This is a genomic window from Kitasatospora sp. NPDC059648 (genome assembly GCF_042734825.1).
Taxonomy (GTDB): domain Bacteria; phylum Actinomycetota; class Actinomycetes; order Streptomycetales; family Streptomycetaceae; genus Kitasatospora.
In genome coordinates, this window is record NZ_JBHWDU010000023.1 from 56395 (window position 1) to 101659 (window position 45265).

Consider the following 45265-nt stretch of genomic DNA (forward strand, 5'->3'; position numbering starts at 1 on the left):
TGGACGACTCTCCCGAGTGGGAACGACGGCGGATGGGCCGTCAACTTGTGGACGTACGAGATGCGTGGCGCGTCCGCAAATGCGGTGACGCGCGTAGAAGGACGCGCGTAGAAGTGTGCCGTGCGGGCCGGGCCGCTGGATAGCCCCCGGACGTTTCCAGCAGGTGAGATCTTGGCGACTCGTTCGTGGCCGGGATGGGCGGGGCGGGGGTGGTATGGGACGGAACGGTCCGTCTCCGGCCACGGTGAAGGCCCCTCAGCCCAGCTCGGCGGCCAGCTGCTTCACCTCCCGCCCCAGCTCCGCCGCCGGGTCCGGCGCGTCCGGGCCCGCCCACGGCAGCCAGGTCCGGGCCCGCAGGTAACCGTCCACCGCGACCGGCAGCCGGTGCCGGACGATCAGGTCGGCCGTCGGACCGGGCCCCGTCTCGCGCAGCGCCGCCAGCAGCGCGTCCACCCCGGCCGAGGCGGGCAGCGGGACGCTGTCCAGGTAGGCGGTGAGCGCCTCCAGCTCGGGGTCGGGCGGCGGACCGGCCCTCTCAGGCGCAGGCGTGGGCGCGGGCGGAGGCGATGGCGCAGGCGGGGGCGGGGGCTTCGGGCCGGGCGCCAGCAGCGCGCCGGCCCCGTACAGCCCCGCCACCACCCCCGGCCACCACGCCCCGCCCAGCCCGGCGAAGTGCAGCCCCAGCCCGAGGGCGCCGCCCCCGCAGCCGACCAGGTTCCTGGTCGACTCCAGGTACCGCAGCGCCCTCCGGCCGTACCCGTCACTGGTAGCCACGGATCTCCTCGAACACCCCGTCCAGCGAACCGCCGCCGTCGAACAGCTTGCCGCCGCTCACGTCCGCGATCCCCTGCAACTGGCCCACCGCCGCCTCACCGAACTTGATCGGGAACACCGGGATCGACCTCTCGGCGGACGGCAGCGCGTCGTGGAAGCGCCTGAAGTCGCCGTCCGTGGCGCCCTCGTTGCTCTCCCCGTCCGTCATCAGCACGATCGAGGTGAAGCGGTCGTCGCCCGCCGCCTTCTGCTGGGCCTCGATCACCCGGTACGCCTGCTCCAGCGAGTCGTACAGCGCCGTACCGCCCTCGGCCCGCAGCGACTGGACGTCGGCGTTGATCGACGCCAGCTCCGCCTCCGGACCGGGCGTCCCGCCCGAGGGCGGCACCACGTGCGTCTTCGTCCACTTCACCTGCGACGCGAAGGAGACCAGCGTCACCTCCTCGCGGTCCCGGAACCGCCGCACGCCGCGGGTGTCGTCCGTGCCCGTGAGCCGGCCCAGCGCCGTCTTCAACGAGCTCAGCCGCGAACCCTCCATGGAGCCCGAGGTGTCCAGCACGTACACCGTCCTCGACGGGCGGCGCAGCTCGTTCTGGTACGAGGCCAGCAGGCCGTCCGCCACCGCCCGCGTCCCCGGGAACGGCAGCTCCCGGCGGCGGTCGGCCGGCAGCCCCGCCGCCGGCGCCGCGCCCGCCGTCACCGGGCGGCGCAGCGTCAGCTCCGAGATGCGCTGCTGCACGTCCTGCTTCAACAGGTAGGCGGCCAGCCGCTGGAAGGAGTCCCGCTCGCCCTGCCCGGTGGAGGACAGCAGCGACAGCGGGTAGTCCGCCGAGACCACGCCGTCCACCGGGCGCACCACCGTCAACCGCTGCTCCGGCGGCAGGGTCCTGTTCATCGACAGCAGCACCGACTCGTAGTTCACCAGCGCGCCCACCTTGCCGGGCTCGGCCCGGGTGTACGCCTGCGCCAGCCAGCCCGAGGAACCGGAGGTCAGCTTCTGGCCCGTGAAGAACTGCTTCAGCTGCGGCGTCGCCTTCTGCACGTCCGCCTCGGTCAGCGCCGCCCCGGCGCCCGAGAACGCCGAGGCCACCGCCACCAGGGTGGAGAAACCGGAGTTGGAGCGCGACGGGTCGGACATCCCGTACGACAGCTTCCCGGCCGCGGCCGCGTCGCCGACCTGCGCCCAGGTGACCTTCGAGCCGTCGCCCCAGCCGAGGTCGGCGAGCACCGAGGAGCGCACCCCCACCGCCACCGGGGAGACCATCACCGGGGTCTCCGACAGCACCTTGGACCTCCCGGTCGGATCCAGGCGCAGGTACTGGTTGGACGGGAACCAGACCGCGTCGTACTTGCCGTCCGCCCGGCCCGAGGAGACCGTGTCCGCGCCGTCCAGGGTGCCGGTGAAGGCCAGCTGCACCGTCACCCCGGTCGCCTTGCGGGCGTCGTCCAGGACCGGCTGGAGGTCCTGCAGCTCACTGCCGGCCAGGACGCGCAGAACGCCGGGGCGCGCGGTTTCGGCGAGCGAGCCGGTCGGGTTCGGCGGCGGCACCGGGGCGGGGGAGGAGGTGCAGGCGGTCGCCGCGGCGAGCACCGCCGCCAGCGCGGCGATCAGCCAACTGCGGCGTGTGGTCGGGTGGTTCACTTCGGGCTCCCCTTGGCCGCCGCGGTCAGTTTGAGCAGGTTGTCCAGGGACGGCACGGGCGACTGCTTCACCTTCGCCGCGTTCAGGTCCTGGGCGAAGGCCGGCTGCCTGCTGCCCTTCACCAGTTCGGCGAAGGCGCCCGGGCGGGCCTGCGGACGGAAGCCGAACCGGGCCTCCAGGGTGCGCAGCACGTCGTCGTCCTGGAGCAGGGCGGCCAGCTTCCTGCCGTTCTCCGTGCGGGCGATGATGGTGTGGTCGGAGTAGACCGTGGTGTCCGGGTACATCACCACCGTGTCGTCGGCCGACTGGCCCTGCGCCGTCAGCGAGGCGACCTGCGACTCGTATCCGAACAGCAGCGGATTGCCGACACCCGCCTGGAAGTCCCGGAACGGCTCGTCGCTGCTGCTCTTCTGGCCGCCCTGCATCGCGGTCGCCTGGTGCAGCACGGGCCGGGCGGCTTCGACGCCCGCGTCGTCGGAGACCACCTGGTGGTTGTTGAGGACGTACGACAGCAGCGCGACGTACAGCGCGCCGGAGGAGGAACTCTCCGGATCGGTGGTGGTGATGTAGATCGGCCCCGCCAGATCGCCGTGGCCCTCGGTGCCCGCCAGGTCCTGCCACCTGCGGTTCGCCTTCAGGACGTTGACGTACTCGTCCATCCTGAACGTCCAGACGCCCGAACCGTCCGGCGCGGCCAGCTTGTTGTCCTTGAGGATCTGCGCCACCGGAGCGTGCGCCACCACCACCAGCGGCGAGTAGAACGGCACCAGCGGAGAGTCCTGCTGCCCCCAGTTGCGCTGGATCTCGCGGGCCGGTGCGGTGCTCGCGGGAAACGCGAAGTCCAGGCCGGAGTTGCTCTTCGCCTGCTCGCTCATCGTCCAGGAACCGGTCGAGTCGGCGTGGACCTCCAGGCCCTGCCTCGCCAACTCCGCCTTCACCTCAGGACTTTCGAAGAACGCCCGCTTCTCCGAACCGATCAGCCCGGTGACCGTGACCGTCTGCCGCGGGTCCGGGCCGTCGTCCGGGACCAGCGCGTACGTCACCCCGCCCAACAGGGCCAGGGCGGCGACCACCCCCAGAGCGCGTCTCATTTGAGCGCCTCCCCCTCGTCGCTCCACACCCGGGCGCGGTCACCCGGGGGTGACGAGCGTCCCGCCGGGCGGGGAGCACGGACGGAAGGGCCGGTGAACCAGAGGTGAACACCGTTTCACGGAATCGCATCGACCGGGCCCCCCGGGGACCTCCGCAGGCCGCTCCCACCCGACCGCGGCGAGGGCCCTCGCACAACGGTCCGAGGAAGTGTCAGATTGTTCAACTCCCCTTACCCGAAAGGTCATCCCGCAGTCCGGACCCACGTCGAGGTTACGCGCCGGTAATGCCTACCCTCAGCAGTATGCGCCGAGCAAAAATCGTCTGCACCCTCGGGCCGGCCACCGACTCGTACGACCAGATCAAAACCCTGGTCGACGCCGGTATGGACATCGCCCGACTCAACCTCAGCCACGGCTCGCACGCCGAACACGAGGAACGCTACCGCCGCGTCCGCAAGGCCGTCGACGAAACCGGCCGCAGCGTCGGCATCCTCGCCGACCTCCAAGGCCCGAAGATCCGGCTCGACACCTTCGCCCACGGACCCGTACTCCTCGAACGCGGCGACAAGTTCACCATCTCCACCGACAAGGGCGTCGTGGGGGACAACACCATCTGCGGTACCACCTACGCCGGCCTCGCCGGCGACGTCGGCCGCGGCGAACGCATCCTCGTCGACGACGGACGGGTGACCCTGGAAGTCGTCGAGGTCGACGGCCCCCGAGTGCGATGTCTCGTCGTCGAAGGCGGACTCGTCTCCGACCACAAGGGCCTCAACCTCCCCGGCGTCGCCGTCTCCGTCCCCGCACTCAGCGACAAGGACGTCGCCGACCTGCGGTGGGCGCTGCGCACCGGGGCCGACCTGGTCGCGCTGTCCTTCGTCCGCAGCGGGCGCGACGTCGAGGACGTGCACCGGGTGATGGACGAGGAGGGGCGGCACGTCCCGGTCATCGCCAAGATCGAGAAGCCGCAGGCGGTCGAGAACCTGGACTCCATCGTGGACGCCTTCGACGGCATCATGGTGGCCCGCGGGGACCTGGGCGTGGAGATGCCCCTCGAACAGGTCCCGCTCGTCCAGAAGCGCGCCATCAAGCTCGCCAAGCGCAACGCCAAGCCGGTCATCGTCGCGACCCAGATGCTCGACTCGATGATCAACGCCTCCCGGCCGACCCGGGCCGAGGCCTCCGACGTCGCCAACGCGGTGCTCGACGGCACGGACGCCGTGATGCTCTCCGGTGAGACCTCCATCGGCAAGTACCCCGTCGAGACGGTCAGGACCATGGGCCGGATCATCGAGGCCGCCGAGAACGACATCCTGGCCGCGGGGCTGCCTCCGCTGACCACCGGCACCAAGCCGCGGACCCAGGGCGGCGCCGTCGCCCGCGCGGCGGCCGAGATCGGCGACTTCCTGCACGCCAAGTACCTCGTCGCCTTCACCCAGTCCGGCGACACCGCCCGTCGGCTCACCCGCTACCGCTCGCCCATCCCGGTGCTCGCCTTCACGTACGAGCCGGCCGTGCGCAGCCAACTCGCCCTCACCTGGGGCGTGGAGACCTTCCTCGGCCCCTTCGCGCCGACCACGGACCAGATGGTCGAACAGGTCGACGCGGCGCTGCTCTCGCTCGGCCGCTGCCAGAAGGGCGACATCGTCATCATCACCGCCGGCTCGCCCCCGGGCCTCGCCGGCTCCACCAACCTCGTCCGCGTCCACCATGTGGGGACCCTGGACGTCTGAGGGGCGTTTCCTCGGGCGGCATCCCTCGTGCGAGGGATGCCGCCCGTGCGCTGGGTCGGGTGAGGATCGGAGAGATGCGCGATCACGAGCACACCCTCTGGCGCGACCTCCGCGAGGAGGTCGTGAACCGCCCCGGCGCGGGCGCGGCCTACGAGGCCGCCCCGGGCCGAGTACGAGCGAACCGCTGTGCGGGGGTCAGTACTTGGGGCCGATGTGGGCGTCCATGAGGGCGACGGAGTCCTTGCGGGCGATGGAGATGTTGAAGCCGCCGTTGGACCGCGAGGCCGGCTTCCACTGGACGCCGACGGCGTCGAGGGCGGCGGTGAAGAGGCCGATGATGTCGGCTGAGGTGTTGGTGAAGAAGTACCTCGGGTACTCGTAGCGCTTCGTGACACCGCCCACGGTGCGGGTCGCCCAGTTGGTGATGCGGCAGCCGTCGGAGTGGATCAGGCCGCGCAGGAACTGCCATGGGTAGGCGCCCACGATCTCCTGCTGCCAGGGCGCGAGCGCGATCGGCCGCAGGTGCTTCGGGCCGGGGCCGTGCTGGGGGAAGAGACAGGGCCAGTGCTTGCTGGTGCTGACGACACTGGTGCAGCCCGGCGCGCGGACCCGGTTGACCTTGTTGTGCGGCATGACGGCGGAGACGGCGCGTTCGCACTCGCCGATGAGGCCCGGCCAGGCGTCGCAGCAGGCGATGCGGAGGGCGTGGACCTGGCGGCGGCCCTCGCTGATGCAACCGTCGCCGAGGTAGAGGCCGAGCAGGTAGGCGTAGTCGGCGCGGGGCCGGGACGGGTCGAGCCGGCCGTTGCGGACGGGGCACTCGGCCGTCATGCGGGGGCTGGGGACGGCGCCGGACGCCCACTCGCGGATCGCATAGCGGGATATTCCGGTCGCACGGCTCACCTGGCTGAAGGTCAGTCCGGAGGCGTGGAGTTCGAGCGCCCGCTGCCGCGTGGCCGTGTCGTACACGGCGCCGTCAGTGCTTGGGGCCGATGTGGGCGTCCATCAGGGCGACGGAGTCCTTGCGCGCGATCGAGATGTTGACCTGACCGGTGGGGCGCGGGATCGAGGCCTTCCACTGGACGCCGACGGCGTCGAGGGTGGCGGTGAAGAGGCCGATGATGTCGGTCGACGTGTTGGTGAAGAAGTACCTCGGGTACTCGTAGCGCTTCGTGACACCGCCCACGGTGCGGGTCGCCCAGTTGGTGATGCGGCAGCCGTCGGAGTGGATCAGCCCTCGCAGGAACTCCCACGGATGAGCGTCGACGATCTCCTGCTGCCAGGGCTCCAGGGCTATGGTGCGTTCGTGCTTCTTGCCAGGGGCATGCTGGGGGAAGTGGCAGGTCAGGTGGTTCGAATAGAGCTTGACGTTGTGACAGCCGGTCCGCCGGACTCGGCAGGGCTTGCTCCTGGGGAAGACCAGCCGCATCGCTTCCTCGACAGCCTCCATGACTCCCGGCCACTTGTCGGCGCAGGTGATGTGAAGAGTCTGGGTCCGACAGTAGTCGTCAGGCATCAGGATGTGGCCGTCTCCGAGGTAGAGGCCCAGGAGATACGCGTACGCAGGGCGGTTCATTTGGTCGCCGTAGCAGCGTGTGCACGTGGAGCGCTTGCGGCCAGGGAGCTTGTTGTGCTTGGCGAGATCCCGGTGCTTCCACCAGGCGACCGTGCCTTTCGGGACACCGAGACGCCGGGCAACCTCGGTGTTGGCTACACCTCGGCGGAGGAGATAGAGGGCTTCTTCGCGAATGGATCGAACTGCCATACGGGTGATCTTGAGCACCCTGCGCCGAACGCGCGGATGAAACGGTGTTGTCTTCACCCGAACTAATGAAGATCGCCAACTGTTAGGCTAACCTAACTGGCTTTGGAATTGAAGGAAAAGTACCCCGGGTGGGATTCGAACCCACGCTGTATGGTGTTTGAGACCATTGCCTCTTCCGCTGGGCTACCGGGGCGCCCACAGTTTCGAAGGTTGCCGCCCCGACCCTGCGAGTTCAAACATACCGTGTCTAGGTACCCTCGTGCATGCAGTACCCCGCCGGAACTAGGAGCGCAGTGAGCACCGCCGACGAGCAGGCACAGCCGCTTGAGACCGATTCGCCCCAGATCACCCGGATCGTGATCGCCGAGGACGAGGCGCTGATCCGCCTCGACCTCAAGGAGATGCTGGAGGAGGAGGGGTACACCGTCGTCGGCGAAGCGGGGGACGGGGAGACGGCGGTACGGCTCGTGGAGGAGCTGAAGCCGGATCTGGCGATCTTCGATGTGAAGATGCCGGTTCTGGACGGGCTCTCCGCCGCCGAGCAGATCCACGAGAGGCACCTGGCGCCCGTCCTGATGCTGACCGCCTTCTCGCAGCGTGAGCTGGTGGACCGGGCCCGGGACGCCGGGGCGATGGCGTACATCGTGAAGCCGTTCTCGAAGTCGGACCTGGTGCCGGCGATCGAGATGGCGGTGTCGCGGTACACCGAGATGCGGGCGCTGGAGAAGGAGATCGGGGATCTCACGCAGCGGCTGGAGACCCGGAAGCTGGTGGACCGCGCCAAGGGTGTGCTGCAGACGAAGTTCGGGCTGAACGAGCCGGCGGCGTTCCGGTGGATCCAGAAGACGTCGATGGACCGCCGGATGACGATGGCGGCGGTGGCCGAGGCGGTCATCGAGGAGGGCGAGGCCCAGGACCGCAAGAAGGCGGAAGAGGGTAAGTCCGAGTAGCACGGACATGAGGAGGGCCCGGCAGAACGGTTTCTGCCGGGCCCTCCTTGCGTTTGGTGGGTCAGTCCTCGCCGAGGTAGGCCTTGCGGACCGACTCGTCGTGGAGGAGGTCGGCGCCCGTCCCGGAGAGGACGACGCGGCCGGTCTCCATGACGTAGCCGCGGTCGGACAGCGACAGGGCGGCCTGGGCGTTCTGCTCGACCAGCAGGATGGTCGTGCCGCTCGCCTTGAGCTCGACGATGGTGGACATGATCTTCTGCATCATCAGCGGGGAGAGGCCCATCGAGGGCTCGTCCAGCATGAGCAGCTTCGGCTGGGACATCAGCGCCCGGCCCATGGCGAGCATCTGCTGTTCGCCGCCGGAGAGCGTCCCGGCGGCCTGGCGGCGGCGCTCCCCGAGGATGGGGAACAACGAGTAGGCCCGTTCCACGTCGGCCGCGATGCCGGCCGCGTCGGTGCGCAGGAAGGCGCCGAGGAGGAGGTTCTCCTCGATGGTCATGCGGGGGAAGATGTGCCGGCCTTCGGGGGAGTGAGCGAGTCCGAGGGCGACGATCTTGTGGGCGGGGACGGTGGCGAGGTCCTGGCCGTCGAAGGTGATCCGGCCGGCGGTGGGTCTGAGGAGGCCGGAGAGGGTGCGCAGGGTGGTGGTCTTGCCGGCGCCGTTGGTGCCGATGAGGGTGGTGACCTCGCCCTGGTGGACGGTGAAGCTGATGCCCTTGACGGCTTCGATCTTGCCGTAGGCGACGCGGAGGTCCTCGACCTCGAGGAGTGCGGTCACTGGGTGTCCTCCGGTGCGGCGGGGGTGGTGCTTTCGAGCGGGGCGCCGAGGTAGGCGCTGATGACGCGTTCGTCGTTCTGGACGGTCGCGCGGTCGCCTTCGACGATCTTCTGGCCCTGGACGAGCACGGCGGTGCGGTCGCAGAGGTTGAAGATGAACCGCATGTCGTGCTCGATGACGAGGACGGAGACGCCCCGGTCGCGGATGGCGAAGACGAGTTCCTCGGCGGCCCGGGTCTCCTGGGGGTTCATGCCGGCGGTGGGCTCGTCGAGGAGCAGCAGGCCGGGGTCGGAGGCGAGGGCGCGGGCGATTTCGAGCTTGCGCTGTTCGCCGTAGGGGAGGTTGCGGGCGAGGTGGTCGGCCTTGTGGGCGAGGCCGGTGAAGGCGAGGAGTTCCATGGCCTTCTCGCGGCTCTCGGCCTCGGCGCGGTGGTAGCGGGGGAGGCGCAGGATGGCGGAGAAGATGCCTTCGTCGGTGCGGGTGTGGCGGCCGACGAGGACGTTCTCCAGGACGGTCATGTTGGCGAAGAGCCGGATGTTCTGGAAGGTGCGGGCGATGCCGGCCTGGGTGACGAGGTGGGGTTTGGGGGGCAGGACGGTGCCGCGGTAGCGGACGGAGCCCTCGGTGGGGACGTACAGGCCGGTGAGGCAGTTGAAGAAGGTGGTCTTGCCGGCACCGTTGGGGCCGATGAGGCCGATGATCTCGCCCTCGCCGACGGTGAGGGAGACGTCGTTGACGGCGGTGAGGCCGCCGAATCGCATGGTGACGCCGGTGACGTCGAGCAGGGGCGCAGCTGTGGTGGTCATCTGGCGGGTCACGCCCCTGCCTTGGTGAGTGCGGTGGTGTCGTCGTCGGCCGCGGGTCGGGCGGGCTCGTCGGCTTCGTGGAACTCCAGTTGCCGGCGCCGGTTGGGGATGAGGCCTTCGGGGCGGACGCGCATCAGGACGATGAGGGCGGCGCCGAAGACGAGGAGCTGGTAGTCGGAGAGGAATTCGAGCTTCTTGGGGATGAGGAAGAGGAGGGTGGCGCCGGCCAGTGGGCCGCTGATGGTGCCCATGCCGCCGAGGATGACGGCGGCGAGGAGGAAGGCGGAGTTGGGGGGCAGGGCGTCGGCGAAGGTGTACTGGTCTGGGGTGACGGTGTAGGTGACGTGGGCCTGGACGGTGCCGGCGACGCCGGCGAGGCAGGCGCCGAGGGCGAAGGCGAGGAGTTTGAGGCGGAAGCCGTTGATGCCCATGGCTTCGGCGGCGGTCTCGTCCTCGCGGATGGCGATCCAGGCGCGGCCGATGCGGGAGTTGCCGACCCGTGCGAAGACCAGGACGACGAGGGCGGTGACGAGCAGCATCAGCAGGTAGTAGTTGCCGAAGCGGCCGATCTGGAGGCCGCCGAGGGCGTGGGTCTGGCTGAAGTCGAAGCCGAAGACGTTCAGTTCGGGGATGCGGGGGATGCCGTTGGAGCCGTTGGTGACGTTGGGGCCGGTGGTCCCGTTGAGGTTCTGCATGGTGATGCGGAAGATCTCGCCGAAGCCGAGGGTGACGATGGCGAGGTAGTCGCCGCGCAGTCGCAGGGTGGGTGCGCCGATCACGACGCCGAAGACCATGGAGACGGCGGCGCCGACGATCACGGCGGCCCAGAACGGCAGCTGGATGTGGACGGGTGAGGCGGGGGAGCCGGAGACCAGGGCGGCGGCGTAGGCGCCGACGCCGAGGAAGGCGACGTATCCGAGGTCGAGCAGGCCGGCGAGGCCGACGACGATGTTGAGGCCGAGGGCGACGGTGGCGAAGATCAGGATGTTGGTGGCGACCGAGGCGTACTGCTCGCCGGTCTGGAACGGGAAGCTGGCGGCGGCGGCGAAGGCGGCGCCGGTGGTGACCGGGCGGTACTTGAGGGTCAGGGCGCGCAGTCTGCCCAGCAGGCCGGAGCCGGCGAGCGCGGCGATCATGAAGGCGACGAGCAGCAGGTATCCGATGAAGAGCTCGCCGTAGTCGGTGTCGATGCCGAAGGTGATCGCGTAGGAGCCGACGCCGAAGGCCGCGACGATGAGCAGGACCTCGACCCAGGAGGGGAGTTCGCGGGGCGCGGGGAGGGGGCGGTCGATCTTGCCGAGGCGCAGCCGGCTGTTGGCGAGGTGGCCGAGCTGGAGCAGCAGGACGGCGCCGGCGGCGATGGCGAGGGCGCCGGAGAGGGCGGTCATCACGGGGGCGACGGGCTTGTCGCCGGGGATGGCGTGGGCGGCGATCCAGCCGACGGGGGCGGCGGGCAGGAGCAGGAAGAGCCGCTTGTCGAGGATGCGGAGGGGGACGTGGGTGCGCCGGTCGAGGGGGAGGCCGAGGGCGCCGAGGAGGCCGAGCAGGCCGCCGGCGGCGAGGACCCAGCCGCCGGGTTCGAGGTTGGCGAGGCCGCCGAGTTCGGTGGAGATGGCGGCGACGGAGTAGGCGGCGACGGCGAAGGAGCCGGTGGCGGCGTACAGGACGGCGTTGTTGCTGCGGGTGGGGGCGGCCCAGCGCAGGCCGGGGGTGCCGTGGGTGGCGAGCAGCAGGGCGAGGGTGAGGAGGCCGGCGGCGACGGCGAGCCACTGGAGGCCGGCGGGGGAGCCGTAGTAGGTGAGGTCGCCGGGGAAGTCGCTGGTCCAGGTCCAGGACATGGCCGCGGAGGCGGCGGCGGCGAGGGCGCCGAGGCCGGTGAGGGCGGTGGCGGCGGTGGCGGGCAGCGGGATGACCGGGGTGGTCTCGGTTCTGGTGGTCATGGTGGTCACGCCCTGTCCGCGACGCGCTCGCCGAGCAGGCCCTGGGGCCGGACGAGGAGCACGAGGATGAGGAGTACGAAGGCCCAGACGTCCTTCCAGGCGCCGCCTCCGAAGAGGTGCATGCCGGGCAGGTGCTGGATGTAGCCGGTGGCGAGGGCTTCGGCGAGGCCGAGGGCGAGGCCGCCGAGCATGGCTCCGTAGATGTTGCCGATGCCGCCGAGGACGGCGGCGGTGAAGGCCTTGAGGCCGAGGATGAAGCCCATCCGGAAGTCGACCTGGCCGCTGCGCAGTCCGTAGGCGACGGCGGCGACGGCGGCGAACGCGGCGCCGATGGCGAAGGCCATGACGATGATGCGGTCGGTGTCGATGCCCATCAGCTTGGCGGTGTCGGGGTCCTGGCTGGTGGCCTGCATGGCGCGGCCGGAGCGGGTGCGGGTGACGAACCAGCCGAGGGCGAGCATGCACAGGGGGGCGGCGATGATCAGGAAGAGGTCGCTGCGCTGGACGGTCACGGAGCCGAGGCTGAAGGGGTCGCCGGGGATCTTGGGGAAGACCCGGGCCTTCTTGGCGTCGGGGTAGAAGGAGAAGACGAGTTGCTGGAGGAAGATGGACAGCCCGATCGCGGTGATCAGCGGGGCGAGCCGGGGGGCGTTGCGCAGTGGCCGGTAGGCGAAGCGTTCGGCGGCGACGGCGGTGAGGGTGGAGACCAGGATGCCGGCGATCAGCATGAGTGGCAGGGCCAGCCACAGGGTGGTGCCGCCGGGGAGGGCGAGGTAGGCGGTCAGGGCGCCGAAGCCGCCGACCATGACGATCTCGCCGTGGGCGAAGTTGATGAGCTGGACGATGCCGTAGACCATCGTGTAGCCGATCGCGACGAGTCCGTAGAGGGCGCCGAGGATCAGGCCGTTGGCCAGCTGCTGCGGTAGGTCGTGCACCGCTGGGCCTCCGTAGTGCGTTCTGGGGTGTCCGCGTGGGTGGTGGATGTGGGGGCGCGCGGGGGCACTCGTGGCGCCCCCGCGCGCTGGTGGTGCTGGTGGTGACGGGTTGCGGAGGGGCGGTCAACCGTTGAAGGTGCCGGACTTCTCGACGGCCCACTTGCCGTCCTTGACGGTGTAGACGGTGAGCTGCTTGTTGGTGGTGTCACCGAACTCGTCGAAGGAGACCTTGCCGGTGACGCCGTTGAAGGAGACCTTCTGGACGGCGTCGCGGACGGCCTTGCGGGCGTCGCTGCTGGGCAGCTTGCCGTTGTTGGCAGCGACGACGTTCTTGACGCCCTCGATGATGGCCCAGGCGCTGTCGTAGGAGTAGCCGCCGTAGGTCTCGTAGGCGTCCTTGTAGTTGGCGGCCTTGTAGTCGGCGATGAACTTCTTGGCGGTGTCGAGGGTTTCGACGGGGAGGCCGACGGCGGTGGCGAAGTCGCCCTGGCTCTTGGGGTTGAGCTTGATGAACTCGTCGCTCTGGATGCCGTCGCCGCCCATCAGGGGGATGTTGACGCCGGCGTCCTTGAGCTGGAGGGAGAGCGGGCCGGCGGCGGGGTACTCGCCGCCGTAGTAGACGGCGTCGGCGCCGGAGGCCTTGACCTTGGTGACGATGGCGGAGAAGTCGCGGTCGTCGGGGTTGACGTGCTCCTCGCCGGCGAGGGTGCCGCCGAGCTTGGTGAACTGGCCCTTGAAGGTGGCGGCGAGGCCGGCGCCGTAGGTCTTCTGGTCGTCGATCAGGAAGACCTTGGTCTTCTTGGCGTCGTTGTAGAGGAACTGGGCGGCGAAGGGGCCCTGGACGGCGTCGGTGGTGGCGGTGCGGAAGTAGGACTTGAAGGGGCGCTTCTTGTCGCCGGTGGCCCACTTCTCGCCCTGGCTGAGGGCGACGCCGGTGTTGGCGGGGGAGATCTCGGTGAGGCCGGCGTCGTCGAAGATCTGCTGCATCGACTGCGCCACGCTGGAGTTGAGCGGGCCGACGACGCCGAGGACCTTGGAGTCGCTGACCAGCTGGGTGGCGTTCTGCTGGCCGGGGGCGGGCTTGGCGGTGTCGTCCAGGGCCTTGACCTCGAACTTGACGCCGGGGACCTCGTTGGTGGCGTTGGCGGTCTTGACGGCGAGGTCGACGGAGTTGCGGATGCCGAGGCCGAGGGCGGAGAGGTCGCCGGTGAGCGGGGCGTCGACGCCGATCACGACGGTGGTGGCGGCGGCGTTGTTGTCCTTGCTGCCGGCGTTGTCGCCGGACTTGCCGCCGCGGGAGCCGCAGGCGCTGAGGCTGAGGGCGCCGATCACGGCAATGCTCACGACAATTGCTGAACGATGACGCACGAGGGTCCCCTTCGGTTCAGGAGGCGCCGCGCCGAGTGGCGGGAGCCGGGATGCGCGGAGGGCCGGGCCCATTCCGGATGGCGCGGTGACTGGCCGTGACTCTAGATGTCGGGGGGCGGCTCGGGCAGTGGTGTGAGCAGGCTGTGATTCTCTTGTTATGAGCACACGGAGCATTTGTCTCAGCATGTGGTCGTTCCGGCTCGACCGACCCTGAACTGCCGGGCGTTTACCCGCTGGTGGCGGGATGTAAGGGCCAGAAATGGGGGTTGCCGCTGGCGCTGTCGATAATCGGACGCAGGTGTCCGATGTGCTGCATTCGACCGTGCACGTCCGCATTGCGGACAAGGGGGCGCGGTGAAGGGGCTTCGGGGTCTCGGAACCGCCGCTTGCGTGGATTTCCTGCTTGTTACGCTGCGTTACAGGAGTGGGAGGAAGGGTGGGAGACGCGTCGATCGCACCCGGACATGCCGACGCCCCCTCGCTCAGACCAACGCCTGCCCACGGGGGCGGACGGTCAAACGAGGGGGCGGGAAGGGGACTTGCTGCTCTCCGGGCCGAACCGGCCGTACCCGCAGGCCCGTTACAGGTCGCGCAGCATGCAGGTCAGCCGGCAGCTGGTGACCCGCTTGCCGGTGTCGTCGGTGATCGCGATCTCGTACGTGGCGGCCGTGCGACCCTTGAACACCGCCGTCGCCACCCCGGTGACCAGACCGGAGGTGGCCGAGCGGTGGTGGGTCGCGTTGAGGTCCACGCCCACCGCGTACCGGCCCGGACCGGCGTGCAGCATCGCGCCGATCGAGCCGAGCGTCTCGGCCAGCGCCGCCGAGGCGCCGCCGTGCAGCAGCCCGTACGGCTGCTGGTTGCCCTCCACCGGCATGGTGCCGACCACCCGGTCGCCGGAGGCCTCGACGATCCGGATGCCGAGCTTCTCGCCGAGGTGGCCGCCGGAGAAGGTCTCCGGGCTCACACCGAGCTTGGCGAAGTGGTCGAGCACGTCCTGCGGGACCTTCAGGACGGGGGCGGTGTCGGGAGCCGCGTCGGTCATGGGGGTACTCCTTCGGGGGTGTCGCGTCGTCGTGCTGCCTGTGATCGTACGACCGTCCTACTCGGCGGTAGCGGCGGTGCCGCACGCGCGGCGCCCCTTTTGTCGGTGCCGGGCCATAGGATCGGTGACCGGTAGTGGAATCGGCAGGAACGGACGTTGACGTGGCTACGCAGAGTACGGACAAGGGCGCGACGGGTGACGGCGGGGCCGGCGCGCGGCCCCGGCTGATGCTGCTCGACGGGCACTCGATGGCCTACCGGGCCTTCTACGCCCTGCCCGTGGAGAACTTCAACACCTCCACCGGCCAGCCCACCAACGCGGTCTACGGCTTCGCCTCGATGCTCGCCAACACCGTCCGCGACGAGCGGCCCACCCACCTCGCCGTCGCCTTCGACCTCTCCCGGCAGACCTTCCGCTCCGTCGAGTTCCCCGACTACAAGGCCAACCGCGCCAAGACGCCGGACGAGTTCCGCAGCCAGGTCGGCCTGATCGGCGAACTCCTCGACGCCATGAACATCCCCCGGATGACGGTCGAGGGCTTCGAGGCCGACGACATCATCGCCACCCTGGCCACCGCCGCCGAGGCGGCCGGCTACGACGTCGACATCGTCACCGGCGACCGCGACTCCCTCCAGCTCGTCACCGACCACGTCACCGTGCTCTACCCCACCAAGGGCGTCTCCGAGCTCACCCGCTTCACCCCGGAGAAGGTCACCGAGAAGTACGGCGTCGCCCCGCGCCAGTACCCCGACCTCGCGGCCCTGCGCGGCGACCCGTCCGACAACCTGCCCGGCATCCCCGGCGTCGGCGAGAAGACCGCCGCCAAGTGGGTCAACCAGTTCGGCTCCTTCGACGAACTCGTCGCCCGCGCCGACGAGGTGAAGGGCAAGATCGGCGAGAAGCTGCGCGACAACCTCGACTCGGTCAAGCGCAACCGGGTGCTCACCGAGCTGGTCCGCGACGTCGAACTCCCGCTGGGCGTCGCCGACCTGGCCCGCCGGCCGTTCGACAAGGCCGCCGTCGGGGTCCTGATGGAGTCGCTGGAGTTCCGCAACGCCAACTTCCGCGACCGGGTCTTCGGCATCGACCCGGCCGTCGGCGAGGCCTCGGCGGAACCCGAGCTCGCCCCCGGCGTCGAGGTCGACGGCGAACTGCTCACCGACCCCGGCACGCTCGCCGCCTGGCTGCGCGAGCACGCCGCCGACAGCAAGGCGCCGGTGGCGCTGGCCGCCGTCTACCAGTGGGCGCTCGGCGCCGGCGAGGTCACCGAAGTCGCCCTCGCCGTAGGGGAGTCGGCTGCCTGGTTCGACCCGGCGCTGCTCGCCGAGGAGGACGAGCGGGCCTTCGCCGGCTGGCTCGCCGACCCGGCCGCCCCCAAGGCCCTGCACATCGCCAAGCAGGTCATGCGCGCCTTCGCCGAACGCGGCTGGACCATCGCCGGGGTCGTCGCCGACACCGCGCTCGCCGCCTACCTGGAGAAGCCCGGCCGCCGCACCTTCACCCTGGAGGTCCTCGCCGAGGAGTACCTGGCCCGCTCCCTCACCCCCGCCCCGGCGGCCGAGAGCGGCCAACTCGCCTTCGACGCACCGGAGGAGGACCCGACCGCGCACGCCCAGGCCCTCATGCTCCAGGCCCGCGCCGTGCTCGACCTCGCCGCTCTCTTCGACACCCGCCTCGCCGAGGTCGGCGCCGCCGGGCTGCTGCACGACATGGAACTGCCCATCGCCGCGCTGCTCGCCCGCATGGAGCGCCACGGCATCGCCGCCGATCGCGAGTGGCTCACCCGGCTGGAGACCCAGTTCGCCGCCGAGATCCAGCGCTGCGTCGAGGAGGCCCACGCCGCCGCCGGGCACGAGTTCAACCTCGGCTCGCCCAAGCAGCTCCAGGAGATCCTCTTCGGCGAGCTCGCCCTTCCCAAGACCAAGAAGATCAAGACCGGCTACACCACCGACGCCGACGCGCTCACCTGGCTGGCCACCCAGACCGACAACGAACTGCCCGTCATCCTGCTGCGCCACCGCGACCAGGCCAAGCTGCGCACCACCGTCGAGGGCCTGCTCAAGACGGTCTCGCCCAAGGGCCGGATCCACACCACCTTCAACCAGATGGTCGCCGCCACCGGCCGGCTCTCCTCGCAGGATCCGAACCTGCAGAACATCCCCGTCCGGACGGAGGAGGGGCGCGCCATCCGCCGCGCCTTCGTCGTCGGGGCCGGGTACGAGTCGCTGCTCACCGCCGACTACTCGCAGATCGAACTGCGGATCATGGCCCACCTCTCCGAGGACGAGGCGCTGATCGAGGCCTTCGCCTCCGGCGAGGACCTCCACACCACCGTCGCCTCCCAGGTCTTCGAGGTCCCCGGTGCCGCCGTCGACGCCGAGATGCGCCGCAAGATCAAGGCGATGTCCTACGGCCTCGCGTACGGGCTGTCCGCGTACGGGCTCTCCCAGCAGCTCGGCATCAAGCCGGCCGAGGCCCAGGGCCTGATGGACACCTACTTCGAGCGCTTCGGCGGTGTGCGCGACTACCTGCACCGGGTCGTCGACGAGGCCCGCGCCACCGGTTACACCGAGACCCTGCTCGGCCGCCGCCGCTACCTGCCCGACCTCAACAGCGACAACCGCCAGCGCCGCGAGATGGCCGAGCGGATGGCACTCAACGCCCCCATCCAGGGCTCGGCCGCCGACATCGTCAAGATCGCCATGCTGAGGGTGGACGACGCCCTGCGCGAGGCCGGGCTCACCTCCCGGATGCTGCTCCAGGTGCACGATGAAATCGTGCTGGAGCTCGCCCCGGGCGAGCGCGACCGGGTCGAGGCCATCGTCCGCGAGCAGATGGCCGGTGCCTACCCGCTGCGTGCCCCGCTCGACGTCTCCGTCGGCGTCGGCGCCGACTGGGAGGCCGCCGCGCACTGACGGTGGTTCCCCGGACGGGCCCGGACACAGGGAGTGTCCGGGCCCGCCGATCCCGGGGCGCGGCTGCCGGAGGGCTTCCCGACTACGGCTGCTCCGGGATCCGGGAGCGGCTCCGGAAGTCCGGGTAGCCCAGGATGAGCAGCTTCTCAAACGGGTCGAGGCCGTAGGGGACCACCTTGCCGGTGAGTTCGAAGCCGAGCCGCCGGTAGAACGCCAGCGCCCGCTCATTGCCCTCGTGCACGCCCAGGGTCAACCACCGCACGTCGGTGTTGACCCGGGCGTAGCGGATGCTCGCCCGCACCAGGTCGGCGGCGGGGCCAGCTGGCCCGCGGTGCTTCGGGGACACGTAGACGGAGTGGTGAACGTGGTCCGGGACGGCCGGGAGGGGCCCGACACCGGCGATCCCGACCCAGTTTCCGGCCTCGTCGGCGGCGACGAAGGTGGCCGACTCCTGGGCGGTGGCCCCGACGGCGGCCTGCTGCCGCCAGGCGTCGTCGGGGAGCGTGGCGGTGTCCTCGTAGGAGGAACTGAACGCCGTGGGTGAGTCGCGCAGCGCCTCCAGCCTGATCGAACGGAGTTGCCGGTGCTCCGTGCTGGCCATTCGGCGTACGACGTAGTGCATGGGGCCGACTTTCGCGGGTTCGGGTCCGACCTCAGACCTGTTCGAAGTGGAACGCCTTGATGAAGCAGTCGCGGGGCTGGGAGACCGCGAAGAGCACGCAGTCGACGAGGGACTGCGCGGTGAGGGGAGCCTCGGCGTGGCGCGGGGTGGTCTCCCACTCCTCGGTGAGGGGGTCGGGGTTGTCGAAGTCGGGCGGGTAGAGGGAGATCACCCGTACTCCCCGGGGCCGGAGGCGCTTGGAGAGGACGTCGACGAACCCGGCCTGGGCGTTCTTGGCCGCGTAGAAGGAGTCGTGGGCGTCCGAGCGGTGATGGCCGGGGGTTCCGCAGGCGGAGACCATGGTCACCACGTCCGGCTTGGCCGAGTTGAGCAGGAGGGGGAGGAAGCTCTTCACGGTCAGGACGGTGCCGGTGGCGCCGGAGGCGATGGTGTCGACGACGTCGGCGTCGGAGGCGGACAGGAGGTCCGGGCCTGCGAGGTAGCGGGAGCCGTTGTTGATCAGCACGTCGATGTGGCCGGTGTGCCCGCCCACTGCAGCGGCGAAGCCGCGGATCGCGGCAGGATCCGTCAGGTCGCAGGCGAAGGCGTGGACGCGCTGGTTCCCTCGGTCGCGTATCTCGTCCCGGACCTGCTCGGCGGCGGCGAGGGTGCGGGCGGAGAGGTAGACCTCGGCGCCGAGGTCCGCCAGACGGATGGCCAGGGTGCGCCCGAAGTCCCGGCCGGCAGCGGTGATGACCACCCGGTGGTCGTCGAATCTCATGCGCCCAGCCTGGCCGACGGCGAGGCGGCGGCGCATCCGCCCGTGCTCGCGCCCAGCGGACCGGGCTGTCCGGGCCTGCCGCTACGATCTGCCCCGGCCGTCGCGCGGTGGGCGCGGCGTGGATCGGGGGGAGCGGCGATGACGGAACAGGGTGCGGCGGAGCGGCGGACGTTGCTGCGGCCGCGAGTCGCGGTACCGGCCGCGCTGGCGGCGCTGCTGCTGGCGGGCGGGTCGGTCTGGGCGCTGTCCGGTGGCGGGAGCGGTGCGGCGCCGGTAGGGGCGGGTACGCCGAGTGCGGCGGTGAGCCCGACTGTCCAGCTGTCGCCGACCGCTGCGCCGACGCCGACGCCGACGCCGACACTGACGCCGGCTCCGGCCGAGGTGCCGGCCTCGCCGAGCCCGACCGCCGAGCCGACCGCCACGCCGGAGCCGGACGAGCCCGGGACCGCCGCCCCTGCTGCGCCCCGGAGGCCGGCTACGAAGGGTGCGGCCGCTCCGGCAGCTCCGGCCGGGGCCGCCGGGGCCGCCGGGGCCGCGAAGCCCAAGGCTCCGGCCGCCCCGGCCCGGCAGGACCCGCACGACATGGCCCCGGTGCCCTGCACCGACTGCCGGACCGAGCCGCAGCCCGGCTCCGGCGACTGCTACCCGCGCGGCGAGGCCAAGGTCATGGTCTGCGGCCCCATCCAGACTCCCACCCCGATCCTGCGCCCGGGCCAGTCCATCGGCACCCCGACACCGGGCTGGCCGAACCACACTCACTGACGGGGCGACCCCCGACGACGGGCGTGCGCGGGAAGTCGGACGGGCCGACGTCCCGCACGTGGCCGCCACGGTCGTGAACGCGTACCGGAGTTCGGCCGGAGTCCGTTGATCCCGCAGGCCGGCCGCCGGCCGGTTGAGGACTCAGGCCAGGCGCGCCAGGGCGAGCGTCAGCGCGTGGTCGAGGGACGCGTCGGCGTCGCACGGCGCGTCGGGCTGGACGCCGGTGCCTTCCCAGTTGGTGCCGGAGACCGGGTTCTCCGCACGGGCGACGGGCACGCTGAGTTCCAGGTGCGGGTGCACCGTCCAGCCGTCGCGGGGGTGGGCGCCGCCCCGGGTGGCCTCCCCGACGACCACGGCGCGCCCGAGCTGCTGCAGGTCGTAGGAGAGCTCCTCGGCCGCGGAGAAGGTTTCCGCGCTGGTCAGCACGTAGAGCGGCTTGTCGGCGCCGAAGCGGGCACCCGGTACGAACGGGGGCGTCCAGGACTGCTCGGCCACCTCCCCCTGGCGCGAGACCAGGGTGTTGAGGTGCGTGCGGCCGTCGAGCAGGTAGCCGCAGACGAAGGCGACCGTGTCCGGGTCGCCACCGGTGTTGCGGCGCAGGTCCAGTATCAGGGCGCGGGCGGGGGCCACCAGCGACATCGCCGCGGTCAGCGGCTGCGCCGCCCAGTCCAGCGGGAACATCTTGGGCGCGATCTCCAGGAGCGCGACGCCGCCGTCGAGGAGTTCCAGGCGCGGAACACCGCTCAGGGAGGCGTCGAACTCCCTCCGCATCGCGGCGAGTGCCGCCTCGCCCCTGTTCGGCGGCACCGGCACGGCGTGGTACTTGAGGGCCAGGTGCAGGTCGCCGTTGACGGACCGCAGGTCCGCGGTGACCGCCTCGGCCAACTCCTCGGCGGATCCGGCCTCGTAGGCGCCCTCGGCGCCACGGCTCCGCAGCAGGGCAGCCAGTAGCCGGGCGGCATCGGGGAAGACGTAGTTCTCGCTCACCAGGTCGGCGATCGACTCGACGACGGCGGCGGCGTCCAGCGCGGGAGGCACGGTGATGGAGGTCATGGGAGGGAGTAGAGCAGCGGCTTGCCAAAGCGTCAAACGTACTTAACGCTTGATCTGGTGAGCCATCAACCGAACGAGGACGTCCAGCGGATCAGCACGCCCGTGCAGCACGCCGCACTCGCCCACCCCGTGCGCCAGCGCCTGCTCTTCGCCCTGAGCGCCGGACCGTCGACGATCAGCCGGCTCGCCGCGCGGCTGGGAGTGAACAAGGGCAGCGTTTCCCACCACCTCAAGGTGCTGTGCGAGGCGGGGCTGGTCCAGGACGCGGGAACGCGACGGGTGCGCGGCGGCACCGAGAAGCACTACCGGCGGAGCGCCGAGCGACTCCTCGTCGACGAACCGCAGCCCGGGGGCACGGCCGCGCTGTTCGGTGCCGTGGCCCAGGAGCTGGACCGCTCGCCCGTCGACCACCTGCTGACGCTGCGCCACATCCGGCTCGATCCGGCCAAGGCGGCGCGGCTCGCCGAGGCGCTGGCCGCGCTGGTCGACGGGACGGAGGAGGACGCGGAGGGCGAGCCGGTGCACGGCCTCCTGGTGACGCTCTACCAGCAGGCCGGCCCGTAGGGCCGGGTGGCCGCTTGCCGAGGAGGCGGAAGTCGTGGCGCTCGTCGTCGAGCGCCGCGCTCCCGCGCTACGTCTTCACGGCGAACGAGTGGCAGCTCCGAGCGAGGCGGGCTCCGTCGAGCCGTCGGGGGCGAGGAACCAGCGGACGTCCGAGGCGAGGTCGGACATCTGTTGCCCGGCGTCCAGCCAGGTGGTGACCGAGGCCTCCCAGGAGTCGTCCCGGACGGTCCACGGGCGGACGGCCCAGGTGAGGCCGACGTGGCCACCGGAGTGGAAGACGGCCCGGAGGGTGAGGTGGTTCGTGCTCCAGGTGCGTTCGCCCTCCCACCCCTGGTAGTCGGCGGCCAGCGCGTCGAGGAAGTCGGGCAGGTGCTCGGGCCCCCGGTACCACGGGATGACCGAGTCGAGCCGGGCCCGGAGGCCGTGGGCGTGCAGTTCAACCGCGAAGCCGGTGCCGTACCCGTCCGGGAAGTGGCGGTCGGCGAGCCTGACCCGGGTGGTCGGGTCGTTCCGGCAGCGGACGTCGACGGTCGGTGCGTCGGTGGGATCAGGGGCCTGAGCGTTCATCCGCCGGACGTTAGACGGCTTCGCGCCGGAAGTCATCGCGGTTTGGCGTGGCTGCCGCGGGAGCCGGGTGCTGCACAGGAAGTCGGCGGGGCCGATTTCCTGTGCATGGTGGGGCGCGGGGCCGGCGGGACGGCTGGCCTCAGTGGATGGGGAGGGCCTTGACGCCGGAGAGGATCGGGACGAGCTGGTACCGCCCGTCGCCCTGGCCGCAGGAGGGCTTGGTGTCGGGAGTGTTGGAGATGTTCGTCCCGGCGTTGAACCGCCCGTCTCCGCTCGGGCCGAAGGTCGTGAGGTGGTCGCGGAAGCCGTCGAAGTAGTACATGCACTGGTGCAGGTTCAGGTACCGCCCGGCGGTCAGGTCCAGGGGCGTGACGCCCGACAGCAGGGGGATGGGGTGGTCGGTGCCCCCGCCGCCGCAGCTGACCGCGGTGTCACGGGTCTCGGAGACGTTGGTGCCGGCGACGAACTTGACGTCGGTGGTCCCCACCACCGTGGTGAGGTGGTCGAGGTCGAAGTCGCTCCAGAACATGCACTGGTGCAGGTTCAGGTAGCGGCCGGACGTCAGGTCGTAGGGTTGGGCGGCCGTGTAGACGTTGGGCTCGTACCTGCCGTCCCCGGGGCCGCACACGGCGGCGGGGACGGGGGTGTCGGAGACGTTCGTCGCCGCGCTGAACCGCCCGTCCAGGCTCGGGACCAGGGTGGTCAATAGGTCGAAGTTGGGCGCACCGAGCGGGCTGTTGTAGACGCACTGGTGCAGGTTGAGGTACCGGCCGGCCGGGGCCTGCGGCGCGCCGTGGGCGGCGGGGGTGGCGGGGGTGGCGGGGGTGGCGGCGGCGGGAGCCGGCCCGGCCAGCGCGGTGACGGACAGGGCGGCGGCAGCGAGCGCGGCGGACCGCGGGGCGAGACGCATGGTGTTCTCCGTGGTGGGGGTACGGCCGCTCCTGATGAGTGGCCGCCACGCAGGAGGTTTCCCGGGCAGACGGAGGGCCCGGGCCGCTGCGCTCGCAACTTCACCTGAAACGACCGGGCGCCGCGGTCCTGCGGTACCCCCTCCGGCGCTGCGCAGGAAGTCGGTGGGGTCGACTTCCTGCGCACGGCGAAAACGCGTGTCCGAACGGAGCGCGCTGGTGCCACACTGCGCGCCATGACCACACCTGAGCTGAGCGACCTGGACTACCTGCGGGAGATCGAGCGCCTCGCCTACCGCGTCACGGTCGAGGCTTCCGACGAGGACTGGTTCTCGTACGCGCCGGATCCGGAGGACGCGACACCGCTGCAGCGCAGCGTCAACGCCCTCGCCCGCGTCGTGCGGAGCTACCACTTCGAGGGCGACGGCTGCGTGGAGGAGGACCGTCCGTTGGTCAGGCTCGTCGGGGCGACCGTCTTCAAGCCCGGGGCCATGCCGGTAGGAATCGCCGAGGACTTCGAGGAAGCCTGCGCGGTTCTCGGTGTCGAAGCGCGGCCGGAGGGATGGGCGCTGTGGAACACCTGGGACGAACAGGGCCAGCAGGTGACCATGGTGGTGTCCGCTGTCGAGACCACTCAGGGTCTCTTCGAGAACTGGTCGCGGGGGCGGGCCCTCGACCCGGTGACGCCGCTGCCCTCACAAGTCGCCCTGGTCCGTCGTGGCTGGATCGGCCCGATGACCTTCTCCCCGCGCGGTGTCAGCCGGACCGGCCGCGGCGGACGGTCGTTCTGACCGAGGGGGACGTGAGGCGGCCCGACACCGCACCGGCGGTTGCCCACCGCTGGCCAGCGGCCCGGGCAGCCCCCGGAGAACTGCGGCGCGGGCCCCTGCCGAGTTGCAGGGGCCCGCACCGGTGGACAGCAGGGGAGCCGCCGGGAGCCGCTCTCGCCGAGCAGCGTCCTGGCCGACACCGCCTACCGTCTGCCGACGGCCTGACGGCCGGGTCTCACTTCAGGTGCCGGGTGAAGAACTGGGCTGCGGCGTCCCCCGCGAACTGCGGGACGCCGGTGTGGCCGCCCATGTTGGCGTGCAGGGACTTCTCCTCGGAGCCGAAGGCGTCGAACAGGTCCAGGGACGCCTGCCGGTCGTTCCCTTCGTCGTCCCACTGCAGCAGGACGTGCAGCGGAATGGTGACCTGGCGGGCCTCCTCGAAGGTGGCGCGAGGCACGAAACTCCCGGCGAAGAGTCCGGCGGCCACGATGCGCGGCTCGACCACCGCAAGCCGAACGCCGATGGAGATCACTCCTCCCGAGTACCCGACGGGGCCGCCGATCTCGGGCAGCGACAGCAGGGCGTCCAGGGCGGCCTGCCATTCCGGGACGGCCTTGTCGACGAGCGGGAGGACGAGGGCGTCGATGATCTCGTCGCTGACCGGTTCGCCGGCTTCCATGGCCCGGCGCACGTCGGCGCGGGCCTGCTCGACGGCGGCCCAACGGGGCCGGTCGCCGCTTCCGGGAAGCTCGATGGTGGCTGCGGCGAAGCCATCCGCCACCGCCTGCCGGGCCCGGGCCACCAGTCGGGGGTGCATCTTGCGCAGCCCGAGCGGGGGGTGGCCGAGCAGGATCAGCGGCACCGGTGCGGATGCGGACGCGGGCGTCCACAGGATGCCGGGGATCTCGCCGAGGGTGAACGCACGCTCGACGACACCGTCGTCGAGGTGCTCTTCAGACGTGAAATGCACGGTCGTGCCTTTCGGGAGTGCTCATGAACGGCGCTCCCGGACGACCTATCGCCCGACCGTGACCCCGGAGGGGAGCACCCATGTCGATATTGCGTTCACGGGTACCACCTCCTCGTTCTCTCGCACGGCCTCCGGAAACGTAGCAGGGGGCGCGGTGGTCCTCCAAGCGGTTTTCTGTGCGGGCTCCGCGGCCGAGGAGAGTGCTGGTGAACTGGTGAACGAAGCCGGGCGCGTTGCTTCCCCTGTGCGCCTGCCCAGGCCCGACATGCGCCTTCCGGGCAGGCGAAACAATCTCTTCGCTCCCCTGACGGCGTCAGTTCCTCGGCTTGGTGCGGCGGGTGGGCTCGGCCGTGGTCGGGTCCTCGGGCCAGGGGTGGCGGGGGTAGCGGCCCCGCAGGTCCGCGCGGACGGCGTGGTAGCCGTTGCGCCAGAAGCTCTCCAGGTCACCGGTGACGGCGGCGGGGCGGCCGGCGGGGGACAGCAGGTGGATGGTCAGCGGGACGCGGCCGCCGGCGAGGGCGGGGGTTTCGGTCCAGCCGAAGAGCTCCTGCAACTTGACGGCCAGGAAGGGGCGTTCGGTGCTGTAGTCGACCCGTATCTTCGAGCCGGACGGCACGGTGATGCGCTCGGGGGCCAACTCGTCGAGGCGGCCCGCCTCTCCGGTGGCCCAGGGGAGCAGGCGCTGCAACGCGGCCGTCGTGTCGATGCGGGCCAGATCCGCGCGGCGGCGGGCGCGGGACAGCTCGGGCTCCAGCCACTCGTCGGCGCGTTCCAGTAGCGCCTCGTCGGAGACGTCCGGCCAGGGGTCGCCGACGGCGGTGCGGAGGAAGGCCAGGCGTTCGCGCAGGCCGGGGGAGGGCCAGGTCAGCAGCGCGCTGACGCCCTCGCGGGTGAGGCCTTCGAGGATCGCGGCCCGGACGAGTGCCGGGTCGGGGCGGTCGAGGGGCTTCTCGGAGAGCTCGATGGCACCGAGGGCTTCGAGCCGGCGGGAGACGACTTCGTCCCGGCGGGTGTCCCAGTGGACCTCCTCGCGCGAAGCGAGCAGGGCCGCGCCGGCCTGGCGGGCGGTGTCCTCGTCCAGGGCCGCCGCGTGCAGGACGCGCGCCGAGTGCGCCCCGGCCTGGCGGTCGGCGACGGCGACGGCGAGCCAGGGCAGGGCGCCGAGCCGGGTGTCGGGGGCGAGCTCGGCAGCCGTTCCGGAGGCCATCAGGTACGGGCTGCGCTCGCCGGGAGCGGGCCGTTCGACCCGGGCGCGGGCGATGCGTTCCGGGAAGGCGAGGGCCACGACGAGGCCGGCGGCCGTCGCGTCGGGCAGCGGGGTGGCGGGTTCGTCGGAGGTGGCGCGCTGGAGGCGGCGGACTTCGTCGCGCCAGCGGCCTGCGTACGGGTCCTTGGAGGTGCGCACCGCCCGCCACACCGCGTTGAGGTCGTCGCCGAGGGCGCGCGGAGGTTCCTCGGAGAGCAGGGCGACCACCTCGGCGGCCCGGCGGGCGCCGACGGTCGGCGCACCGTCCAGCAGGGCGCGGGCGAGCCGGGGGTGCAGCCCGGTGCGGGCGAGGCGCGCACCCCGTGGAGTGGCCCGGCCGTCGGAGGAGACCGCCCCGAGGGCGGTCAGGGTCCGCCGGGCCGCGGCCATCGCCCCCGCGGGCGGGGCGTCGGGCAGGGCGAGGCCGGTGGCGTCCGGGTCGCCCCAGCAGGCAGCTTGGAGCGCGAACGAAGTGAGGTCGGCGAGCGCGATCTCCGGCGTGGGGAACCGTGCCGCACGCGCGTCCTCAGCCTCGTGCCAGCAGCGGTACACCGTCCCCGGCGCCTCGCGCCCCGCACGCCCCGCGCGCTGGCGGGCGGCGGCGAGCGAGGCCCGTACGGTGACGAGCCCGGCCAGCCCCCGGGCGTGGTCGGTGCGCGGTTCGCGGGCGAGCCCGGCGTCGACGACGACCCGCACGCCGGGCACGGTGAGCGAGGACTCGGCGACGGCGGTGGCGAGGACGACGCGCCGCCCGGCAGAGGGGGTGAGCGCGGCGTCCTGGACGGCCTGCGGGGCCCGCCCGTGCAGCTGGAGCACCTCGGCCGCCACGCCGCCCAACTGCCCGGCGACGCGGGCGATCTCGCCGACGCCGGGCAGGAAGCAGAGCACGTCCCCGTCGCGTTCCCCCAGGGCCCGCCGGACCACCGCCGCGACGTGGTCGAGCAGCGCCGGGTCGACCCGCGTCCCGTGCGCGGGCCGGACGGCGCGCGGCGGTGGCGCCCAGACCACGTCCACCGGATGGGACACCCCCTGCGCCTCCACCACCGGCGCACCGCCGAGGAGTTCGGACCAGGCCCGCGTGTCGGAGGTGGCCGAGGCGCAGACCAGCCGCAGTTCGGGCCGCAGCGCGGCCCGGACGTCCAGCAGGAAGGCGAGCGCGGTGTCGGCGTCCAGGTGCCGTTCGTGGCACTCGTCCAGGACGACGACGTCCACCCCGGGCAGCTCCTGGTCGCGCTGGAGCCGTTGCAGCAGCACACCGGTGGTGACCACCTCGACGACCGTCTCCGGCCCGACGCGACGCTCCCCGCGCACGGTGTAGCCGACCCGGCCGCCGACGGACTCGCCGAGCAGCCAGGCCATCCGCCGGGCGGCGGCCCGTACGGCGAGCCGCCGCGGCTCGGCGACCAGGACGCGCCGGACGACACCTGGATCCAGCAGCCCCGCCAGGGCCAGCGGCACCAGCGTCGTCTTGCCCGTGCCGGGCGGGGCGGCGAGGACGGCGGTGCCGTCCGCGTCGAGCGCCTCCTGGAGGGCGGGCAGCGCGGTGCGGACCGGCAGTTCGCGCCAGGCGGGGTTCAACGAGCTCAGCCCCGCTCGGTGACGAAGATCGCCGTGCCCGGGATCAGCCGCCCGCGCAGCGGGGACCAGCCGCCCCACTCCTGCTCCAGGTCGGCCGGCCACTCGGGCTCGACCAGGTCGATCAGCCGGAAGCCGGCGGCGACGAGCTCGCGCACCCGGTCGCCGAGGGTGCGGTGGTGCTCGACGTACGTGGCGTCGCCGTTCTCGTCCTGCTCGACGTACGGGGTGCGGTCGAAGTAGGAGGACATCGCGGTGAGCCCCTCGACGCCGGGCTCGTCGGGGAAGGCCCAGCGGATCGGGTGGGTGACGGAGAAGACCCAGCGCCCGCCGGGCCGCAGCACCCGGTGCACCTCGCGCATCAGGCGCTCGGTGTCGGCGCTGAACGGCACGGCCCCGTAGGCGGAGCAGGCGAGGTCGAAGGAGGCGTCGGCGAAGGGCAGGACGGCGGCGTCGGCCTGGACGACGGGGACGGGCGCGGTGCCGCGGCCGAGGTCGATCCGGCGGGAGTGCTGGAGCTGGCGGTAGGAGATGTCCAGGGCGACGGGGCGGGCGCCGCGGGCGGCCAGCCAGCGGGAGCACTGGGCGGCGCCGGCGCCGATCTCCAGCACGTCGCGACCCGCGACGTCTCCGAGCAGACGGGCGTCTGCCTCGTCCAGCCCCTCGGGGCACCAGGTGAAGCGGTCGTCGCCGAGGAACTCGCCGTGCTCGTCCTGGTACTCGTCGGCGTTGCGGTCCCACCAGTGCCGGCTCGCCCGGCTGCTCTCCCCGGCGCCGGCCGCGCGCCGCACCGCGTCGTCGCCGTCCTCCTCGGCGGAGTCGACCCCCTCGACGGACTCGACCCCCGCGGCCTCCGCGGCGGAGGTGTCAAGATCGTGAAGGGAGGACTGGGGGGTGGTGGCCACGGTGACAATGCCCATCGCGTAGGGTATGGAGTGCGGAAGCGCCGCTGCCGCGAACCGGCCCGTTCAGGGACGGATCCTGGCGGTGGCATCCGGGGAAGGGCCCCTGCGAGCGCCACCGCGAGGTGCGCAATCGGAGGATATGGCCTGATCCGTACCGGGCTCCACCGTCTTGCCTCTCTTGGCGTTGACCGTGCCTGGCCGTCCCCGTATGCTACAAGTTGCGCTGCGGGCCTGCGCGCCTCGGACGGAGCAGGTCGCGCTCGCATCTGTCGAAGACCCCACGGTCGCAAGACGGACGCCGGTTCTCGTTGTCACGGGATCGCCGGTGCGCCGTGTTCTTGGCTGTCCGGCTTTCGGTGGGAGCGATACGGGCCCTCCGCGTGGCATTACCTACGACTTTCATGTCCGTACCGGAGCCCTTTTCCTAATGACGAGCCCCACCGACTCCTCCCTCAGCACCACCCCGCAGGTCGCGGTCAACGACATCGGCGACGCGGACGCGTTCCTCGCCGCGATCGACGAGACCATCAAGTACTTCAACGATGGCGACATCGTCGAGGGCGTCATCGTGAAGGTCGACCGTGACGAGGTCCTCCTCGACATCGGTTACAAGACCGAGGGCGTCATCCCGTCCCGCGAGCTCTCGATCAAGCACGACGTTGACCCGCACGAGGTCGTCGCCGTCGGTGACAACATCGAGGCCCTGGTTCTCCAGAAGGAGGACAAGGAGGGTCGTCTCATCCTGTCCAAGAAGCGCGCTCAGTACGAGCGTGCCTGGGGCACGATCGAGAAGATCAAGGAAGAGGACGGCATCGTCACCGGTACCGTCATCGAGGTCGTCAAGGGTGGTCTCATCCTCGACATCGGCCTCCGCGGCTTCCTCCCGGCCTCGCTCGTCGAGATGCGTCGCGTCCGCGACCTCCAGCCCTACGTGGGCAAGGAGCTCGAGGCCAAGATCATCGAGCTGGACAAGAACCGCAACAACGTGGTCCTGTCCCGCCGTGCCTGGCTGGAGCAGACCCAGAGCGAGGTCCGCCAGACCTTCCTCACCACCCTGCAGAAGGGCCAGGTGCGCTCCGGCGTCGTCTCCTCGATCGTCAACTTCGGTGCCTTCGTGGACCTGGGTGGCGTCGACGGCCTGGTGCACGTCTCCGAGCTGTCCTGGAAGCACATCGACCACCCGTCCGAGGTCGTCGAGGTCGGCCAGGAGGTCACCGTCGAGGTTCTCGACGTTGACATGGACCGCGAGCGCGTCTCCCTGTCGCTGAAGGCGACCCAGGAGGACCCGTGGCAGCAGTTCGCCCGTACCCACCAGATCGGCCAGGTCGTTCCGGGTAAGGTCACCAAGCTGGTTCCGTTCGGTGCGTTCGTCCGCGTGGACGAGGGCATCGAGGGCCTGGTCCACATCTCCGAGCTGGCCGAGCGCCACGTCGAGATCCCGGAGCAGGTCGTCCAGGTCGGCGACGAGATCTTCGTCAAGGTCATCGACATCGACCTGGAGCGTCGTCGCATCAGCCTGTCGCTGAAGCAGGCCAACGAGGCCCTGGGTGCCAACCCGGCCGAGGTCGAGTTCGACCCGACCCTGTACGGCATGGCCGCCTCGTACGACGACCAGGGCAACTACATCTACCCGGAGGGCTTCGACCCCGAGGCGAACGACTGGCTGCCCGGCTTCGAGAAGCAGCGTGAGGAGTGGGAGCGCCAGTACGCCGAGGCGCAGGCCCGCTTCGAGCAGCACCAGGCCCAGGTCATCAAGAGCCGCGAGGCCGACGCCGAGGCCGCTGCCGAGGGTGGCGACGCCGTCGCCGCTGCCGCCGGTGGCTCGTACTCGTCCAGCAGCGACGAGGGCTCGGGCGCCCTGGCCTCCGACGAGGCCCTGGCCGCCCTGCGCGAGAAGCTGGCCGGCGGCCAGAGCTGAGGCTCTCGCCCCCCGCTAGCTGACAGCTAGGGAACGGGCCCCATCCGGATTCGTCCGGGTGGGGCCCGTTTCGCGTTCTCGGACGCGGGAGGCTTCGTTTTCCGGTTTGACTTATGTGTGGTTTATGTGTAGGGAAATGTGAGATGAGGCTCATCGCCCTGCTATAGGCCGGAGTTCGGGTTGCACCTACATTGAGTGGAACTGCCCGAAAGGCTCCTCCATGCGCAACCCCTCCACCGCCGCCCCCACCGCTGTGGTCGGCGGCCGGCTCGCCGCCATCGGCCGGTTCTGCTTCCGCCACCGCCGCTGGGTGCTCGGCTTCTGGGCCGCCGTCCTGGTCGTCGGAGTGCTGATCGGCGGCCGGGTCTTCGAGGGGTCGGTGGCCGGGGCCTCCTCCGCCACCGCGGAGGCCGACCGTGGCAGCGCGGTGGTCGCCGCGGCCGATCCGGTCAAGGGCACGGTGACCGCGGTGGTGGACGGCAAGCCGGTGGACGACCCGGCCGTGCGTGCCGCCGTCCAGGGGGCCGGCGCCGGGATCGCCGCCCTGCCCGGGGTCTCCGGCGTCCAGGACGCGTACGGCCCGGGCCCCGCTCCGGCCGCGCTGCGGGCCACCGACGGGACGGCGAGCCTGGTCACCGTACGGATGGCCGCCGGTGCGACCTCCGCCCAGGCCGACGCGGTCACCCACCGGCTCGCCGCGCTGGACGGCGCGGGCGGGGCGCACGTGACCGTCGGCGGGGACCTGGTGCTCCAGCAGGAGGTCAAGAAGCAGACCGAGCAGGACACCCGCTTCGGCGAGATGGTGACGCTGCCGCTCACCCTGGTCGTGATGGTGCTGGTGTTCGGCGGCCTGGCCGCCGCCTCCCTGCCGGTGATCGGCGCCGTCGCCTCGGTGGGCGGGGCGCTGCTGGCCATGTTCGGATTCAGCCGGATCATGGACATCGACACCAGCGTGCTGCCGATCGCCACCGTGCTGGGGCTCGGGCTGTCGATCGACTACGCGCTGCTGATGGTGAACCGTTTCCGCGAGGAACGGGGCCACGGCGCGGGCATCGCCGCCGCCGTCGAGCGCACCGCCGCGACCGCCGGGCGCACCGTCGCCTTTTCCGGGCTGACCGTGGCCGTCGCACTGTCCGGACTGTTCGTCTTCACCAGCCCGGTGCTGGGCGCCGTCGCCGCCGCCGGGGTGAGCGTGGTGGTGATCGCGGTCGCCGCGGCGCTGACCCTGATCCCCGCGCTGCTCGGCTTCGCGGGCTCGCGGATCAGGACGCCGACCGCGCCCGTCCCGGACGAGGGCTTCTTCAGCCGGACCGTCCGCCGGGTCCGCAAGCGGGCGGTGGTGGTCACGCTCGCCTCGGTGGCGTTGCTGATGGCGGCCGGGGCCCCCTTCCTGCACGCCGAGATGCGCAGCTCCGGTGCCGCCGTGCTGCCCACCTCCTCGGCCGGGCGGCAGGTCGCCGAGACCGTCGACCACCGCTTCCCGCAGGTCGCGGCCGCGCCGATCACCGTGGTGGTCGAGGGCGGGGAGCGGGTGGCGCAGGCGTACGCGGACGACGTGGTCGCCAAGCTGCCCGGGGTGAGCGGGGTGCGGGCGGTGACGCCGGTCGGCGACGAGGTGTCGACGGTGGACGTGCTGGTGCACGGGGACCCGCAGGGAGGCGCGGCCAAGCAGGTGGTGGACGAGCTGCGGGCCGACCGGGGCGGGCTGAGGACGTACGTCACCGGCGGCGCGGCCTCGGTGGCGGACTTCAAGGACGAGCTGCTGTCGCGCGGGCCGTGGGCGCTCGGCCTGGTCGCGGCCGGGACGCTGCTGCTGCTGTTCCTGATGACCGGCTCGGTGGTGATGCCGGTCAAGGCGCTGCTGATGAACCTGCTGTCGCTGGGGGCCTCGCTCGGTGCGCTGACCCTGGTGTTCCAGGACGGGTGGCTCAGCGGGCTGCTCGGTTTCAGTCCGACCGGGGGTCTGGAGACCTTCATCCCGGTGCTGGTCTTCGCCTTCGCCTTCGGACTGTCGATGGACTACGAGGTGTTCCTGCTCTCCCGGATCAAGGAGCTGACCGAGCGCGGGCACGGCTGCGTACGGGCGGTGGAGCTGGGCGTCCAGCGCAGCGGTCGGATCATCACCTCGGCGGCGCTGCTGATGGTGATCGTCTTCGCCGGCTTCGCGCTCGGGGACATGCTCATGGTCAAGCAGATGGGCATCGCGTTGGCGGTGGCCGTCGCGGTGGACGCCACCCTGGTGCGCTGCCTGCTGGTGCCCGCCGCGATGAGCCTGTTCGGCGAGTTCAACTGGTGGGCGCCCGCTCCGCTGCGGCGGCTGCACCGGCGGTTCGGGCTGAGCGAGCACGTCGAGCTGCCGGAGATCGGGCAGCCGGCGATCCCGGCGCAGACGCAGGGGCAGGGTTCGGAGCTGGTGGGGTCGGGCCAGGCGCCGTGACGGCTCCGGTGGGTCAGCTGAGGCGCTGGAGCAGTTCGACGCTCGCGCGCAGCTGGGCCCGTTCCCCGGCGCTGAGCCGGGTCTCGATGGCGGTGGCGATGTGGTGCTCGCGGCGTGCGCGCTGGTCGAGCAGGGCGGCGCGGCCGGCCTCGGTGGGGGCGATCAGCTGCTTGCGGCCGTCGGTGGGGTGGGGCTGCTGGGCGACCAGGCCCGCTTCGGTCATCAGCGCGACGGTGCGGGCCATCGACTGGTGGCGCACGCGTCGGCGGTCGGCGAGTTCGGCGACGGTGTAGGAGCGTTCGTCGCGGACCAGCAGCCCGAGCACGGCGGCCTGGTTCGGTGGCAGGTCGTCGTTGTCGCGCAGGGTTCGGACCAGGCTGCCGAGGGCGGTGCGCAGGTCGGCGGCGAGGTCCAGGGTGTCCGGGTGCGGGGCGTCGCTGGTCATGGGAGAAGTCTATCCGGAAGATGTGCAGCAAGACTGTACAGCCATGCTGTATGGTTTTGCGCATGCGAATCACGAAGTTCGGACACGCCTGCGTACGCATCCAGCACGACGACACCACCCTGATCGTCGACCCCGGGGCCTTCACCGACCCCGCCGCACTGGCAGGGGCGGACGCCGTCCTGATCACCCACGAGCACATGGACCACTTCGAAGAGTCCCGGCTGCGCGCCGCGCTGGAGGCCGACCCGGCCCTGCGGGTGTGGACCAACGGCGCCGTCGCCGCCCAGCTGGAGGGCCTCGGGCAGCGGGTCACCGTGGTCGGCGAGGGCGACGCCTTCGAGATCGGCGGCGTCGGCGTCTCGGTGCACGGCGAGTGGCACGCGGTGATCCACCCGGACGTCCCGCGGGTGAGGAACATCGGCTTCCTCTTCGACGGCCGGCTGTTCCACCCCGGCGACGCCTTCACCGTGCCGCCGCACGCCGTGGAGACCCTGCTGCTGCCGCTGGCGGCGCCGTGGAGCAAGGCCTCCGAAGTGATCGACTACGTCCGGGAGTCGGGCCCCCGCCGGGCCGTCCCGGTGCACGAGGCGACGCTCAGCCCGATCGGGCAGATGGTGGCCACCCGGCTGCTCGGGCCGGACGGCCCGGGCGTGGGCGGCGCGGAGCTGGTGGTGCTCGGGGAGAGCGAGAGCCTGGAGCTGGGCTGACGGTCCAGGTGCCGCGCCGGTAGCCTGACGCCATGCTGAAGATCGGACTGACGGGTGGCATCGGCGCGGGCAAGAGCGAGGTGTCCCGGCTGTTCGCCGCGCACGGCGCGGTGATCGTGGACTCCGACCTGATCGCCCGCGAGGTGGTAGCCCCCGGGACGGACGGCCTGGCGGCCGTGGTCGCCGAGTTCGGCCCGCAGGTGCTGCGGGAGGACGGCACGCTGGACCGCCCGGCCCTCGGCGCGATCGTGTTCGCCGACCCCGAGAGGCTCCGGGCGCTGAACGCGATCGTCCACCCGCTGGTGCGGGCCCGCTCCGCCGCACTGGAGGCGGCCGCCGCCCCGGACGCGGTCGTGGTGCACGACGTGCCGCTGCTCGCCGAGAACGGGCTGGCCCCGCTGTTCGACCTGGTCGTGGTGGTCGACGCCGACGACGAGGTGCGGGTGGAACGGCTGGTGCGGCTGCGCGGGATGGCCGTCGAGGAGGCCCGGGCCCGGATGGCCGCGCAGGCCTCGCGGGCGGACCGGCTGGCGATCGCCGACCTGGTGATCGACAACGGTGGGTCGCTGGAGGAGCTGGTGGTGCGGGTCGACGAGGTGTGGGCGGAGCTGGCGGAGCGTGCCGCCGCGTAGGGCGTGCCGCGCGGGCCCTGTGCTCAGGCCACCGTGAGCGGCGGCCGGGCTCGGACGGCGAAGCCGCCCTCGTGCGTCGGGCCGGCGTGCAGGGTGCCGCCGAGGTCGTCGGCGCGGGTGCGCATGCCGTCCAGGCCGTGACCGCCCGAGGGAAGCGGGCCGGGGGCGGTGACCGCCGCTCCGGTGGGTTCGACCGGCCCGGTGGGTTCGACCGCCGAAGACCAGCGGGTCCTCGACCAGACTGGCCAGCGCGGAGGGGTGCTGACGTCCCCGAGGTCGAGGGGGACGAACAGCCACACCTCGGACAGCACCGCCAGGACGTACAGCTGCGGGGTGGCGCCGCGCCGCGCGGTCAGCCCGTAGAGCGCCACGGCGAGCGGGAGTTGGCCGCTCAGCAGGGTGGCGGCGGCGGTCGCCGCGGGCCACCGGCGGCGGAAGGCGAGGGCGACGGCACCGAAGGCCATCAGGGCCGCGTTGGCCGGGGGGAGTCCGTCGGCCCGAACTCCGGGTCCTGCGCGGCGAGCGGGACGAGCACCAGCAGCACGACGGCCGTCGGCGCGAGGGCCCGGACCGGGCGGGGCAGGCGCAGCAGGGGGCCGGGCAGCGGTGGCGCGAGGATGTCGTCGGCCCGGCTGGTCGGTGGGCTGGCGCATGAGGGGCATGCTTCCACACGGGGGGCGTCCGGGATGATCTTCCGACCGGGGTGGCCGGTATCGAGTGGCCGGCATCACCGGTACCGGGTGGTGGGGGCGGGACTTGGACGCTGCTCCGAGGGGAATGGAGCATGGAGTGATGAATGATCGTTTTTCTCGGCAACCGATGGCCGTCGAGCGGCTGGAGGAGTACTCCCGTGCCGATCAGGAGGAGATCCTCGGCCCGGGCGAGGACCCGTACGGTGTCGCCTACACCGGCTTGACCTTCCGGCCCAAGGAGATCCACTTCGGCATCCGCGCCGCCGACGGCCGGCTGGTGGCCCACACCGGGCTGCTCCCCGTCCCGCTCACCGTCGGCGGCACCGACCTGGAGGCGGTCGGCGTCGGCGGGGTGTGCGTCGCCGCCGAGCGGCGGGGCGAGGGTCTGGCGCACGCCGTGGTCGGAACCGCCGTGGACCACGGGCGCGCGCTCGGCTTCCGGTACGCGCTGCTGTTCTGCCGCCCGCCGCTGGCGGTGTTCTACCGGGGGCTCGGCTTCCGTGAGGTGGCCGAGGAGGTGACGGTCGAACAGCCGGAGGGGCGGCTCGCGATGATGCCGCTGTGCACCATGTGGCGGCCGCTGGCGGCGGACGCCGGCTGGCCGGAGGGGCCGGTGCGGTTGCGCTCGCTGCCGATGTGAGCCGCTGACCGGCCCGTCGGACTCAGACGGGCGTCGCCTCGCCGAGCGCCGCGTGGGCGACGGCGGCCTCGGCGAGGGCGCGGATCATCGGGTGGGCCCGGGTGCCGTCGCCGGACAGCTCGGGCTGGAACAGCGAGGCGAGGAAGAACGGGTGCCCGGGCAGCTCCAGGATCCGGATCTGGCCGGTCTCGTTCGCCCCGCTGAAGCGCAGCCCGTGGGCGCGCAACCGGTCCAGGTAGTCGGCGTTGAGGCCGTAGGAGCAGTGGTAGCGCTCCATGGTGTCGGTGGAGCCGAGGGCGCGCTCGGCCAGGGTGCCGGGGGTGACCACGACGGTGCCCTCGTGGCCGACCAGGGAGCAGACGAGCGGAACGATCACCTGCTGGTCGCGGTCGGGGTCCTGCTCGCCGTGGACGGCCTCGCCGAGGTCGCAGACGTTGCGGGCGTACTCCAGCACCGCGTGCTGGAACCCGGCGCAGGTGCCGAGGAAGGGGATGCCGCCCTCGCGGGCGGTCCGGATCGCGGCGAGGGCGCCCGCCTCGCTGCGGTACGGGCTGCCGGGCAGCAGCCAGATCGCGTCGAAGCCGTCGAGCGCGCCGGGCGCCCCGGCGTCCTCGGTGGGGATCCAGTAGGCGTCCAGGACGAGCTGGTCACGGTCGGCGAGGGCGTCGAGCAGGCCGGGGATGCGGGCGTGCGAGCGGACGGCGGGGGAGCGGTCGCCGACCAGGGCGATCCTCGGGGTCAGGTACGTCATGCGGCTATCCTGACCCCGCACCCGAGATCAGCGCCAACGATGATTTCTTACCTATCGATCAGATCGGTTGATGACCGCCGTGGATCCGCAGCAGTTGCGCACCTTCGCCACCGTCGTCGAGCTCGCCTCCTTCTCCGAGGCGGCCCGGGAGCTCGGCTACACCCAGTCCGCGGTGTCCCAGCAGATCGCCGCGCTGGAGGCCGACCTCGGCACCGCCCTGCTGGTGCGCCGGCCGGTCGGCCCGACCGTGGCCGGGCGGCGGCTGCTGGAGCACGCCCTTCCGCTGCTGGTCCGGCTGGAGGCGGCGCGCGCCGACGTCACGCGCCTGGCCGGTGCTCCGAGTGCCCGACTGGTGCTCGGCGCCACCCCGTTGGCGGTCGGGGCGGCGCTGGGGCGCGCGCTCGGCGAGGTGCGCCGGGCGTACCCGCAGGTGGAGCCGGTGGTCCGGGTGCTCGCCCAGGACGTGCTGGCGGCCCGGGTCGCCACCGGCGAGGTCGACCTCGCGCTGATCGACGGCCTGGCCGCGCCCAGCGACCCGCTGCCGCTGCCCGAGGTCGGCCCGCTGGCCACCGTCGCGGTGGACGAGCAGCCCGTCGCCGTCGCCCTGCCCGCCGGGCACCCGCTGGCGGGACGCGCCGGGCTCGTCCTCGCCGATCTGTCGGCCGCGCGCTGGCTGGACGCCCCCGACCTCGCCCCGACCGCGGCCCGGCTGCGCGCCGCCGCCGGCACCGACGGCTTCCGGGCCGCCACCCGCTACCGGGGCACCGATCTGCACGGGCTGCTCGCGCTGGTCGCCACCGGGCACGGGCTCACCCTGCTGCCCGAGCCGGTGGTGCTCCGGGCGCCCGGCGTCGACCACGCGCCGATCGCCGCGCCCCGGCTGGTGCACCGCACCGAACTCGTCCACGGCAGCCTGCCGGAGGGGCCGGCGGCGCTGCTGGCTCGGCTGCTGGTCGACTGACGCGCGCGGGTGGATGTGCAGGGGTGGTCACCACCCGTTCACGTCCCGGGGCTGACGGTGGTCGGGTGAACGGTGCTGTCATGGGCACAATCGCCCGGCGATCGGTCGGGCCGGTCCTGGAGAGCGCCCCATGATGCTCCGTCAGCGTCTCACCGTCGTCGCCGCGGCGGCCGCCCTCACCGCCGCCGGGCTCGCCACCGGCACCGCGCAGGCCGCCGCGCCGGCCCAGCACAAGCCGGTCAAGTCCGCTACGCTCGCGACGAGTTGCTCGCAGGCGTACCTGCCGCTGCCCGACCCGTCCTGCACCCCCGGCGCGTACAACCCGGACGTCACCCAGGCCACCATCGGCCAGACCATCTGCGTCTCCGGCTGGACTGCCACCGTGCGCCCGTCGACGAGCTACACCAACGCCCTGAAGGCCCAGCAGATCGTCCAGTACGGCTACTCGGACACCAGCCTGTCGGACTACGAGGAGGACCACTTCGTCCCGCTGGAGCTCGGCGGCGCGCCGCGCGACCCGCGCAACCTGTGGCCCGAGCCGCGCTACGGCAACGAGCCCGCGCAGAGCAAGGACTCGGTCGAGACCAGACTGAAGAACGCGGTGTGCGCCCACAAGGTGACCCTGGACGCCGCCCGGAGCGCGATAGCGAGCGACTGGACCACGGCGCTCAGCCGCCTCGGGCTCTGAGCCGGCGGGCGGAGTGATGCCGCCCGGCCCGTCCGGTCCCCTGTGCCGGACGGGCCGGGCGGCCGTCTGTGTGGGTGGTGCGGGGCTGCTGGGGTCAGCGGCCCGTCGTGCGGATCCCGTCAGTAGCAGCCGGGAAGGGCCTCGCAGAGCGCGGACGTCATGCCGGTGCCGACGTACTTGTCGTCGGGTGCCTTCCAGGCGTCCTTGGGCTGGGCGCCGCCCTTGGCGGTGGCCCAGACGGACAGCTCGCTGACCGTCCCGCCCGCGTTGACCACGTACTCGTGCAGGGTGGTGGTGGAGCCGTCGGCCTGCGGGACCGTCACGGTGGCGGCGAAGTACGGTGCGTCGGCCGCGTTGCCGACCTTCACGGTGGCGCCCGGTGCGGACTTGGCGCAGTCCTTGACGGCCGCGGTGAGGGCGTCCTTGATGGCGCCGACGCTCTGGCCGTTGCCGCTGCTGTGGGTCGGGTCGCCCCAGAAGAAGAGCGTCTGCTGGGCCGTCCAGCGGTCGCCGCCGAAGCCCACCGAGGCCTTGGCCTTGGCGGTGCCCTCGGTGAACAGGTACTCCTCGTCCTTGGGGAGCGGCGAGTGGCACAGCTCCATGCCCTTGAAGCCGACCGCTCCGGTGACCGGCTTGGCGTTGGCGGCCAGCGGGGCGAAGTGGTAGGTCTCGTCCATCGGAATGCTCTTGGTGTCCATCCAGGCCTTGGCCGGGATGCCGCCCTTGGCGTCGGGCTTCGACGTGCTCCCCCCGGTGGCGGGCGCTCCGGTGGGCGCCGCGGTGCCGGTCGGTGCGGGGGCGGCGGTCTTGCCGCCGTCCTGGCCGCTGTCGTCCGGGCCGCAGGCGCTCAGGGCGCCCGCGCAGAGCAGGGCGGCGGCGGTGGCGGTGACCAGTCGGGTGCTGCTGCGCAACTGACGATTCCTCGCGTGTCCGGTGTCGTGGTTCCGGGTGGAGACCGGGGACGGCGACGCGCCGGCCGCCCGTCCCCGCCGCCCGGCCGACCCGTGGCTGCGGGCACTCGACATGGCTGTTCCTCCCCCGGTTCGTGCTGCCGTCAGGCCCCCTGGCTCCGCAGCTCACCGCAGGTCTGAGGATCGGTCAGAGCGGGTGCTGCGTTGACGGCGGACGAAACTTATGCCACGGGGGCGCCGGGAGCAAAGCGGGATTCCCGCCGGGGGTTGGGGGAGTGCGGCAGTTGCAGCGGGCTGGTGGGGAACATGTGTGCGGCCGCGGCGGAAGCGATGGGCGGAGCGCGGCCGCGGCCGGCGGATCCGGCCGCCCCCGGGCCCGGCGGATCCCTTGCCGGGCGCACGGTCCGGCGGTGGATCGTACCCGTCCGGAGCGCCACCCGCCCGGCCCGCCGACCCGGCCGACACCAAGGCTTCCTCCCGGCCGCGGGCGGGTGTGATCCCCCCCACGGTCCGTGTCGAGGCGTCCGCTCAGACGGCGGTTCGGGTGCGGCCGGTACGGAATCCGGACGGAATCCGGACCGGGCCGTGACGACCGGACGGGTGTGTCGTCCGATGTGGCAGCGGCCCCGGTGTCACGGCTGGGGGTGGGTGCCCGGGACGCCGAGTTGGGCGGCGAGCCAGGGGAGGGCCTGGGTGAAGGTGGCGGCGCCGGTCTGCCAGGTGTGCTTGCCGGAGCCGACGGTGGAGGTGGTGCGGATGCCGTCCCGCTTGGCGGCCGCCTCCAGGGCCTTGGCGGCCTCGATCTGGCCGTGCTCCTCGTCGCCCTGGCCGAAGTAGCCGGAGACACCCTGGTACTTGGGGTGGTGGGCGAGCACGGTCAGCGGGTCGTGGGCGGCCCAGGCCGCGGCGTCGCCGCCGTACAGCTCCTGGATGGTGCGGTCCTTGTCGCCGATGTACGGGCCCTTGTCGCCGGAGAAGTCGCCGAAGTGGGTGAAGCGGTCGGGGTGTTCGACGACGAGGTCGACGGCGCAGGTGCCGCCCATCGACCAGCCGGCCACACCCCACTTGTGCGGGTCGGTGGCGGCGTTGAAGGTCTTCTGGATGTACGGCGGGACGTCCTTGAGCAGGTGGCTCTCGGAGTTGCCGTGCGGCCCGTCCACGCACTCGGTGTCCACCCGGAAGCCGCCGGTCGCGTCGACGAAGACCAGGATCGGGGCGAAGCCGTTGTGCTTGGCGGCGAACTCGTCGGCGGTCCGCACCGCGTTGCCGGAGCGGATCCAGTTGTCGGGCGCCGCGAACTCGCCGCCGATCATCTCCAGCACCGGCAGCTTGGGCCGGCTCTGGCTGCGGAACCAGGCGGGCGGCAGGTAGACCAGCTCCTGGCGGTGGGCGAAGCCGCTCGCGGTGTCCGGGATGTCGACCTGCACGATGCGGCCGGTCCTGGTCTTGCCGTGGATCGAGCCGAGTTCGGCCAGGGTGATCTGGTCCGGCAGCGGCTGGCCGCTGAGTTCGCCGATCGCGTCGTCGATCGTCGGGTAGTAGCCGGTGGCGATGTTCACGCTGTTCGCGGCGCAGAACAGCGCCAGCAGCACGGCCGGTGCCACCAGCGCCCGCCGCCACCACTTCGCGCCGCGCCAGCCGAATCCCAGCACCGAGAGCGCCGCGATCGCCACGCAGCTCCACAGCCACACCCCGAACGGGATCGGGTCGGTGATCCCGCCCACGGTGAGCACGCCGAGGGCGAGGACCGCGGTGATCGCCAGCGCCGTCCCGAGCGCGATCGGCCCCCACTTGCGCTGCCAGTTCCGGTCCCGCCGACCCGCCGCCGCCACGAACAGGGCGAGGGCGGCGGCCTGGACCGTCCAGGGGAACCAGCCGTCGAGCAGGGAGACGTTCATGCGCGGAGGCTAGGCGCGGCGGATGAGAAGGGGGTGAGAAGGCTGACCGCCCGCTGACCGGCTGCTGGGAGCCGGCTGGGAGGGATCCCGGGGGCGCGGTTCAGGCGGAGTAGCGGTCGTGCGGGGTCCCGCGCTCCCAGACGGCCTGGAAGACGGTGGAGACCGCCCTCACCACGGCGGCCTCCCCGGCGACGCCGTAGACGTCACGCATCTCCAGGTGGACGGCCGTTCGCCGGGCGCCCCTCAGGAGGGCGGAGAAGTCCGGCACGTTCTGCGTCATCGCACACCTCTCACGGGGTGGTGGGCTCGGGATCGTTGCGGCGGACGGAGGCGAGCAGGGCGGCGCGGTCCCGCCACCAGGGCAGGAGCTGCACGACGCCGAACGTCGCCTCCAGGACGAAGAAGAACCACAGCACCCGGGTGGCGCCGTGGGCCAGCGCGTACGTCTGCCACGAGGCGAACAGCGTACGCGCGATTCCGTCCAACAGGCCGTGCAGCGGCAGAGGTCGGATGATCCGGAGGAGCGCCCAGACGATCACGACCGAGCCCATCAGGTTCGCGTACAGGGTCTGGAACGGGTTCAGGGCGGGGAGGGTGCCCAGCCCGAACCGGGTACTGAGGGAGGACAGCGCGCCGTGCAGCAGCGCGTACGTCCACGGGGTCGCGAATCCCGCCGTGACGACGAGGTCGTACCAGGCGCTGGAACGTACGAGACGGATGTAGGCGGCCGTGCGGGGCGGGGTGAGCGGGTCGGGTTGGCGGGTCATGAGGGAGGCTCCTGCCGGTTTCTGGTGGACGACGGCCTCACGGTAGACAGTGGAGTACTGTCCAAGGTCAAGCCACGGCTCGGCGGGGAGCGGGGACGGCGGATCGTTCGGCGGAGGATCATGAGGATCGGGGAGCTGGCCGCGCAGGCGGGCGTCAGCAGGGACACCGTTCGGTTCTACGAGAGGATCGGGCTGCTCGAAGGGCGTCGGCAGGCCAACGGCTACCGCGACTTCCCGCCGGAGACGGTGACCTGGCTGCACTACGTCCGCACCGCGCAGACGCTCGGCTTCACGCTCGCCGAGATCGCCCAGCACGGTGCGCAGCTGCGTGACGCTCCGGACAGCGCGGAGGCGCTGTCCGCGCTGCTCCGGGACAAGATCCGGATCATCGACGACCGGATGGCCGAGCTGGCCTCGCTGCGGGCGGACCTGGACGCGCGCGTGGGCACCGGGTGCCCGCTGCGCGGCTGAGCCGGTCGGGTCAGTGGGTGGGGATCCCGGGCGCGGTCCAGCTGGCCAGCACCCGGAGGGACTGGGCGGTTTCGGAGCCCGGCTCGACGTTGTAGACGCACAGCGTCTGCTCCGCGTCGCCGGGGACCTGAAAGGACTCGTAGGAGAAGTGCAGGTCCCCGACGAGCGGGTGGTGGTAGTGCTTGGCGCCGTGGGTGCGGCGCAGCACCCGGTGGTCGTTCCACCATCCGGTGAACTCCGGTGACTTCAGGGTGAGTTCGCCGACGAGGTCGGCGAGCCGGCGGTCGTCCGGGTAGCGCCCCGCTTCGAGTCGGAGCATGGCCACGGTTTCGGCGGCGATCCGCGCCCAGTCGCCCACCCGCTCGCGGGCCCGGGGGTCGAGGAGGTAGTAGCGGGCCAGGTTGCGGTGGGTGGCGGGCAGGGCGTCGAAGTCCGTGAGGACCTCCCGGGCGAGCCGGTTGGAGGCCAGTACGTCGGTGCGGCGGCCCAGGATGAACGCCGGCACGTGGTCGAGGGTTTCGAGCATCAGGTGCAGGCCGGGCCGGACCCGCTGGGCCTTGGTGGCGGGGGCGGCGCGGCGAAGGCCCTGGGTGCCGGAGTGCAGGAGGTCGGTGAGGTGTTCGCGTTCGGTGTCGTCCAGGCGTAGCGCGCGGGTGATCGCGTCGACGACCTCGGCGGAGGGGTTGAGGGCGCGGCCCTGCTCCAGGCGCGTGTAGTACTCGGTGCTGACACCGGCCAGGCGGGCCACCTCGTCCCTGCGCAGGCCGGGTACGCGGCGGACGCGCCCGTCGGCGGGCAGCCCGGCCTCCTCGGGGGTGACGCGTGCGCGGCGGGAGCGCAGGAAGCCGGCGATCTCCTTGGTGCGGTCCATGGGTCCATTGTCGGTGTGGTGGGTGGGGGTGTGGGCGCTCCTGGGTGGCCCTGGTGGTACCTGCCTGGGCAGGGCCAGTTATGGCGGTCCAGGGGGATGGTCCGGGGGTTGTACTGGATCTGCGGCCGACGGGGATCGGCCGAAAGCCCCCTGGAAGGGAAGTGCCATGCTTACGAACACTCTGTCCCGGCCGCTGACCGGCCGTGTCGCCGTCGTCACCGGGGCCTCCAGCGGTATCGGCGAGGCGTCCGCCGAGAAGCTGGCGTCGCTGGGTGCCCGCGTCGTCGTCCTGGCGCGGCGGGCGGACCGGTTGGCGGAGCTGGTCGGGCGGATCGAGGAGAACGGCGGCGCTGCTTCGGCGATCGCCGTCGATGTCACCGATGCGGCGGCCGTGCAGGCGGCCGCCGAGCGGGTGGAGGCCGAGTTCGGCGGGGCCGACCTGCTGCTGAACAACGCCGGTGTGATGCTGCCCGCTCCGATCGAGGAACTGGCGACGGGGCAGTGGAAGCAGCAGATCGACCTGAACATCACCGGGCTGATGAACGCGATCGGCGCCTTCACCCCGCAGCTGGTGAAGGCTGCGGCGGAGCGCGGGGTGGCGGACCTGATCAACACCTCGTCCATTGCGGCGCAGAACATCTTCCCGAACTTCGCGGTGTACTCGGGGACCAAGGCGTACGTCAGCCACCTGTCGCGCCACCTGCGGGCGGAGCTGGGGGCGAAGAAGGTGCGGGTGTCGGCGGTGGAACCGGGGATCGTCGGCACCGAGTTGCAGAGCCACGTGACGGATCAGGGCGCGCTGGAGTGGCTGGAGGGGTCGAAGGAGACCGTCGAGTGGCTGACGGCGGAGGACGTCGCGGAGATGGTCGGTGTGATCGCGACGCTTCCGGCCCGGGTGAACCTGCAGCAGGTCACCATCATGCCGACGGGGCAGGCCAGTTGAGCGGTGGCGCTGCGGACGTGTCACGGGCGGTGCTGACGAGGCGGCGCAGGGCGGCCTGAGCGGGCGGCCCCCAGGTGGCCTTGCCGCCGGGGCGGTGGTGGCGGCCGGCCTCGCCGACGAAGAGGCCGCCGAGGGCCCGGATGAGGGCCCAGCCCCGGGCGCGGCGCACGGCGGCGGGGTCGGCGGCCGGTTCGTAGGCCTGGTGGAAGAGCTCGGCGGCGCCGTCCGGCAGCAGCGACCAGGCGGCGGCGAGGTCGCAGGCGGGGTCGCCCGCGCAGAGTGCGCCGAAGTCGATCACGCCGCAGAGGGCGCCGTCGGCGGTGAGGACGTTGGCGGGGTGGAGGTCGCCGTGGATCCAGAGGGCCGGGCCGGTCCAGGGCGGGGCGGTGACGGCGTCCTCCCAGAGGGTGCGGACGGCGTCCGGGTCGGGGATCAGGCCCAGATCGGTGGCGGTGGCGAGGCCCTTTGTGAACTGCTCGGCGTGCAGGGCCAGTGGGCCACCGCGGTCGTCGCGCCCGGTGGGGGCCGACGCGGGGGCAGGCCGGTGGAGGGCGGTCAGGAAGGCGGCCAGGCTGCGGGCGGAGGGCGCGGCGCGGGTGACGGGGGCCAGGTCGGCGGGGGTGCCGGGGACCCAGGTGGTGACCAGCCAGGGGTGGGGGAAGCGCTCGGAGGGCTCGCCGAGGCGCTGCGGAACCGGGATCGCGAGGGACAGACCGGCCGGGAGGGGTCGGCAGCCAGGTGTGCTCCTTGCGCAGCATGTCACCTGCCGACTCCGTCGCCCAGGGCACCCGGATGGCGAGGTCGTCCCCGAGTTGCCACATCTGGTTGTCCCAGCCACGCGCACCGAGGCGGAGGGGGAGGTGGGCGAGGTCGGGATGCTGGTCGAGGAGGAGGTGGCGGATGAGTTCGGCGGTGATCTCGTTCGGCGTGTGGGGCACGGGGGAACGGTAGTTGAGGCCGACGGCCGGGCGTACGGAAACGGGCGGCCCCGCGCGGTGCGCGGGGGCGCCCCGGGGGTTTGTGCGGGGGGGGGGGGGGATAAGGCGGCCCCGCGGGCGCGCGCCAAAAGCCCCCCCGCCGCCGGGGAGG

General features: G+C 72.1%; 43 protein-coding genes, 1 tRNA gene and 2 pseudogenes (1 of these 46 cut by a window edge). 15 read left to right on the plus strand and 31 right to left on the minus strand.

The features are described from left to right. From ACFV1W_RS16575 to ACFV1W_RS16590, 4 genes are all read right to left on the minus strand, one after another. Position 1 carries a 1-nt sliver of a bifunctional metallophosphatase/5'-nucleotidase gene (locus ACFV1W_RS16575; RefSeq protein WP_380417152.1) on the minus strand. It extends 1835 nt beyond the left edge of the window, so a 1-nt sliver of its 1836-nt coding sequence is all that appears in the window; only part of the start codon is in view: it crosses the left edge, with 1 base visible at position 1; its stop codon lies off the left edge, out of view. A gap of 254 nt (positions 2 to 255) precedes the next feature. After that, positions 256 to 774 carry a hypothetical protein gene (locus ACFV1W_RS16580; RefSeq protein WP_380417154.1) on the minus strand — a complete coding sequence of 173 codons (519 nt, stop codon included), beginning with the start codon at positions 772 to 774 and terminating at the stop codon, positions 256 to 258. Beyond that, on the minus strand, positions 761 to 2416 hold the full coding sequence (locus ACFV1W_RS16585; protein ID WP_380417156.1) for a VWA domain-containing protein: 1656 nt from the start codon (positions 2414 to 2416) through the stop codon (positions 761 to 763). Before ACFV1W_RS16585 ends, ACFV1W_RS16580 begins: the two co-directional genes overlap by 14 nt. Continuing rightward, positions 2413 to 3507, minus strand: coding sequence for a hypothetical protein (locus ACFV1W_RS16590; RefSeq protein ID WP_380417157.1), 1095 nt, complete (start codon positions 3505 to 3507; stop codon positions 2413 to 2415). The genes ACFV1W_RS16585 and ACFV1W_RS16590 overlap by 4 nt, the downstream gene beginning before the upstream one ends. A 302-nt stretch (positions 3508 to 3809) precedes the next feature. Between ACFV1W_RS16590 and pyk the strand changes: the two genes are divergently transcribed. After that, positions 3810 to 5240 carry a pyruvate kinase gene (pyk, locus tag ACFV1W_RS16595; RefSeq protein WP_380417159.1) on the plus strand — a complete coding sequence of 477 codons (1431 nt, stop codon included), beginning with the start codon at positions 3810 to 3812 and terminating at the stop codon, positions 5238 to 5240. Positions 5241 to 5435: 195 nt separating this feature from the next. Here pyk and ACFV1W_RS16600 read toward each other — a convergent pair whose 3' ends face one another. The 3 genes from ACFV1W_RS16600 to ACFV1W_RS16610 all read right to left on the minus strand — a co-directional run bounded on the left by ACFV1W_RS16600 (position 5436) and on the right by ACFV1W_RS16610 (position 7198). After that, positions 5436 to 6209, minus strand: coding sequence for a transcriptional regulator (locus ACFV1W_RS16600; protein WP_380417161.1), 774 nt, complete (start codon positions 6207 to 6209; stop codon positions 5436 to 5438). A 7-nt stretch (positions 6210 to 6216) separates the two neighbouring features. After that, on the minus strand, positions 6217 to 7005 hold the full coding sequence (locus ACFV1W_RS16605; RefSeq protein WP_380417224.1) for a helix-turn-helix domain-containing protein: 789 nt from the start codon (positions 7003 to 7005) through the stop codon (positions 6217 to 6219). 120 nt (positions 7006 to 7125) lie between these two features. Beyond that, positions 7126 to 7198 (minus strand) — tRNA-Leu (locus tag ACFV1W_RS16610). A gap of 100 nt (positions 7199 to 7298) precedes the next feature. Between ACFV1W_RS16610 and ACFV1W_RS16615 the strand changes: the two genes are divergently transcribed. Beyond that, positions 7299 to 7955 (plus strand): ANTAR domain-containing response regulator, encoded by a 657-nt coding sequence (locus ACFV1W_RS16615; RefSeq protein ID WP_380417163.1) that lies wholly within the window; start codon positions 7299 to 7301, stop codon positions 7953 to 7955. 61 nt (positions 7956 to 8016) lie between these two features. On the opposite strand, the gene ACFV1W_RS16620 is transcribed toward ACFV1W_RS16615, so the two are convergent. The 6 genes from ACFV1W_RS16620 to ACFV1W_RS16645 all read right to left on the minus strand — a co-directional run bounded on the left by ACFV1W_RS16620 (position 8017) and on the right by ACFV1W_RS16645 (position 14827). Next, positions 8017 to 8733, minus strand: coding sequence for an ABC transporter ATP-binding protein (locus ACFV1W_RS16620; protein ID WP_030281869.1), 717 nt, complete (start codon positions 8731 to 8733; stop codon positions 8017 to 8019). Then, a complete protein-coding gene (locus tag ACFV1W_RS16625; RefSeq protein ID WP_380417165.1) occupies positions 8730 to 9539 on the minus strand; it encodes an ABC transporter ATP-binding protein in 810 nt (269 codons plus the stop codon). Before ACFV1W_RS16625 ends, ACFV1W_RS16620 begins: the two co-directional genes overlap by 4 nt. A gap of 8 nt (positions 9540 to 9547) precedes the next feature. Next, the gene (locus ACFV1W_RS16630; RefSeq protein ID WP_380417167.1) at positions 9548 to 11479 is read right to left on the minus strand and encodes a branched-chain amino acid ABC transporter permease; all 1932 of its coding nucleotides are present in this window, start codon (positions 11477 to 11479) and stop codon (positions 9548 to 9550) included. A 5-nt stretch (positions 11480 to 11484) separates the two neighbouring features. After that, positions 11485 to 12414 (minus strand): branched-chain amino acid ABC transporter permease, encoded by a 930-nt coding sequence (locus tag ACFV1W_RS16635; protein WP_030281863.1) that lies wholly within the window; start codon positions 12412 to 12414, stop codon positions 11485 to 11487. A 123-nt stretch (positions 12415 to 12537) separates the two neighbouring features. Further along, a complete protein-coding gene (locus ACFV1W_RS16640) occupies positions 12538 to 13782 on the minus strand; it encodes a branched-chain amino acid ABC transporter substrate-binding protein (RefSeq protein WP_380417169.1) in 1245 nt (414 codons plus the stop codon). Between the two features lie 580 nt (positions 13783 to 14362). Continuing rightward, positions 14363 to 14827 carry a PaaI family thioesterase gene (locus ACFV1W_RS16645; protein WP_030281858.1) on the minus strand — a complete coding sequence of 155 codons (465 nt, stop codon included), beginning with the start codon at positions 14825 to 14827 and terminating at the stop codon, positions 14363 to 14365. Between the two features lie 227 nt (positions 14828 to 15054). Here ACFV1W_RS16645 and polA point away from each other — a divergent pair, with 227 nt between their 5' ends. Continuing rightward, positions 15055 to 17742: a DNA polymerase I gene (gene polA, locus ACFV1W_RS16650; RefSeq protein WP_380417225.1), complete on the plus strand. Its 2688-nt coding sequence runs from the start codon at positions 15055 to 15057 to the stop codon at positions 17740 to 17742. Between the two features lie 82 nt (positions 17743 to 17824). Here polA and ACFV1W_RS16655 read toward each other — a convergent pair whose 3' ends face one another. Beyond that, complete coding sequence (locus tag ACFV1W_RS16655; RefSeq protein ID WP_380417171.1) at positions 17825 to 18364, minus strand: GNAT family N-acetyltransferase; 540 nt, start codon at positions 18362 to 18364, stop codon at positions 17825 to 17827. 31 nt (positions 18365 to 18395) lie between these two features. After that, entirely contained in the window at positions 18396 to 19124 is a 729-nt protein-coding gene (locus tag ACFV1W_RS16660; RefSeq protein WP_380417173.1) for an SDR family oxidoreductase, read from the minus strand. A gap of 138 nt (positions 19125 to 19262) precedes the next feature. Here ACFV1W_RS16660 and ACFV1W_RS16665 point away from each other — a divergent pair, with 138 nt between their 5' ends. Then, positions 19263 to 19886, plus strand: a complete 624-nt coding sequence (locus ACFV1W_RS16665) for a hypothetical protein (protein WP_380417175.1) — start codon at positions 19263 to 19265, stop codon at positions 19884 to 19886. Positions 19887 to 20027: 141 nt separating this feature from the next. Here the strand turns inward: ACFV1W_RS16665 and ACFV1W_RS16670 are convergent, their stop codons facing one another. Next, positions 20028 to 20939 carry a S41 family peptidase gene (locus ACFV1W_RS16670; RefSeq protein ID WP_380417177.1) on the minus strand — a complete coding sequence of 304 codons (912 nt, stop codon included), beginning with the start codon at positions 20937 to 20939 and terminating at the stop codon, positions 20028 to 20030. 57 nt (positions 20940 to 20996) lie between these two features. On the opposite strand from ACFV1W_RS16670, the gene ACFV1W_RS16675 reads away from it, so the two are divergent. Further along, the gene (locus tag ACFV1W_RS16675) at positions 20997 to 21503 is read left to right on the plus strand and encodes an ArsR/SmtB family transcription factor (RefSeq protein ID WP_380417179.1); all 507 of its coding nucleotides are present in this window, start codon (positions 20997 to 20999) and stop codon (positions 21501 to 21503) included. A 75-nt stretch (positions 21504 to 21578) separates the two neighbouring features. Here ACFV1W_RS16675 and ACFV1W_RS16680 read toward each other — a convergent pair whose 3' ends face one another. Next, complete coding sequence (locus ACFV1W_RS16680; RefSeq protein WP_380417181.1) at positions 21579 to 22070, minus strand: DUF6228 family protein; 492 nt, start codon at positions 22068 to 22070, stop codon at positions 21579 to 21581. Positions 22071 to 22209: 139 nt separating this feature from the next. Continuing rightward, positions 22210 to 22980, minus strand: coding sequence for a hypothetical protein (locus ACFV1W_RS16685; protein WP_380417183.1), 771 nt, complete (start codon positions 22978 to 22980; stop codon positions 22210 to 22212). Positions 22981 to 23214: 234 nt separating this feature from the next. On the opposite strand from ACFV1W_RS16685, the gene ACFV1W_RS16690 reads away from it, so the two are divergent. Next, positions 23215 to 23769 carry a hypothetical protein gene (locus ACFV1W_RS16690; protein WP_380417185.1) on the plus strand — a complete coding sequence of 185 codons (555 nt, stop codon included), beginning with the start codon at positions 23215 to 23217 and terminating at the stop codon, positions 23767 to 23769. Positions 23770 to 23983: 214 nt separating this feature from the next. Here ACFV1W_RS16690 and ACFV1W_RS16695 read toward each other — a convergent pair whose 3' ends face one another. The 3 genes from ACFV1W_RS16695 to ACFV1W_RS16705 form a co-directional block, all read right to left on the minus strand. Next, the gene (locus ACFV1W_RS16695; RefSeq protein WP_380417187.1) at positions 23984 to 24718 is read right to left on the minus strand and encodes an alpha/beta hydrolase; all 735 of its coding nucleotides are present in this window, start codon (positions 24716 to 24718) and stop codon (positions 23984 to 23986) included. Between the two features lie 313 nt (positions 24719 to 25031). Next, the gene (gene hrpB, locus ACFV1W_RS16700) at positions 25032 to 27542 is read right to left on the minus strand and encodes an ATP-dependent helicase HrpB (protein ID WP_380417189.1); all 2511 of its coding nucleotides are present in this window, start codon (positions 27540 to 27542) and stop codon (positions 25032 to 25034) included. A gap of 5 nt (positions 27543 to 27547) precedes the next feature. Continuing rightward, entirely contained in the window at positions 27548 to 28459 is a 912-nt protein-coding gene (locus tag ACFV1W_RS16705) for a class I SAM-dependent methyltransferase (protein ID WP_380417191.1), read from the minus strand. Between the two features lie 412 nt (positions 28460 to 28871). Here ACFV1W_RS16705 and rpsA point away from each other — a divergent pair, with 412 nt between their 5' ends. Together rpsA and ACFV1W_RS16715 are read left to right on the plus strand one after the other, a co-directional pair. Beyond that, positions 28872 to 30362, plus strand: coding sequence for a 30S ribosomal protein S1 (gene rpsA / locus ACFV1W_RS16710; protein WP_238740199.1), 1491 nt, complete (start codon positions 28872 to 28874; stop codon positions 30360 to 30362). Positions 30363 to 30582: 220 nt separating this feature from the next. Next, entirely contained in the window at positions 30583 to 32799 is a 2217-nt protein-coding gene (locus tag ACFV1W_RS16715; protein ID WP_380417193.1) for an MMPL family transporter, read from the plus strand. Between the two features lie 13 nt (positions 32800 to 32812). On the opposite strand, the gene ACFV1W_RS16720 is transcribed toward ACFV1W_RS16715, so the two are convergent. Then, complete coding sequence (locus ACFV1W_RS16720) at positions 32813 to 33244, minus strand: MarR family winged helix-turn-helix transcriptional regulator (protein ID WP_380417195.1); 432 nt, start codon at positions 33242 to 33244, stop codon at positions 32813 to 32815. Between the two features lie 62 nt (positions 33245 to 33306). On the opposite strand from ACFV1W_RS16720, the gene ACFV1W_RS16725 reads away from it, so the two are divergent. Both ACFV1W_RS16725 and coaE read left to right on the plus strand, forming a co-directional pair. After that, positions 33307 to 33951, plus strand: a complete 645-nt coding sequence (locus ACFV1W_RS16725; RefSeq protein ID WP_380417197.1) for an MBL fold metallo-hydrolase — start codon at positions 33307 to 33309, stop codon at positions 33949 to 33951. A 32-nt stretch (positions 33952 to 33983) separates the two neighbouring features. Continuing rightward, a complete protein-coding gene (gene coaE, locus ACFV1W_RS16730) occupies positions 33984 to 34583 on the plus strand; it encodes a dephospho-CoA kinase (protein ID WP_380417199.1) in 600 nt (199 codons plus the stop codon). Between the two features lie 23 nt (positions 34584 to 34606). Here coaE and ACFV1W_RS16735 read toward each other — a convergent pair whose 3' ends face one another. Together ACFV1W_RS16735 and ACFV1W_RS16740 are read right to left on the minus strand one after the other, a co-directional pair. Beyond that, positions 34607 to 35047, minus strand: coding sequence for a hypothetical protein (locus ACFV1W_RS16735; RefSeq protein ID WP_380417201.1), 441 nt, complete (start codon positions 35045 to 35047; stop codon positions 34607 to 34609). Beyond that, a complete protein-coding gene (locus ACFV1W_RS16740; RefSeq protein ID WP_380417203.1) occupies positions 35047 to 35253 on the minus strand; it encodes a hypothetical protein in 207 nt (68 codons plus the stop codon). Before ACFV1W_RS16740 ends, ACFV1W_RS16735 begins: the two co-directional genes overlap by 1 nt. 122 nt (positions 35254 to 35375) lie before the next feature. Here ACFV1W_RS16740 and ACFV1W_RS16745 point away from each other — a divergent pair, with 122 nt between their 5' ends. Then, positions 35376 to 35915, plus strand: coding sequence for a GNAT family N-acetyltransferase (locus ACFV1W_RS16745; RefSeq protein ID WP_380417205.1), 540 nt, complete (start codon positions 35376 to 35378; stop codon positions 35913 to 35915). 22 nt (positions 35916 to 35937) lie between these two features. Here ACFV1W_RS16745 and ACFV1W_RS16750 read toward each other — a convergent pair whose 3' ends face one another. Further along, positions 35938 to 36666, minus strand: coding sequence for a hypothetical protein (locus ACFV1W_RS16750; RefSeq protein WP_380417207.1), 729 nt, complete (start codon positions 36664 to 36666; stop codon positions 35938 to 35940). A 70-nt stretch (positions 36667 to 36736) separates the two neighbouring features. On the opposite strand from ACFV1W_RS16750, the gene ACFV1W_RS16755 reads away from it, so the two are divergent. Further along, the gene (locus ACFV1W_RS16755) at positions 36737 to 37627 is read left to right on the plus strand and encodes a LysR family transcriptional regulator (protein ID WP_380417208.1); all 891 of its coding nucleotides are present in this window, start codon (positions 36737 to 36739) and stop codon (positions 37625 to 37627) included. A gap of 130 nt (positions 37628 to 37757) precedes the next feature. Then, a complete protein-coding gene (locus tag ACFV1W_RS16760; protein WP_380417210.1) occupies positions 37758 to 38315 on the plus strand; it encodes a hypothetical protein in 558 nt (185 codons plus the stop codon). A gap of 119 nt (positions 38316 to 38434) precedes the next feature. Here the strand turns inward: ACFV1W_RS16760 and ACFV1W_RS16765 are convergent, their stop codons facing one another. From ACFV1W_RS16765 to ACFV1W_RS16780, 4 genes and pseudogenes are all read right to left on the minus strand, one after another. Then, a complete protein-coding gene (locus ACFV1W_RS16765; protein WP_380417211.1) occupies positions 38435 to 39226 on the minus strand; it encodes a hypothetical protein in 792 nt (263 codons plus the stop codon). A 632-nt stretch (positions 39227 to 39858) separates the two neighbouring features. Next, entirely contained in the window at positions 39859 to 41124 is a 1266-nt protein-coding gene (locus ACFV1W_RS16770) for an alpha/beta hydrolase (RefSeq protein ID WP_380417213.1), read from the minus strand. A gap of 178 nt (positions 41125 to 41302) precedes the next feature. Continuing rightward, positions 41303 to 41404, minus strand: a pseudogene (locus ACFV1W_RS16775) (DUF6879 family protein); the annotation flags it as partial. 10 nt (positions 41405 to 41414) lie between these two features. Further along, positions 41415 to 41891 carry a hypothetical protein gene (locus ACFV1W_RS16780; RefSeq protein WP_380417214.1) on the minus strand — a complete coding sequence of 159 codons (477 nt, stop codon included), beginning with the start codon at positions 41889 to 41891 and terminating at the stop codon, positions 41415 to 41417. A gap of 120 nt (positions 41892 to 42011) precedes the next feature. Between ACFV1W_RS16780 and ACFV1W_RS16785 the strand changes: the two genes are divergently transcribed. Continuing rightward, complete coding sequence (locus tag ACFV1W_RS16785) at positions 42012 to 42362, plus strand: MerR family transcriptional regulator (protein ID WP_380417216.1); 351 nt, start codon at positions 42012 to 42014, stop codon at positions 42360 to 42362. 10 nt (positions 42363 to 42372) lie between these two features. Here ACFV1W_RS16785 and ACFV1W_RS16790 read toward each other — a convergent pair whose 3' ends face one another. Continuing rightward, positions 42373 to 43233, minus strand: a complete 861-nt coding sequence (locus ACFV1W_RS16790) for a helix-turn-helix transcriptional regulator (RefSeq protein WP_380417218.1) — start codon at positions 43231 to 43233, stop codon at positions 42373 to 42375. A gap of 166 nt (positions 43234 to 43399) precedes the next feature. Here ACFV1W_RS16790 and ACFV1W_RS16795 point away from each other — a divergent pair, with 166 nt between their 5' ends. Continuing rightward, positions 43400 to 44176, plus strand: coding sequence for an SDR family oxidoreductase (locus ACFV1W_RS16795; RefSeq protein ID WP_380417220.1), 777 nt, complete (start codon positions 43400 to 43402; stop codon positions 44174 to 44176). Here the strand turns inward: ACFV1W_RS16795 and ACFV1W_RS16800 are convergent. After that, a pseudogene (locus tag ACFV1W_RS16800) lies at positions 44151 to 45114 on the minus strand (aminoglycoside phosphotransferase family protein). The gene ACFV1W_RS16795 and the pseudogene ACFV1W_RS16800 overlap by 26 nt on opposite strands. Positions 45115 to 45265 lie beyond the last annotated feature (151 nt).

Excerpts from the sequence above, each read along its gene's own strand:
- ACFV1W_RS16680 (WP_380417181.1), bottom strand. The coding sequence starts at position 22,070 with ATGAACGCTCAGGCCCCTGATCCCACCGACGCACCGACCGTCGACGTC.
- ACFV1W_RS16795 (WP_380417220.1), top strand. The coding sequence starts at position 43,400 with ATGCTTACGAACACTCTGTCCCGGCCGCTGACCGGCCGTGTCGCCGTC.
- ACFV1W_RS16755 (WP_380417208.1), top strand. The coding sequence starts at position 36,737 with ATGACCGCCGTGGATCCGCAGCAGTTGCGCACCTTCGCCACCGTCGTC.
- ACFV1W_RS16645 (WP_030281858.1), bottom strand. The coding sequence starts at position 14,827 with ATGACCGACGCGGCTCCCGACACCGCCCCCGTCCTGAAGGTCCCGCAG.
- ACFV1W_RS16605 (WP_380417224.1), bottom strand. The coding sequence starts at position 7,005 with ATGGCAGTTCGATCCATTCGCGAAGAAGCCCTCTATCTCCTCCGCCGA.
- polA (WP_380417225.1), top strand. The coding sequence starts at position 15,055 with ATGCTGCTCGACGGGCACTCGATGGCCTACCGGGCCTTCTACGCCCTG.
- ACFV1W_RS16625 (WP_380417165.1), bottom strand. The coding sequence starts at position 9,539 with ATGACCACCACAGCTGCGCCCCTGCTCGACGTCACCGGCGTCACCATG.
- ACFV1W_RS16665 (WP_380417175.1), top strand. The coding sequence starts at position 19,263 with ATGACGGAACAGGGTGCGGCGGAGCGGCGGACGTTGCTGCGGCCGCGA.
- ACFV1W_RS16590 (WP_380417157.1), bottom strand. The coding sequence starts at position 3,507 with ATGAGACGCGCTCTGGGGGTGGTCGCCGCCCTGGCCCTGTTGGGCGGG.
- coaE (WP_380417199.1), top strand. The coding sequence starts at position 33,984 with ATGCTGAAGATCGGACTGACGGGTGGCATCGGCGCGGGCAAGAGCGAG.
- ACFV1W_RS16720 (WP_380417195.1), bottom strand. The coding sequence starts at position 33,244 with ATGACCAGCGACGCCCCGCACCCGGACACCCTGGACCTCGCCGCCGAC.
- ACFV1W_RS16770 (WP_380417213.1), bottom strand. The coding sequence starts at position 41,124 with ATGAACGTCTCCCTGCTCGACGGCTGGTTCCCCTGGACGGTCCAGGCC.
- ACFV1W_RS16725 (WP_380417197.1), top strand. The coding sequence starts at position 33,307 with ATGCGAATCACGAAGTTCGGACACGCCTGCGTACGCATCCAGCACGAC.
- ACFV1W_RS16705 (WP_380417191.1), bottom strand. The coding sequence starts at position 28,459 with ATGGGCATTGTCACCGTGGCCACCACCCCCCAGTCCTCCCTTCACGAT.
- pyk (WP_380417159.1), top strand. The coding sequence starts at position 3,810 with ATGCGCCGAGCAAAAATCGTCTGCACCCTCGGGCCGGCCACCGACTCG.
- ACFV1W_RS16655 (WP_380417171.1), bottom strand. The coding sequence starts at position 18,364 with ATGCACTACGTCGTACGCCGAATGGCCAGCACGGAGCACCGGCAACTC.
- ACFV1W_RS16630 (WP_380417167.1), bottom strand. The coding sequence starts at position 11,479 with ATGACCACCAGAACCGAGACCACCCCGGTCATCCCGCTGCCCGCCACC.
- ACFV1W_RS16760 (WP_380417210.1), top strand. The coding sequence starts at position 37,758 with ATGATGCTCCGTCAGCGTCTCACCGTCGTCGCCGCGGCGGCCGCCCTC.
- ACFV1W_RS16690 (WP_380417185.1), top strand. The coding sequence starts at position 23,215 with ATGACCACACCTGAGCTGAGCGACCTGGACTACCTGCGGGAGATCGAG.
- ACFV1W_RS16685 (WP_380417183.1), bottom strand. The coding sequence starts at position 22,980 with ATGCGTCTCGCCCCGCGGTCCGCCGCGCTCGCTGCCGCCGCCCTGTCC.
- ACFV1W_RS16780 (WP_380417214.1), bottom strand. The coding sequence starts at position 41,891 with ATGACCCGCCAACCCGACCCGCTCACCCCGCCCCGCACGGCCGCCTAC.
- ACFV1W_RS16660 (WP_380417173.1), bottom strand. The coding sequence starts at position 19,124 with ATGAGATTCGACGACCACCGGGTGGTCATCACCGCTGCCGGCCGGGAC.
- ACFV1W_RS16790 (WP_380417218.1), bottom strand. The coding sequence starts at position 43,233 with ATGGACCGCACCAAGGAGATCGCCGGCTTCCTGCGCTCCCGCCGCGCA.
- ACFV1W_RS16670 (WP_380417177.1), bottom strand. The coding sequence starts at position 20,939 with ATGACCTCCATCACCGTGCCTCCCGCGCTGGACGCCGCCGCCGTCGTC.
- rpsA (WP_238740199.1), top strand. The coding sequence starts at position 28,872 with ATGACGAGCCCCACCGACTCCTCCCTCAGCACCACCCCGCAGGTCGCG.
- ACFV1W_RS16785 (WP_380417216.1), top strand. The coding sequence starts at position 42,012 with ATGAGGATCGGGGAGCTGGCCGCGCAGGCGGGCGTCAGCAGGGACACC.
- ACFV1W_RS16750 (WP_380417207.1), bottom strand. The coding sequence starts at position 36,666 with ATGACGTACCTGACCCCGAGGATCGCCCTGGTCGGCGACCGCTCCCCC.
- ACFV1W_RS16735 (WP_380417201.1), bottom strand. The coding sequence starts at position 35,047 with ATGGCCTTCGGTGCCGTCGCCCTCGCCTTCCGCCGCCGGTGGCCCGCG.
- ACFV1W_RS16715 (WP_380417193.1), top strand. The coding sequence starts at position 30,583 with ATGCGCAACCCCTCCACCGCCGCCCCCACCGCTGTGGTCGGCGGCCGG.
- ACFV1W_RS16745 (WP_380417205.1), top strand. The coding sequence starts at position 35,376 with ATGAATGATCGTTTTTCTCGGCAACCGATGGCCGTCGAGCGGCTGGAG.